The organism is Saprospiraceae bacterium, from assembly GCA_016714025.1.
In the GTDB taxonomy this organism is placed as follows: Bacteria; Bacteroidota; Bacteroidia; order Chitinophagales; family Saprospiraceae; genus Vicinibacter.
Map to the genome: position 1 here is coordinate 2478772 of JADJOB010000002.1, position 57671 is coordinate 2536442.

The 57671-nt window shown below is 37.2% G+C and carries 39 protein-coding genes (2 of these 39 only partly in view); 19 read left to right on the forward strand and 20 right to left on the reverse strand.

The annotated features are described in order from the left end of the window. From IPJ80_13160 to IPJ80_13170, 3 genes are all read right to left on the reverse strand, one after another. Positions 1 to 592, reverse strand: partial view of a DUF4956 domain-containing protein gene (locus IPJ80_13160; protein ID MBK7914432.1) — the 5' portion only. It extends 101 nt beyond the left edge of the window; the window shows 592 of its 693 coding nt (coding positions 1-592); its start codon is at positions 590 to 592; the stop codon falls past the left edge of the window. Positions 593 to 681: 89 nt separating this feature from the next. Continuing rightward, entirely contained in the window at positions 682 to 3138 is a 2457-nt protein-coding gene (locus tag IPJ80_13165; GenBank protein MBK7914433.1) for a ribonucleoside-diphosphate reductase subunit alpha, read from the reverse strand. Positions 3139 to 3180: 42 nt separating this feature from the next. After that, positions 3181 to 4161: a ribonucleotide-diphosphate reductase subunit beta gene (locus IPJ80_13170; protein ID MBK7914434.1), complete on the reverse strand. Its 981-nt coding sequence runs from the start codon at positions 4159 to 4161 to the stop codon at positions 3181 to 3183. Positions 4162 to 4594: 433 nt separating this feature from the next. Here IPJ80_13170 and IPJ80_13175 point away from each other — a divergent pair, with 433 nt between their 5' ends. Then, positions 4595 to 5185, forward strand: a complete 591-nt coding sequence (locus IPJ80_13175; GenBank protein ID MBK7914435.1) for a pseudouridine synthase — start codon at positions 4595 to 4597, stop codon at positions 5183 to 5185. A gap of 1 nt (position 5186) precedes the next feature. Here IPJ80_13175 and IPJ80_13180 read toward each other — a convergent pair whose 3' ends face one another. Then, positions 5187 to 6173, reverse strand: coding sequence for a pyruvate dehydrogenase complex E1 component subunit beta (locus IPJ80_13180; GenBank protein ID MBK7914436.1), 987 nt, complete (start codon positions 6171 to 6173; stop codon positions 5187 to 5189). A gap of 73 nt (positions 6174 to 6246) precedes the next feature. Next, a complete protein-coding gene (locus IPJ80_13185) occupies positions 6247 to 7581 on the reverse strand; it encodes a peptidoglycan synthetase (protein ID MBK7914437.1) in 1335 nt (444 codons plus the stop codon). Between the two features lie 102 nt (positions 7582 to 7683). On the opposite strand from IPJ80_13185, the gene IPJ80_13190 reads away from it, so the two are divergent. The 5 genes from IPJ80_13190 (at position 7684) to IPJ80_13210 (ending at position 11341) form a co-directional block, all read left to right on the forward strand. Then, positions 7684 to 7851: a hypothetical protein gene (locus tag IPJ80_13190; protein MBK7914438.1), complete on the forward strand. Its 168-nt coding sequence runs from the start codon at positions 7684 to 7686 to the stop codon at positions 7849 to 7851. A gap of 58 nt (positions 7852 to 7909) precedes the next feature. Beyond that, the gene (gene mnmD / locus IPJ80_13195) at positions 7910 to 8587 is read left to right on the forward strand and encodes a tRNA (5-methylaminomethyl-2-thiouridine)(34)-methyltransferase MnmD (protein MBK7914439.1); all 678 of its coding nucleotides are present in this window, start codon (positions 7910 to 7912) and stop codon (positions 8585 to 8587) included. Positions 8588 to 8709: 122 nt separating this feature from the next. After that, the gene (locus tag IPJ80_13200; GenBank protein ID MBK7914440.1) at positions 8710 to 9249 is read left to right on the forward strand and encodes a hypothetical protein; all 540 of its coding nucleotides are present in this window, start codon (positions 8710 to 8712) and stop codon (positions 9247 to 9249) included. After that, complete coding sequence (locus IPJ80_13205) at positions 9246 to 10568, forward strand: TlpA family protein disulfide reductase (protein MBK7914441.1); 1323 nt, start codon at positions 9246 to 9248, stop codon at positions 10566 to 10568. Before IPJ80_13200 ends, IPJ80_13205 begins: the two co-directional genes overlap by 4 nt. Then, positions 10565 to 11341, forward strand: coding sequence for an SDR family NAD(P)-dependent oxidoreductase (locus IPJ80_13210; GenBank protein ID MBK7914442.1), 777 nt, complete (start codon positions 10565 to 10567; stop codon positions 11339 to 11341). Before IPJ80_13205 ends, IPJ80_13210 begins: the two co-directional genes overlap by 4 nt. A 131-nt stretch (positions 11342 to 11472) precedes the next feature. Here the strand turns inward: IPJ80_13210 and IPJ80_13215 are convergent, their stop codons facing one another. From IPJ80_13215 to lipB, 3 genes are read right to left on the reverse strand one after another with little or no spacing between them, the layout of a single operon-like run. Next, entirely contained in the window at positions 11473 to 14034 is a 2562-nt protein-coding gene (locus IPJ80_13215) for a T9SS type A sorting domain-containing protein (GenBank protein ID MBK7914443.1), read from the reverse strand. Positions 14035 to 14043: 9 nt separating this feature from the next. Beyond that, a complete protein-coding gene (locus IPJ80_13220; protein ID MBK7914444.1) occupies positions 14044 to 14565 on the reverse strand; it encodes an acyl-CoA thioesterase in 522 nt (173 codons plus the stop codon). Then, positions 14562 to 15266: a lipoyl(octanoyl) transferase LipB gene (gene lipB, locus IPJ80_13225; protein MBK7914445.1), complete on the reverse strand. Its 705-nt coding sequence runs from the start codon at positions 15264 to 15266 to the stop codon at positions 14562 to 14564. The genes IPJ80_13220 and lipB overlap by 4 nt, the downstream gene beginning before the upstream one ends. 48 nt (positions 15267 to 15314) lie before the next feature. On the opposite strand from lipB, the gene IPJ80_13230 reads away from it, so the two are divergent. Then, entirely contained in the window at positions 15315 to 17027 is a 1713-nt protein-coding gene (locus IPJ80_13230; protein ID MBK7914446.1) for a redoxin domain-containing protein, read from the forward strand. Positions 17028 to 17066: 39 nt separating this feature from the next. Here the strand turns inward: IPJ80_13230 and IPJ80_13235 are convergent, their stop codons facing one another. Together IPJ80_13235 and IPJ80_13240 are read right to left on the reverse strand one after the other, a co-directional pair. Continuing rightward, positions 17067 to 18701, reverse strand: a complete 1635-nt coding sequence (locus tag IPJ80_13235) for an ABC transporter substrate-binding protein (protein ID MBK7914447.1) — start codon at positions 18699 to 18701, stop codon at positions 17067 to 17069. Further along, complete coding sequence (locus tag IPJ80_13240; protein ID MBK7914448.1) at positions 18655 to 19191, reverse strand: NAD(P)H-dependent oxidoreductase; 537 nt, start codon at positions 19189 to 19191, stop codon at positions 18655 to 18657. Before IPJ80_13240 ends, IPJ80_13235 begins: the two co-directional genes overlap by 47 nt. A gap of 85 nt (positions 19192 to 19276) precedes the next feature. Between IPJ80_13240 and IPJ80_13245 the strand changes: the two genes are divergently transcribed. From IPJ80_13245 to IPJ80_13260, 4 genes are read left to right on the forward strand one after another with little or no spacing between them, the layout of a single operon-like run. Beyond that, positions 19277 to 19957 (forward strand): metal-dependent hydrolase, encoded by a 681-nt coding sequence (locus tag IPJ80_13245; GenBank protein MBK7914449.1) that lies wholly within the window; start codon positions 19277 to 19279, stop codon positions 19955 to 19957. A 1-nt stretch (position 19958) separates the two neighbouring features. Beyond that, positions 19959 to 20726, forward strand: a complete 768-nt coding sequence (locus IPJ80_13250; GenBank protein MBK7914450.1) for a ParA family protein — start codon at positions 19959 to 19961, stop codon at positions 20724 to 20726. After that, positions 20727 to 21617 (forward strand): ParB/RepB/Spo0J family partition protein, encoded by an 891-nt coding sequence (locus IPJ80_13255; protein MBK7914451.1) that lies wholly within the window; start codon positions 20727 to 20729, stop codon positions 21615 to 21617. A 7-nt stretch (positions 21618 to 21624) separates the two neighbouring features. Beyond that, positions 21625 to 22179: a hypothetical protein gene (locus IPJ80_13260; protein MBK7914452.1), complete on the forward strand. Its 555-nt coding sequence runs from the start codon at positions 21625 to 21627 to the stop codon at positions 22177 to 22179. Here IPJ80_13260 and IPJ80_13265 read toward each other — a convergent pair whose 3' ends face one another. The 3 genes from IPJ80_13265 to IPJ80_13275 are packed head-to-tail and all read right to left on the reverse strand — an operon-like array spanning position 22180 to position 25241. Beyond that, complete coding sequence (locus tag IPJ80_13265) at positions 22180 to 22497, reverse strand: SCP2 sterol-binding domain-containing protein (GenBank protein MBK7914453.1); 318 nt, start codon at positions 22495 to 22497, stop codon at positions 22180 to 22182. 3 nt (positions 22498 to 22500) lie between these two features. Beyond that, on the reverse strand, positions 22501 to 24336 hold the full coding sequence (locus IPJ80_13270) for a M1 family metallopeptidase (protein ID MBK7914454.1): 1836 nt from the start codon (positions 24334 to 24336) through the stop codon (positions 22501 to 22503). Positions 24337 to 24341: 5 nt separating this feature from the next. After that, a complete protein-coding gene (locus tag IPJ80_13275; GenBank protein MBK7914455.1) occupies positions 24342 to 25241 on the reverse strand; it encodes a CPBP family intramembrane metalloprotease in 900 nt (299 codons plus the stop codon). A gap of 36 nt (positions 25242 to 25277) precedes the next feature. On the opposite strand from IPJ80_13275, the gene IPJ80_13280 reads away from it, so the two are divergent. Continuing rightward, the gene (locus tag IPJ80_13280) at positions 25278 to 25838 is read left to right on the forward strand and encodes a hypothetical protein (GenBank protein ID MBK7914456.1); all 561 of its coding nucleotides are present in this window, start codon (positions 25278 to 25280) and stop codon (positions 25836 to 25838) included. Continuing rightward, positions 25819 to 25986 carry a hypothetical protein gene (locus tag IPJ80_13285; protein MBK7914457.1) on the forward strand — a complete coding sequence of 56 codons (168 nt, stop codon included), beginning with the start codon at positions 25819 to 25821 and terminating at the stop codon, positions 25984 to 25986. Before IPJ80_13280 ends, IPJ80_13285 begins: the two co-directional genes overlap by 20 nt. A 1-nt stretch (position 25987) precedes the next feature. Here the strand turns inward: IPJ80_13285 and IPJ80_13290 are convergent, their stop codons facing one another. Continuing rightward, entirely contained in the window at positions 25988 to 27328 is a 1341-nt protein-coding gene (locus tag IPJ80_13290) for a dihydroorotase (protein ID MBK7914458.1), read from the reverse strand. A gap of 71 nt (positions 27329 to 27399) precedes the next feature. On the opposite strand from IPJ80_13290, the gene IPJ80_13295 reads away from it, so the two are divergent. Next, positions 27400 to 28551, forward strand: a complete 1152-nt coding sequence (locus IPJ80_13295; GenBank protein MBK7914459.1) for a 5-(carboxyamino)imidazole ribonucleotide synthase — start codon at positions 27400 to 27402, stop codon at positions 28549 to 28551. Continuing rightward, positions 28548 to 29051, forward strand: coding sequence for a 5-(carboxyamino)imidazole ribonucleotide mutase (gene purE, locus IPJ80_13300; protein ID MBK7914460.1), 504 nt, complete (start codon positions 28548 to 28550; stop codon positions 29049 to 29051). Before IPJ80_13295 ends, purE begins: the two co-directional genes overlap by 4 nt. On the opposite strand, the gene IPJ80_13305 is transcribed toward purE, so the two are convergent. Further along, positions 29048 to 29803 carry a triose-phosphate isomerase gene (locus tag IPJ80_13305; GenBank protein MBK7914461.1) on the reverse strand — a complete coding sequence of 252 codons (756 nt, stop codon included), beginning with the start codon at positions 29801 to 29803 and terminating at the stop codon, positions 29048 to 29050. The genes purE and IPJ80_13305 overlap by 4 nt on opposite strands. An 80-nt stretch (positions 29804 to 29883) precedes the next feature. Between IPJ80_13305 and ppk1 the strand changes: the two genes are divergently transcribed. Both ppk1 and IPJ80_13315 read left to right on the forward strand, forming a co-directional pair. Beyond that, on the forward strand, positions 29884 to 31959 hold the full coding sequence (gene ppk1 / locus IPJ80_13310; GenBank protein ID MBK7914462.1) for a polyphosphate kinase 1: 2076 nt from the start codon (positions 29884 to 29886) through the stop codon (positions 31957 to 31959). 186 nt (positions 31960 to 32145) lie between these two features. Continuing rightward, positions 32146 to 32460, forward strand: a complete 315-nt coding sequence (locus tag IPJ80_13315) for a divalent-cation tolerance protein CutA (protein MBK7914463.1) — start codon at positions 32146 to 32148, stop codon at positions 32458 to 32460. On the opposite strand, the gene prfB is transcribed toward IPJ80_13315, so the two are convergent. The 3 genes from prfB to IPJ80_13330 all read right to left on the reverse strand — a co-directional run bounded on the left by prfB (position 32461) and on the right by IPJ80_13330 (position 35570). Next, a protein-coding gene (gene prfB, locus IPJ80_13320) for a peptide chain release factor 2 (protein ID MBK7914464.1) occupies positions 32461 to 33562 on the reverse strand; the annotation gives its coding sequence in 2 pieces (ribosomal slippage) (positions 32461 to 33510 and positions 33512 to 33562; 1101 coding nt in all). Between the two features lie 76 nt (positions 33563 to 33638). Further along, complete coding sequence (locus IPJ80_13325) at positions 33639 to 34547, reverse strand: FKBP-type peptidyl-prolyl cis-trans isomerase (protein ID MBK7914465.1); 909 nt, start codon at positions 34545 to 34547, stop codon at positions 33639 to 33641. An 18-nt stretch (positions 34548 to 34565) separates the two neighbouring features. Next, the gene (locus IPJ80_13330; GenBank protein MBK7914466.1) at positions 34566 to 35570 is read right to left on the reverse strand and encodes a bifunctional oligoribonuclease/PAP phosphatase NrnA; all 1005 of its coding nucleotides are present in this window, start codon (positions 35568 to 35570) and stop codon (positions 34566 to 34568) included. 129 nt (positions 35571 to 35699) lie between these two features. On the opposite strand from IPJ80_13330, the gene IPJ80_13335 reads away from it, so the two are divergent. Next, positions 35700 to 36119, forward strand: a complete 420-nt coding sequence (locus IPJ80_13335; GenBank protein MBK7914467.1) for a nucleoside-diphosphate kinase — start codon at positions 35700 to 35702, stop codon at positions 36117 to 36119. 131 nt (positions 36120 to 36250) lie between these two features. Here the strand turns inward: IPJ80_13335 and IPJ80_13340 are convergent, their stop codons facing one another. Then, the gene (locus IPJ80_13340; protein ID MBK7914468.1) at positions 36251 to 36598 is read right to left on the reverse strand and encodes a c-type cytochrome; all 348 of its coding nucleotides are present in this window, start codon (positions 36596 to 36598) and stop codon (positions 36251 to 36253) included. Continuing rightward, positions 36598 to 38499, reverse strand: coding sequence for a cytochrome C peroxidase (locus IPJ80_13345; protein MBK7914469.1), 1902 nt, complete (start codon positions 38497 to 38499; stop codon positions 36598 to 36600). The genes IPJ80_13340 and IPJ80_13345 overlap by 1 nt, the downstream gene beginning before the upstream one ends. Positions 38500 to 39204: 705 nt before the next feature. On the opposite strand from IPJ80_13345, the gene IPJ80_13350 reads away from it, so the two are divergent. Beyond that, a protein-coding gene (locus IPJ80_13350; protein MBK7914470.1) for an HYR domain-containing protein crosses the window boundary here: on the forward strand, positions 39205 to 57671 show its 5' portion. Its footprint extends 11809 nt past the window's final position; only the first 18467 of its 30276 coding nucleotides appear in the window; its start codon is at positions 39205 to 39207; its stop codon lies beyond the right edge, outside the window.

Genomic DNA, 57671 nt, shown 5'->3' on the forward strand with positions numbered 1-57671 from the left:
GCTGTGAAATTTCCCAATTGCATTCTTTCTCAATTTTTCCCAAATTAGAGATTGTATCCATTCGCAACAAGTTTGCAGCTATATTTTTAGATTCAAGATAATCAAAGACTTTACTAACACTAGTACGATCAACGGATTCAAAGGTGACCCGTAAATTGTATGATTTTTTGATATATTGCTTTAGGGGAGAAATGCTTAATAAAAAGGCAAGGGTACAAAATAGCAGCGTGCCGTAAAATGCAATGTTAAACGCAAAAACTCCGCACGAAATACCCAGTGCCAGAGAAGCAAAAATAAAAATCATATTTCGTGGCTGTGAAATATTGGTTCTGAAACGAATCATGGCCAGCACACCGAGCATTCCGAGCCCTCGGCCAATACTATCTCCAATTGCTTGTGCAACGATGGTAGCAATGATTGCACCAAGGATCATTGATTGTATAAAATGACCAGGTGAGCGATTGTTGGTACTCGTTTTTTCATATGTAAATGAAACAAACGTTGCCAATACGAAGCTCATTAGCAAAGCATATACGACAGATAAAATGGAAGGATTATCTGTATTAATATCAGAAAGTGAAAAATCAAACATTTTGTAAAACTAATGAATCCCTGGTATCCCTCAGATTAGACTGGTAAACTATTTTAAAGTTTAATTGGATCCTCTTATTTAGCAAGTTTTTAGCCCTGGCATGTAATACAACCTTCCTCCATGCTACAGCTTTGACCTTCTATAAGTTGTTGCTCAGTTTCGGTGGCTGCAAACATTTCCTGGAGTTTTTCTGACTTAAGGCTTGAAAGATTGTCAATCTTTTCGGGCCTAATCTCAATAATTTCAACTTGCTCAGTCACTTCCACAAATTTCTTTTGGTGTTTCTCACTTAAAGTAAATTTAATCGGATCGACTGCTGATTTAGTTCGCAAGTAATACATGCCTGTTTTTAATCCTTTTTTCCAGCCATAGAAATGCATTGACCCCAATTTATTAACCGATGCATTTTCAAGGAATAAATTAAGACTTTGACTTTGGCAAATAAATGCTCCTCGATCTGCTGCCATATCGATGATCGATTTTTGGCTTAACTCCCAAACCGTTTTATACAGTTCTTTCAATTTAGTTGGAATGGAAGGTATATTTTGAATTGAGCCATTGTTAAACATGATCATCTCTTTCATTTCTTGGTTCCAAAGTCCGAGTTTAACCAGATCTTCCAATAAATGTTTATTGATCACGATATATTCACCGGATAAGGTCCTGCGGGTGTAAAAGTTTGAAGTGTATGGTTCAAAGCATTCGTTATTGCCGAGAATTTGAGAAGTACTAGCAGTAGGCATCGGAGCAAGCAATAAACTATTACGAATTCCATATTTCATTACCTCATTGCGTAATGCATTCCAATCCCAACGATTTGTATCTGGTTCTACACCCCACATATCAAATTGAAAGATGCCCTGGCTCATAGGAGAACCTGGAAATGTTTCATAGGCACCGTATTTCTTGGCTAATTCACAACTTTCACTTACTGCGGCATAATAAATGGTTTCAAAAATTTCACGATTTAATTGCCTTGCTGCTTCGCTGTCAAATGGCATGCGCATTAATATAAACGCATCGGCCAGACCTTGTACGCCTATACCAATTGGACGGTGGCGAAAATTTGAGTTGCGAGCTTCAGGAATCGGATAATAATTAATATCGATGATTCGATTTAAATTTCGAGTAATTACCCGGGTTACTTCTACAAGTTTATTAAAATCAAATGTTTTGTTTTCAATGAATTTTGGTAAGGATATAGAAGCCAGATTACATACGGCAACTTCGTCTGGTGCAGTGTATTCAATAATTTCTGTACAGAGATTTGATGAACGAATCGTTCCTAAATTTTTCTGATTTGATTTTTTATTACAAGCATCTTTATATAAAATATAGGGTGTGCCGGTTTCTATCTGACTTTGGCATATTTGATACCAGAGATCTTGTGCTCGTACAACTTTTCGTGCGCGTCCTTCGGACTCATATTGATGATAGAGTGATTCAAATTCTTCGCCATATGTATCATAAAGTTTTGGCGCTTCGTTTGGACAAAACAGAGACCATTCTTTGTCTGCAACAACCCGTTCCATAAATAAATCTGGAATCCACAGTGCATAAAATAAATCGCGTGCGCGCATCTCTTCTTTCCCATGATTCTTTTTGAGTTCGAGAAAGTCCATTATATCAGCATGCCATGGTTCGATGTAAATTGCAAATGCTCCTTTGCGTTTACCGCCTCCCTGATCTACGTAACGTGCAGTATCATTAAAAACCCGAAGCATTGGAATAATTCCATTTGAACTTCCACCGGTGCCCTTGATATAACTGCCTTTTGCACGGATGTTATGAATGCTTAAACCTATTCCCCCGGCGGATTGAGAGATTTTTGCGCAACGACTTAATGTTTCAAAAATGCCGGAGATTGAATCATCTACCATACTTAAAAGAAAGCAGGATGATAGTTGAGGTTTTGGAGTGCCTGCATTAAATAGTGTGGGTGTAGCGTGGACAAACCATTTCTCTGACATCAGATTATAGGTTTCAATGGCGGTATCGATTTCTGAACCATGAATACCGATTGCAGCGCGCATTAACAGATGCTGTGGCCGTTCCACTACTTTCTTATTCGCTTTTAATAAGTAAGAACGTTCCAGTGTTTTAAATCCAAAATAGTCAAAACTATAGTCGCGATCATAAATAATAGCTGAATCCAATTTGTCCGCATTGTTACGGATCACTTGAATGGTTTCATCACTTATTAATCCGGCTTTTTGATTTGTCATGGGATCGATGTAATTGTAAAGCAATTCCATCGTTTCAGAAAATGACTTATTGGTATTTTTATGAAGATTTGATACAGCAATTCGGGCAGCAAGTATAGCATAATCCGGATGTATTGTAGCCAGACTTGCAGAAGTTTCTGCCGCCAGATTGTCTAGATCTGAAGTTGTGACTCCATCAAAAATTCCTTGTATAACTTTTTTTGAAATTTCTATTGGATCTACAAAATTGCTATCCAGACCATAGCAAAGTTTTTTTACACGAGCGGTTATTTTATCAAAACTGACTTCTTCGCGTTTGCCGTTACGTTTGAGTACTTGCATCTTATTAAAATTAAAACAGTAAAAGGGTTAAAAAAAAAATACTTAAAAGTCTTCGTCTATCGAGAATACCTTCGGAGCATGGCCACCAGTGGCTACCCCTGATTTTTGGTATTCTGACACCCTTTTTTCAAAGAAATTGGTTTTACCTTGCACGGAGATCATCTCCATGAAGTCAAATGGATTTTGTGAATTGTAAACTTTAGTATTACCCAAAGCTACTAAGAGGCGGTCAGCAACAAACTCTATATATTGACACATCAAATTTGCATTCATACCAATCAGGGCGACCGGTATGGCCTCAGTAATGAAATGTTTTTCAATTTCAACTGCATCTTTGATGATTGCTTCGATTGTCTCTTTTGGAAGTTTGTTGACAATATGTTGATTATACAATAAACAGGCAAAGTCGCAATGCATTCCTTCATCGCGAGAAATTAATTCATTGGAAAAGCTTAAACCAGGCATTAGGCCCCGTTTTTTTAACCAAAAAATACTACAAAATGAGCCACTGAAAAAGATTCCTTCTACCGCTGCAAATGCGATTAACTGTTCGGTAAAACTTCCGTTTTTAATCCAACGTAATGCCCAATCTGCTTTTTGGCGAACACATTCTAAATTTTCAACAGCATGAAACAAGTAGTTCTTTTCCGTTTGGTCTTTGATATACGTATCAATTAATAATGAGTAAGTTTCTGAATGGATATTTTCCATCATGATCTGAAACCCATAAAAGAATTTGGCTTCAGGGTATTGAACCATCCGAACCATATTCTCCGCAAGATTCTCATTGACGATCCCATCGCTGGCTGCAAAAAAAGCAAGAACGTGTTTAATGAAATGTTTTTCATTATCATTAAGCAAATGATTCCAATCTTCAAGGTCCTGGGAAAGGTCAATTTCTTCAGCAGTCCAAAAAGAAGCCTCAGAATTTTTGTAAAATTGCCAGATATCTGAATGTTTGATCGGAAAGATTACAAATCGATCGGGATTTTCGACGAGGATAGGTTCTGAACGGTGATTCATTGGTTCTTGTTGTTTGAGTTGGCTAAACTGTAAGGTAATTGTGGTTCAAAAGTATTTAATTGTCATTATTATATAATAAAAATTTAGATATATTTTTTAATAGTATTTATAATAAATTGTAAAACAAATATTTAGTAGAAATATTTTTTTTAAAACGCCTTAAAATTCATATTATTAAAAAAACATATATCTAGCTCAAAAATACAGTAACAATCAGCCGATGTCCTTTGAAATTTATCAACATATTGTGGAAAACTTTAATAAGATTGTGGAATAGTGAATTTTACAAAATGTTAATAATTGCTTCTTTTGTTGAAAACGCATTAAAAATGTGGAAAATATGTAATTAATTAGAATGCAATTCAAAATATTAAATACTATTTTTTAATATGTTATGCATATTTGCAAATAATTCATAATTAGAGCAGACCGATTGAAATTCTACAAGTACTACCTGTTTAATAAGCCTTTTGGTGTCTTGTCTCAGTTTTCTAAAGAGCAGCATGACCAAAAAAGCCTCAAAGACTACTTAAATGTACCCATAGACGTCTACCCCGTTGGCAGATTGGATAAAGATAGCGAAGGGCTTCTGTTATTAACAAATGACCCATCCGTCAATTCGAAAATCCTGCATCCAAGCAATAAACTGCCTAAAACCTATTGGGTTCAGATTGAAGGCAAACCAGATAAACTGAAACTTCAAAAATTAAAAGCAGGAGTAAAAATCAAAATAGATGGAAGTCTTTATTTAGTTAAAGCGCTTACTATCAAAATTTTAGATCCTGATCCGGTAGTAGTTCCGAGAGATCCCCCGATTCGATTTAGAAAAACAGTGCCCGATAGCTGGATTGAAATCAGCATCGATGAAGGTAAAAATCGTCAGGTAAGACGCATGCTAGCAGCCATTGGATATCCAGTTTTGAGGCTGATCAGAATTTCAATAGGTAAACTCCAACTACTTGATTTACAGTCTGGTAAATCTAAAGAAATCATTAAAAGTGAATTGATGGGTAGTCTAAAATAGATTACTTTACGATGTATAAAAGTTCTTTTGCACATTTTACCACCCGGGCAGCATTTGGTAAATATTCAGTAACCATCGTAGGAGCATATCCCAGTGAGGTATCAGCAGCATTGATTCTTGCGACAGGTGCATCCAGATAATCAAAAGCCCGTTTTTGCACTACATAAGCTAATTCAGCAGAAATTCCTGCAAACGGCCAGCTTTCGTCAACTACAATTAATCGATTTGTTTTCTTAACCGATTGAATTACAGTATCATAATCCATCGGACGGATCGTTCTCAAATCAATTATTTCGGCAGATATTCCTTCTTTTTCTAATTCTACAGCAGCTTGTTTGATCACTTCCATCATTTTATTGAAAGAAACAATGGTAATATCTGTGCCCGTTCTGCGGATTGCAGCCTTCCCTATTTCGACCAGGTATTCCTCTTCCGGAACATCTCCCTGCAAGCCATAATAAGACTCCGATTCCATAAAACAGATCGGGTTATCATCCCGGATGGCAGCCTTCATCAAACCTTTAGAATCGTATGGATCGATGGTTGAAATCACTTTCAAGCCTGGGCAATTTCCCAACCAACTTTCAAAAGTTTGGCTGTGTTGTTGAGCTAATTGACCAGCAGCGCCACTTGGGCCTCTAAAAACAATCGGGCAACCGAATTCCCCGGAAGATTGTGATAAGGTTTTGGCTGCATTATTTACTATCTGATCAAAAGCAAGTACGGCAAAATTCCAGGTCATAAATTCAATAATAGGTCGCAAACCGTTCATGGCTGCACCAACGCCTATACCTGCAAATCCCAACTCAGCAATTGGCGTATCAATCACCCTTTTGGGACCAAACTCATCCAACATTCCTTTGCTCACTTTATAAGCACCATTATATTGGGCTACTTCTTCTCCCATTAAAAATACATTGGGATCTCTCCGCATTTCTTCGCTCATAGCCTCTCTTAATGCATCTCGCAATGTGATTAACCTACTCATAAATTATAAAATGTCTGCAAAAATAGCAATAAATTAGGATTGCTAAAGGAGCTGGCACCAGCCGGATATCCATTTAAACCAAATCAATTCCACCAAAATTTCCGCTGCCCATAAAGACAATCACGTCAAATTCAGATTGAATGGCATGAATGGTTTGTTCCAAGCTGGAACTGGTAGTGCATATCAGAATTGACTCATTGCCAAAAGATTGTTTAATAAATTCTGGATCCAAGGCTTCTTTGTTCTTAATTTCTAATGCCTTATGATCAAAATAGATTATAGCTTGATCCATTTCATTTAATGCTTGATCGTATTGCGGCAAAAAATCTTTTGATAAACTGCTATAGGTATGCAATTCAACAACGGCTAGAATCTTTTGAGTATTAAAATGGCGTCTGAGTGCATTGGAAGCTGCTCTGACTTTTGAAGGAGCATGTGCAAAATCGCGGTATCGGAGCTGGCCTTTTTGGTTACTCAATAATTCCATACGTTTAGAAGCTCCTTTAAAACTTTGGAGTGCATGGCCAACTTGATCCATATCCAGTTCAAGTATTTGACAACAGGTCAATACTGCCTGTATATTTTCAAGATTGTGATTGCCAAAAATTAATAAAGGGTACCAATTTCCTGCAATTGATATTGACACCTGGGTTCCAATTTGTTTAAAATCGCAAGCCTGATAAGGATGATTTGTAGCAATCAATGAGGAATCCATTACTATTTTATTTAAAGCAGGATCTGTTTTGCAATAGACCAGGTGTGCATTTTCATTCAAAGTTTGGATACGGTTTATAAACGTATTTAAGTAGGAATCAAGCGTAGGAAATACATTGAAATGGTCCCATGAAATCCCAGTAACTACCTGAATATAGGGATTAAAATGATCAAATTTAGATCGTTTGTCTAAACAGGAACTTAAGTATTCATCCCCTTCCACAATTGCAAACGGTGCATCTGAAATGGAGACCATCTTATGAAATCCTTCTAATTGAGCACCCACCAAATAGTCGAAGGGAATGTTGAGTTGTTTAAAAACATGCATGAGCATCGCCGTGGTTGTGGTTTTACCATGACTTCCAGAAATCACAATTTGCTTCTTTTCTTTAAACAAACCGCCAACATATTGTGGGAACGATTGGACAGGGATCCCTAATTGTAAGCTTCGGATTAATTCAGGATTATCAGCTTTAGCATGCATTCCGAGGATAACAAGGTCGATTTCAGGACTAATTTTTGACTCCTGCCATCCCTCCTCAGAGGGCATAATTCCCGCATCGGTCAATCTTGAAAGGGCAGGTTCGTATATTTGATCATCGCTTCCAGATACCTGATGTCCTAAATCATGCAATGCCAATGCTAGATTATGCATAACACTGCCTCCGATGGCAATTAAATGGATTCTTGACATTAAAGAAATTTATAATATGATGTAAACATAATTTAATTTTGTAAAATATTCTATCTTTGCTATCCGTTTTGGAAGTATTCCATCATTTCTAAACTGGTTAACATGAAAATTCAAAAAAAATCAAACATCATTCTGTGCTTAGCCGGATTAGCTATGCTTTCCCTGACTTCATGTAATAGAGGTTATGGATGCCCATATGACTTTTCCGCTTTAAAAACCGGGATCAATCATTTGACCGGCATAGTAGAGTTTGTTGTTGCATTTTTCTAAGTAGTAGGTAGAAAAATACAAGAACCAGTCTTAGTTTAAGGCTGGTTTTTTTATTGTAATGGGAGAACGACGTGTAATTCAAACAAACGATGGCAGTTCATCTGTAATAGACTCGTTCTTGAATGCCAGTTTCCATTCTGTACATGGGGCTCTCACTGAAAGCAATCATGTTTATATCAATTCAGGATTAAGCCAATTTCAAAATTCATTGGAACCGATTCGAATATTTGAATTCGGTTTTGGAACCGGATTAAATACATTCTTGAGTTTTATATTTGGCCATAAGCATGCTATTTCTATCGCATACACAGCAATTGATTCCCATATTCTGGAAAATGACTTGGTTTCCCAATTGGATTATCCAAAACATCCTTTGCTCCTTCCCTATTCCGATTCCTTTTTTTTGATTCATCAACAGGACTGGAACCAAACCATGCAATTAAGTCATGGTTTTAGTTTACATAAAATTAAATCAGATTGGAATGCCTATGTTCCGGATGAAATTAATGTTTATGATTTAGTGTTTTTTGATGCTTTTGGTCCTGAAGTACAGCCAGAATTGTGGGATATAAATTCACTGCAAAAGATTTATAGCATGATGAAACCAGGTGGTATTTTATGTACTTATTGTGCAAAAGGCTCCGTCAAGCGATTGCTAAAGCAAATTGGATTCGGACTCGAATCACTGCCCGGGCCTCCCGGAAAACGGGAAATAAGCCGGGCGATTAAATTGTAGTTCTTGTTTTTTTAAATATTATTTTTAGAACGCATTGCAATGCATATGATGTTATAATGCGATACAAAACGAATTTTATGAAATTCGCTTTGTTATTAATAGTTTTGTACAAAATATACTTTATGAGTTTAGATTCGATTTTAGGAGTTGGTTCTCGTGTTAAGCACCCGGCATTTGGAGATGGCGTTGTAATAACCATAGATGTTGCAGCTTACCAGGTTTGTTTTATGCAATTTGGAATTAAATTGGTTGGAAAAGATTATCATCAATGGGAAATTGTTGATCGAATAGAGCCAACTGAGGCAATTACGTTTACAGAAGCAGAAAAATCATTATCCAGAATCCTTCGCGCATGGTCTGATGTTTCTGAAATCACACCACTGGGAGATAAATGGAAAGGAGGCTTAATGATATTAAAGCCGGGAGAAGTTGGATTAAAAGAGAAAGAAATTCCAATTGATCAGTTTTTTCATAAAATCGTAATGCTCAGAGACCGTTTAAGGGTAATGGAACAACGTATTAATAGCAGTTTACTCACCGATGAAGAAAAAGTGAATCTTCAACAATATATTACCAGAATCTATGGTAGCCTCACAACCTTTAATGTATTATTTAGACATAAAGAGCATCAGTTTGTAGGCGAAAAAGGAGACAAAGAATGAATCTTGTAAGTTGTCTTTACTGCCTGGGGTGCTGCATTTTTATTTCATCTTGTATTTCAATTCCAAACCAACATACGAGCTTACCACCCGGGAATTGGAGAGGCTTAATCTATATCAATGAATACAGCAATGTCATTGTAACGGAAGGAAGGAAAGAAGTTATTTCCAGAGATGTTGCGTATGAAGAAAAGTCTTTGTTTATCCCTTTTAATTTTGAAATCAAAGAGGATTCATTGCATCAATTGCAAATGGTTGTAAAGAATGCAGATGAGCAAATTATATTTAACCAGATTGAAATTGGAAGAGATCCAAAAACAGGTGATGATACATTTCGAATCAATCTTGCTCCATATGATGCATGTCTAAAAGGTGTTTTTCAAGAAGATAAATTACGTGGATATTTTGTTGTACTTGACAAACCCAATTATTTTATGCCTTTTGAAGCGCATTATGGTCAAGTGCATCGATTTAAAAAACTGCCAAATCCCGTTTCAATAAACATCGGCGGCACTTACCAAGTCATGTTTACAGATACAACAGGCGATTCATTTGCAGCTATTGGAGAATTCGAACAGACTGGAACTAAGGTTAAGGGAACCTTTAGAACCGAAACCGGTGATTTTCGGTTTTTACAAGGGGAAATTGATTCTACTAAATTGATGTTATCTTGTTTTGATGGTTCCCATGCTTTTTTATTTAATGCAATAATGGAAGGTGATAGCTTAACAGGAAAATTCTATTCAGGAAAACATTATTATGCAAATTGGGTTGCACACAAAACTACATCACCTCGTTTACGAAGTGGAGATTCAATCAGTTTTGCAAAAATTCCTGAAAAGGAGTTTAAATTTAAATTTATGACTCCCGATTCTCAATGGATAAATTTTAATGATGAAGCGTACAAAGATAAAGTTAAAGTGGTTCAGGTATTAGGTTCCTGGTGTCCAAATTGCAGAGACGAATCTGAATTTATAAATAAATATATAAACAACTTTCCACAAGAAAATTTGAAATTTGTAGGATTAGCTTTTGAAAGAAAAGGAGATCCGCAAAAAGTTATGAATCGGATTGCTTCATACAGTAAAAGTTTGAAACTAAAATATCCAATTGCATATGGTGGTATTGCAAATAGAGATACTGCAGCCAATGTTTTGGGTAATTTGAATGGTATTTTTGCTTTTCCAACAACTTTATTTATCGACAAACGAAATTATATTTATAAGATTCATACCGGGTTTGATGGTCCTGCTACGTCTCAATTTGAAAATTATAAAAAGGAATTTCATGAAACCATCGAATTTTTACTTAATCAAAAATGAAGACCGTATTAATTACAGGAGCCAGTTCTGGTATAGGTAAAGCTTGTGCGCAGGTATTTGCGAAGGCTGGCGTTCAAAATCTTATCCTTTGTGGCCGCAGAATAGAACGTCTCAAAGCATTAAAGGAAGAAATACTAAATAATAATTCTTTAGAAATCCATATTCTTTCATTTGATATCAGATCCTTTACTGAATGTGAACAGGCATTAAACTCATTGCCTCAAGAAATGGACCCAATAGATGTGTTGATTAATAATGCAGGATTAGCCAAAGGATTGGATTATATACATGAAGGAAAGCTTGAGGATTGGGAGACCATGCTGGATACAAATATTAAAGGGTTGTTGTATATCACAAAATTGGTATCGGCTGAAATGGTGAACCGTAAATCAGGACATATAATTAATATTTGCTCAACTGCTGGAAAAGAAGTTTATCCAAAAGGCAATGTTTATTGTGCAAGCAAATTTGCTGTAGATGCATTGACAAAAGCCATCAGACAAGATTTAGTTTCATTTGGAATCCGTGTAAGTCAAGTTGCGCCAGGACATGTTGAAGAAACAGAGTTTGCCTTAAACCGTTTTGACGGAGATATTGAACGATCCAAGATATATAATGATTTCAATCCGTTAAAGGCTGAAGATGTTGCAGAAACAATTTATTTTATTGCAAGCAGACCAGCGCATGTCAACATACAGGATGTCCTTATGATGGGAACTCAACAAGCTTCTTCTACATTAATAGTTCGCAATGGCAGAACATTTGATGTTTAGAAACTTAAATACACCCTAGCAAACTATCGATTTTAAACGCATGTTCTTTCAAATTCCATTTGTATGAAAGGCAAGGTTAAAATTATTTCATCTATTATCTAAAATTGGAAATCCTTAAATTTTAATAGGATTTATATTTTAACAAAGCTTGAACTGCCCACCTGTTTATTGCCACGGTAACTAATAAAGTAAATTCCTTTATTAAATGATGAAATATCAATAGTCAAATCGCCTTCCTTTGATTTTACACCAAGCCACACGGATTGTCCAAATTGATTGCATATATTAATTTGCATAGCGGTGAGTAAGTTGGTATTTGAAATTGTTATTTTATTGCTAGCTGGATTTGGCATTATTGAAATAGACAAAGCAGGTAAATCATCCTTTGTTTTAACAAGGGTCCTTAAAATATTTTCTAATGGAAAACTCATGATTGATTTACCAAACGTACCAGCTATTAAAGTTTGCTCTGACTCGTTAATTTCTAAATCATAGACTTCAATATAAGGCATGTTGTCCCCTACCCGCAACCAGGTATTGCCAGCATCCACACTTGCATATACTCCAATGTGATTTCCAACAAAAAGAATTGAATCTTTATTATCAGGATACACCAAGAAATCATACACGGGTAAATTTGGCAAATCACCTTGTATGCTACTCCAACTCAAGCCATTGTTTGTCGATTTATAAACATATGCATTAAAATTATTGCCCCGGTGACCACTCAAGCTTGCATAAAATGTATTTGTATTTAGATACGATGTTTTTACGGAAGTAATATAGGCAGCGGGTAAATTGCTAGATACATTTGTCCATCCTTTGTCAAATTGCTTCGTCATCCATACGTTTCCGTTCACGGTGCCAGCAATTATTATGTTGCTATCAATGGGAGATTGATCTAAGGTGGTAATACTGGGACTGGACCTCGAAGGATACCGAGCAACGGATACCAAATTTGGACTGATTGCTGTCCATGCGGCAATGGTATCTATTGGGTTAACATAAATTTGACTTGATCCGGCAATGAGTTTTTGTGAATTAAATCGACTGATCATGTATGGGAAATCCCAATTTTTATTTCCGCCTAAGCCTCTGGTAAAACCTCTCCAGTCGCCATGATAATATTGTTGCAACGCACCATTTTGATATTCTGCATAAAATATGGTAGGATCTTCTTTGCCAAATGCCATTTGAAATCCATCTCCACCATAAATCCTGTCCCAATTACCAAGATTAAATTTATTTCCTGAAGTGGTGCCGTTGTCTTGCAATCCACCATAATATAAGTCTTGCTCGTGTAAATTGTAGCCAACCCGGTAGATTTGATTCGTAGGAATATCCTCTAGATCAATCCAGGTATTTGTTGCTTTAATGTATTTATACAAGCCTCCATCTGTTCCCAATAAATAATCCCCATTTTTATAAAAAGCCATTGCATGTTTGTCTGCATGTACATCCACGGATCCATTTCTTGGTGTGGGAATAATCCAATTAATTCCACCGTCGTCAGAATAAAACAATTCAATTGCCATAATATACAATGCATTTGGATCATCAGGTGCAACAGCAATGTTCTGAAAATACCATCCAAATCCTCCGGTATCCCCGCATTCAAGTCCGGAAGATGGTGCTAGAGATGGAAGTTCAGTCCAATTTTCACCCGTATCCGTTGATTTATAAATAGCAAATAGATTATTGGTTACTGAATTGTCGCATCGGTATGTTCTAATGTAGCGTGCATATAAAATATTTGGGTTGCTTTTCGAAATTGCAAGAGCGATACGACCATTTAAACTATCGGAAGGTAAACCGGAAGTTAGTTTTTTCCATGATTGACCTCCATTTACTGATTTGAATATTTGACCGTCTGGTCCGGATACAACGCCTCTATTATTTAAGCCCAATTTATTCCAGCTAACAGCAAACAAGGTTTGAGGATCATTCGGATGCATTACTAAATCTGTAATACCGCTAGAATCGTTTGTATAAAGTACTTTAATCCAATTTTGGCCACCGTCGGAAGATTTATAAATTCCTCGGTGTTCATTTTTTTGATAACTGTATCCTAGAGATGCAGCAAAAATCGTTTGAGGATTTTTATAGTCAACAATAACTTTTGAAATAATTCTGGTTTCACTCAAGCCAAGATGGATCCAGGTTTTACCATTGTCAATGCTTTTATAGATTCCATTTCCTTGTCCACAATAGAATCCACCGTTTGGATCTCCTGTACCGATATAAATAGTATTTGGATTTACTGGATCTATTTCTATACTGCCGATATATAAGTTTGATTCTTGGTCAAAAATTGGAGTCCAATTTTTTCCACCATCTAAAGTTCTGTAAGCACCCCCGTGAGAAAATCCAACGAAAATAATATTTTCATTTTGGGGATTCATCGCGATCGTGTTGATGCGGCCTCCCAGATTGCCGGGGCCTTGCGTGGTCCAATTTCCAGGAATTAAAACAGGAGCAGACCTGTTGAGATGAATAGAATTTTTAAGAAATTCAATTTCTTGTTCCCTCGCAGCCAAAAACGATGGAGTGGCTTCACCAACCTTATCCAGAAAATACAGATCATCTGGTGGAATCGTTTCTGCAGGTTGTGCATTCATTTCATTCACTTGCTTTTGAGTACAGGAATTACCTAATAAGACAATTCCTAAAAGGATAATTATATAATATCGCATTAGTTGCATTTATTGATTTAAAAAATCTTTGGATTGAGTTGCTTCAGAAGGTTTAATTCGGCCACTTACGACCAATCTAAATTCCCTGCGAACGCCAGCTTCTTCATATAATTTTTGTTCGAGTTCAGTTTCTGGAATCACTGTCGGAATAGATTTTGGTTTCATGGTCCGTTCATCCAATGCAACAAAGGTAAAAAAAGCCTGATTGGACTTATGTGCATGATTTTGTAAAACACCTCGTGTAAACACTTCAAGAAAAACTTCAACTGAAGTATTGAATGCCCTGGTGACGCTTGCTTTAATATTCACAACATCCCCTAATTTTATAGGCTCCTGAAATGTTAAATGATCTACTGAAACAGTTACAACATGAGCTTCGCAATGTTTTGCAGCACAAATAGCTGAAGCGATATCCATCCATCTCATTAAGTTACCGCCCATCAAATTTCCCAATACATTTGTATCGTTGGGTAAGACCAATTCGTTCATTTCTGTAAGAGATTCTTTTACCGTTTTAGTTTGTTCTATCATGAAATTATATTAAGATTAAAATGCTTGACAAAGTAATGGATAAATATGACTTTAACTTCTTCAAGTTGGACAATACGTCCTAATTCACGTGATAATGAAGTGACTTCTTTTTGTTGTGGATCAATGCCACAAGGTATTATGTAATTAAAATAATTTAAATCCGTATTGATATTAAAAGCAAGTCCATGCAAACTGACCCATCGACTTAGATGAACGCCTATTGCACAAATTTTACGGGGTTTTTTATCAGGTTCAACAATCCAAACACCGGTTAGTCCATCAATTCGACAGGATTTTACTCCAAATTCCGAAAGGACATCCATGACCGTTTGTTCGAGTAATCTGACAAATTTATGGACATCCGTAAATAAATAGTCCAAATCAAGGATTGGGTAGGCTACCAACTGACCTGGGCCGTGGTAGGTGATGTCTCCCCCTCTGTTAATCCTATAAAATTTAGCCTGAATTGCATCCATTTCATGTTCTGCCTGCAATAAGTTGGATTCATCTCCAGATTTACCCAAGGTAAATACATGTGGATGTTCACAAAGCACCAAACTGTGGCCCGGGAAGGTTTCAGGCTGATTTCGTTTAATAAATATTAGTTTTTCATGAAGTTCGGTTTGATATTTCCAGGTATAATCATATTCAGAAAGACCTAAATCAATAACCCTTAATGCATGGCTTAAATTTGTTAAAATATTTTGATTATCAGGCAAGTAGTAGTATTTTTGATTAAATTTCTTATTATGAGAGCGAATTTACTGTTTAAAGCTATAATTCTCGTTTTAATTCCATTGTTTGCAGCTGCAAAAAAAGCACCTGATTTTGCAGTTACCGATCACAACAATAAGGTTCATAAATTATATGAAGATTATCTTAATAAGGACAAAGTAGTTGTAATAAAGTTCTTCTTTGTTGGATGTCCTCCATGTGCTTCAATTGCTCCGTACGTTCAATCTGCTTATGTTAGATGGGGTGCTGGGAATGGAAGAGTCCAGTTTTTTGAAATCAGCACCATGAAAGGGGACAATAATGCACTGATTAAAGGGTATCAGAATGGCAAAGGGCTCACATTTCCGGGGGTTGGTACTGATGGGGGTTCGCAAGCAGCCAGAGACCCCTATACCTCAGGATCTTTTGGCCCATGGTATGGAACCCCGACATTTGTGGTGATTTCACCGGATGGTGAAGTCAATTACAATGTGAATGTATCTATTGGTGACCAAAGCCCCTTGGATACTGCAATCGCCAGAGGGCTTCGGGTGAGTCATTCAGGAGGCGGATGTACCAAGGCTTTTTCAGTCAAAACTGTTACAGCAATTAAACCTGAAACCTATTATTTAGTGGATCTTCTAAATGGAAATCCAGCCCATGAAGTAAAAACAGGCATATACAATTGTGAATTTGCTTTGCCGTCAATTACAGATGGGTTTTATGTTATCCCTCAGATGAATCAGACTGACGACCCACTCAACGGTGTTACCACAGCTGATATCGTGCATATTCAAAGACACATCCTCGGATTGCAGCAATTAAATAATCTGCAACGTGCTGTTGCAGATGTAAATGCTTCCAGTACAATTACTGCAGCCGATGTTTCTGAAATCAGAAAACTTATTCTTGGTGTAACTACAGGATTTTCAAAACTCAATAAAACATTTGAAATTGTTCATAATCCTAAAGCAAAATCGGGTCCGATTACGGATCGGGTTTTATTGGATGATCTAGTAAGTGGTGCTGCGATTAATGAATTTGGAGTTGGTAAATTTGGAGATGTATCAGGAGCCAATTTATTTCAAAATGAGAATCTGGAAATCCGGGCAAGCCTTCAAGTGGATTTTTTAGTTGAATCTAACCGATTGGCCGATGGAACTTATGAACATCGTTTTTTTGCAGAAAAGGACTATAATCTTACTAGTTTTCAGTTTGAAGTTTCTGGTAAAGACGGCAATCTAATTAATTGTCTCCCCTCCTACTTGTTGAAACCTGAGCAATTTAAATCAAATACGAAAATTGGTCCCGGAGCCATTCGCTTTTTATGGAATTCCCAAACACGTTCTACGCTCATGCCTGCATATGAACCTTGGTTTTCAATTATTACAAAAAATGTCGATCGTTTGAAACCCAGTCACACTGGAGGATTTAGGTATGAATTTATATTTAATGACTTTAGTGAATTTACAGATCTTGTAACTGTAAACTATGTCCATACTGCTTTACCTGGTACCAATGTAGAATTGTATTACAATCAATTAAGCGAACTTACAATCAGTTCAAACGAACATATTCTTGGATATACATTGTTAAATTTAAATGGGAACTGTTTAAAATCAGCAACATTAAAGGTGCCTGTAAAACAAGAAATTATTTCATTACCCTTTGTGCAAGCAGGTATTTATTTTATTTCGATCCAAATGCAAAATGGTGCAAAGATTACAAAACGATTTTTGAAATACTAAAAAACGTTTTGTATAATTTTCAATTATAGAAAAAGAAATTTATTGTTCTTCTTCTACCCCATTTAATTTTAATAAGTTGATTGGATTCGGGTTTAAATTTTTAATATGATTTTGAACGAACCAGGCGGTTTGATCATAAAATAAAAATATAACTGGCGCCTCATCAATTAATATCTTATCCATTTCCTGATAATACTTTAATCGGTTATTTTCATCCGTTTCCTGAATCGCTTTTTCATAAAGTCTGTCATAAGCAAGATTCTTAAATCTTGTGTAATTTGGTGGTGCAGGGTTTTTGCTGTAGAACACAGTAAGAAATGATTCTTCATCTGGATAATCAGCAATCCAGGATGCCCTGAATATCTGATATTCTGAAAGTCTCATTTTTTCTCTTAATGTAGCTGTTTCAGCCAGTTCAATTCGAACAGGTATTCCAACTTCTTCCCATTGCTTTGCGACATAGGTAATTAAATCCACATAATCCTTATTAGTATGTATGACCAATTCAGGAAAATTCTTTTTATTGGAATAACCTGCTTCATTTAGTAACCGTTTAGCCTTTTCCGGATCGTATTGAAAACCTATGACTACTTTAGGGTCATAAGAAGGCAATCCCTTTGGAATAAATCCGCTGGTTGCAGGTGTACCAATACCAAATTTTAATAATTGAATCATGGACTTACGATCAATGGCATAATTCAAAGCTTGCCGCACTCGTTTGTCCGAAAGTGGATGATTTTTATTAATTAGCTCAAAATTAAAACCTAGGTATTCCGTATTTAAAAAATCGCCTTTTAATAATTGCAATTTACTTTTAGTATCATCTCGAAGATTGCCTGTTTTATCTACCAATTGAAATGCATAAGCAGATTGTAATCCTGAAAAAAAATCAATTTCATTTTTAAGAAATTCCAGATAGGCCGTATTTCGATCTTCCATAAAACTAATCCGAATGCCATTTAATTTAAATGAATCCGATTCAAAATAGCCAGGATTTGAAGCCATAAACAATCCCTTTCGATCCAACCATTTAATTAATCGAAAGGGGCCGGTTCCAACAGGATTTTTATATAAATTCTTTCCATAATACGATTGGGCTTCTGGTGGAATAACACTGCAATATTGCATTGTGAGCAACTTAAGAAATGGTGCAAACGGTGATTTCAATCGAATCGACAAGATGCTATCGTTGATTGCTTCAATTCCTTGTATGGTATCTAATTTGTCTTTAAATATCCATGATCCCGGAGAACTTAAATTTGGGTCCAATAATCTATTGAAACTAAAGACTACATCAAATGCAGTTACCTGTCTGTTTACTCTATTCTTAAAACAACTATCTTCAATAAAAAAAACATCTTGCCTTAAGGTAAATAAATAATGGAGACCGTCATCAGAAATTTTCCATGATTTTGCTAATTCAGGTTTTAATTTCATGGAATCATCCAAATCTACCAATTGGTTAAACAAGTGATCCACGGCCCAAATGTTGTTTTGTGTTTTAGCGAAAGCCGGATCCAGTGAGTTTATGTAATTTACTTGATTGTAATGAAAAACAGCCGTCGCTATTTTTTTTGATTGTTGTTCACAAGCAACGAATGATAGAAATACCAGAAAAATGCCTACTTTAAAATGCACTGAATTCTTCAATAAATTTTTCAAGCCTGTTTGCATTTTTTGGATTTTCATCCCAAAGATCCAATACTTTAACTATACTTGGGAAATAAACAAATCCAGGATATATTACCATCTTTAAATACCTGCAAACAGCCATAAAATGATCAATTCCCCGGACATTGCCATTAATTCCATCTGAGACACCAATAAAAGCTGCTTTCTTAAACTTATAGCTTTCTGCTGCTTTTCGGATACTAAATGTATCAATCCACCATTTCAAAAAACCTGGAAAACTGCCATTGTATTCAGGAATGACAAAAATGAATTTTTCAGAAGGAATTAATATGGAATCCTGAAAATTAACCAATTCAGAGTCATTTTCAAGAGATTTATAAGGAGCTTGTTTTGATAATAATTCAGTAAAGTCTTCCAAATTAACAAAACGGTGCTCCACATGCATTTTTGTCATAATCCCGCATAATTTTTTACTTATTTCTAACGTGGCACTTCCTTTTCGGTTGGTTCCTGAAATCACTAAAATGGACATAATTAGATTAACGAGTGTGCAATACAATAGTTCATGAATTTAAAATCCCTGATAATTTGACGTAGGTTTGCGGAAACTTCCTAAAATGAAAATTCACTATTACGGCCATTCCTGTTTTTTAATTGAAGTCAAAGGGAAAAAACTCTTGTTTGATCCTTTTATTGCAGGCAATCCATTGGCTAAAGACATTGATATTCAAGAGATTAAGCCTGATTACATTTTTTTAAGCCATGGGCACGGAGATCATATTGGGGATGCCATTGCAATTGGCCTTTCATCAAATGCTGCTGTAATAGGGACTTTCGAGGTTGTTTCATGGTTAGAAAATCAAGGTTTAAGAGGATATCACATGAATACGGGCGGGAAGCGAAATTTTGATTTTGGAACCGTCAAAATGGTAAACGCCATTCATTCCAGTATGTTGCCAGATGGCACTTATGGGGCCAATCCTGCTGGATTTGTTGTTTATGATACTGAATATTGTTTTTATTTTGCAGGGGATACGGCACTTACACTTGATATGAAATTAATTCCAATGATGTGTCCACCGCTTGAATTTGCAATCCTGCCAATCGGTGATAATTTTACAATGGGTTACGAAGATGCAGTTTTAGCTGCAGAATTTTTACAGTGTGATAAAATCATAGGTTGTCATTTTGATTCTTTTCCAGTAATTGCAATAAATCATGAAAAAGCAATCCAGGCTTTTGCTGTAAAAAATAAAAAATTAGTATTGCCCGCTATCAATCAACCGGTTCAAATTTAAGATGGGAAAAGTCATTGCGATCGCAAACCAAAAAGGAGGTGTTGGAAAAACAACAACTACTATTAATCTGGCTTCTTGCATTGCCATATTAGAAAAAAGAGTTTTGATTGTTGATGCAGATCCTCAAGCAAACAGCAGTTCTGGAACTGGAGTGGATGCTGAACAATCTAACCTCAGTCTTTATGAATGCATGATCAATGATTTGGATCCTCACCAGGCTATTGTAGAAACAGATACCCCTAATTTGTTTTTATTGCCGAGTAATATTGATTTGGTAGGTGCGGATATTGAGTTGGTTAATATGACAAATAGAGAGCGTGTATTAAAACACGTAATCGACCAGGTAAAAGATGAATATGATTTTATATTTATTGATTGCTTGCCTTCTCTGGGATTGTTGACAATTAATGCATTGACTGCAGCGGATTCAGTAATTATCCCTGTCCAATGCGAATTATTTGCATTAGAAGGACTTTCAAAAATAAAAAATACGATTGAATTGGTAAAAGGCGCATTGAATCCGGAATTGCAAATTGAAGGTGTCTTATTAAGTATGTATGATAAGCGTTTGCGACTTTCAACCATGGTAATTCAGAATATCCGGGAAAATATTCATCTACCGGTATTTGAAACGATCATTCATAGAAATTCAAAAATCTCTGAAGCTCCTTTAGTTAAAAAACCGGTTGTATTGTATGATGCCAACAGTAAAGGAAGTCACAACTTTTTAAATCTGGCAGATGAATTCATGAGAAAAAATCAGCAATAAATGAGTCAGAAAAATGAATTAGGCAAAGGCCTTCGCGCTTTGTTATCAAATATTAACTCTGATCAGGGTCAAAAAACGGCAACACCTGCAAGTACGGCTATTAATACAATTAATATAATTCCAATAGATCAAATTGTAGTCAATAAGCAACAGCCACGCCATGTATTTGAAGAAGATCTCATTAAAGAGCTTGCAGATTCCATTAAGACTTACGGACTGATTCAACCGCTTACCGTTCGAAAAATTAATGTCAACGAATATCAGATTATAAGTGGTGAACGAAGATTCAGAGCTTCTCAACTTGCTGGATTAAAAGAACTGCCAGTTTATATTCGTACAGCCAATGATAATGAAATGTTGGAACTGGCTTTGGTCGAAAATATACAGCGGGAAGATTTAAATCCAATTGAAATTGGAATTTCTTATCAACGATTATCTGATGAATGTGGTTATACCCAAGAACAATTATCAGAACGTATTGGGAAGAAACGCAGTACAATTAGTAATTATGTTAGGCTTTTGAAGCTTCCATTGGATATTCAATCAGCATTGAAAAACAAAACATTGTCCATGGGGCATGCACGGGTGATTGCTGGTGTAGATGATTTGATTGTTCAAATGCAATTATTTAAAGACATTCAATCAAAAGATCTTTCTGTAAGAGAAACGGAGCGAGCAATACAATCGTTTGCAAAAACAAATGCAAGGAGACCGGTAAAAGCTCCCGTTAGCAATAGTAATGCACAAATTAAAACTTTGGAAGATCGTTTAAGTGCTAAGTTTGGATATAAAGTTCAAATCAAACGGAATGCTACCGGAGATGGCCAAATAATAATAAAATTTAAAGACGATCGTCAACTAAATGATTTGTTAGATCGAATGGAAGAATAAATTTTAGATGAAGTATTTAATCATTTTCTTTACAGTCATTGGAAGTGTTTGTAGTGCACAGGAATCAGCAGATAGTTTGTCTAAGGTTCAGGAAAAATCTCCGGGTGTTTTTTCTGTATTGTTTAAGGGTAAACCAGGGAAAGCCCTGGCGTATTCGCTTATGTTACCAGGTGCAGGTCAGGTATATAATAAACGAATCTGGAAGGTCCCAATAATTTATGCTGGGTTTGGTGCTTTAGCATATGCGGTTTCATTTAATACAAAGCAATATCGACGTTTTAATGATGCATATATTATGCGAGTTGATTCAATGGAGGCATCACTGGATGAATTTCAAGGCATACTCAGCTTATCCGGTATAAATAGTTATCGTCAATTTTATGATAAAAATTTGCAATTGAGTTATATTGGGATTGGAATCCTGTATTTATTGACGGGAATTGAGGCATTTGTAGACCGTCATTTGCAAGAATTTGATATTTCAAAAGATTTAAGTTTCAAATACCAATTGGATCCATTCAAAGGACAAGGTCAGGTTAGTATAATTTGGGCACTTAAATGATTACATCCAGCCTAATAATTTAGCAAATTTCAGCATTTCAGCTTGATTGCTGAGTTTAAGTTTACCAGTTAGGATCGCCATCATCGGATTTAATTCTCCTTTAAATACTTTTTTTAAATCTGCAGCTTGAGCCTTGATTGTACAAGAAGCAGTGCCAACTAATCCGGATTGACTGATCATTTTACCATTTTCAACGATTACGGAGACCTGACCTCCCCCTTCGCCTTCCAGATCAAAATGAAAACAGGTATTCATTCCTTCCAATGCAAGCGCATTTACTTTGTTAGGTAAATTCATTAAAAAATCAAAGGTTTCCATCGTTTAATTTAAATTGTTTAAAATCAGATTATTACTAGAATTTACATCGAGCATTTTATTTTCAGGATCAATTTGGATAGATTTTATTGATTCAATCGATGCGTCAATGGTAAACTCATAATATGGATTTACCCAACTCCATTCTTTTAGTTGGACAACATTCATGTTTCCTTCAAAGGGCTTTGTACCCAACATTAAATTGAGTGGTATATAATACAAGGTGTTTGAAGCAGATTTGAACTCTACCCTAACTTCAATGGGCATTGGAAAAAGACCAATTCGCTTCAACCTACAAATTGTTTTAGAATCTTTCACATAAAGGCTGTCAATTGAATAATCCATTGTTTTAGTTGAATAAACATAGTATTCTTTAAACCAATCTAATTCCATTCCAGAAACTTTTTCCATTTCTCTAAAAAAATCATTTGGATTTGGGTGACGAAATCTCCACCGCCAATAATAATTAAGCATGCCTTGTCTGAATGCAGTTTCGCCAATAATATATTTTAATTCAACAAGACAAAGGGCTCCTTTGTTATAGGACTCCTGTCCATATGCTGTATTTGTGCTGTAATGGTCTGCATGGGTGCTTAAACTTTCTTCCCTACCCGAATTTATAAAATCAATGTAGTTGTGAATTGTTTCGCGATGAGGATCAGCTACAAATTGGCCAGGAATAAGATTTAATTTCTTAAGGTGATTTATAACTTCTTCTTCAGCAAACGATGCGAACCCTTCATCCATCCAGGGATAAAGACTTTCATTTGTTGCCAACATCATTTGATACCAACTGTGCATCAATTCATGAATTGATACCCCAACTAAACTTATCAGCGGTCTGTTTCCTGTAATTAATGTGGCCATCGGATATTCCATGCCGCCATCTCCTCCCTGAATAAATGAATAACCGGAATATGCATAGGGGCCAAAATTCGTTTCAATAAATTGCAATGCGGAATCAATAATAACGGGTAAAGCAGACCATGCATCTTTTGTTTTATCATTTTCCTGATATAAAAAATGAAGTTTGCAGTTATTCTTTCTCGTATAAATTTTATGTGTATAATCTCGGTCAGCTGCCCAGACAAAATCATGTACATTTTCAGCTATAAAATGCCATGTTTTTGAATTTCCTTTTGATTCATCTGAAGAATATCCGCAACCAACATTCTCAGGATTTTGTAATAAACCGGTTGCTCCGATACAAAATTCAGAATCCATTTTAATGGTAACATCAAATCGTCCCCAGGGGCCATAAAACTCTCGAGCCACATAAGGTGGTGTGTGCCACCCTTGTTCATCATAATTGCACAATTTTGGATACCATTGTGCCATTGAATAATCAATGCCTTCCTTATTGTTTCTGCCAGATCTTCGAATTTGTACGGGAACCTGTGATTTAAATTCGATTTCAATTGTAGCAGAATCTAAGGGATAAATTGGTTTGTTCAATTCGACTTGAAGTATCGTTCCATGAATACTGAACTTTAATTTTTTGTTTTCTTGCTGTACGCATTTAATGTCATGATATCCTATTTCATCAGAAGTTAAAGATGCAATTCGTTTTCCAATTCTTGGATCGGGATCAATAATGTTCCGTGACCTGATATCCATGTCGCTACCGGGTTGAAATGCATTAAAATATAAATGGTAGTATAGTCTGGTCAGTGTGTCAGGACTGTTATTGTATAAAGTGAGATATTGATTCCCTTTTAATTGATGATTTTCAGAATCTAATTCTACAGACATTGTGTAATTTACCTGCTGTTGCCAGCGATACGATTGTCCATTGCCCAATTCACTTACTATCAATAAAGCTATCAATAAAACAAATTTCATATGATTTAAATTAAAGTATTAGGAGGAGAAATCCATTTCATTTTATAAAAAATAATTACAAACAATAAGAGAATTATAATATATTCAGTTAATCCCAGAGGAACATTTATTCTATCTATAATAAATAGGGATTCTGTTTTTAGTGCGGAGGCATTATAATTTACAAAAACTGCTGCGAAAAAATTATTGGCAGCATGAATGCCTATTGGGATTTCAAGTCCATTGCCTAGGATTGCAAATGCACCTAAAAATACTGCGGCTATAAAATAAATTAAAAACATTGGGATAAAACCGTATTCAGTAAATTCCGGGTTGCTAATATGCAGACTAGCAAAAAGCAAACTGCTAATCACCAATGCAACAACTGGCTTTGTTTTTTTCCAACTTGAAAGTGCTTGAAGTATATAGCCTCTAAGAATTATTTCTTCTGCAGCTGATTGTAATATCAACAGACTAACAGCAACAAGCAAAAGAGCAATAAAATTTAAAATATCAAATTGAAAAGAATACTTTTGGTTAAAAAAGAAGTAATTGATTAGTTCAGCTAAGGAATTTAGGATTAAAAAAATCACAAAGGTCACCAGTGCTCTTTTGAAACCGAATTTATTAGTTGAGGTAATAAAACTTATAATAGGTCTTTTGTGTATATAAGAAGAAAGAAGGAGAAATAATACAAGCACATAGCTAAACGAACTTAACTGAATGGCTAAAATGACATTTCTGTTTTGAATTTTAGAAAATATTACGTCTAAAGGAATAAACAAAGCGCTTAAGCTTAAGCAAATCAATATTAATCCAGTAAAGCTCATTAAATAGAATACTGGCTGGAATCGTCCCGCCCGCCCTAAAAGTAGAAATGAATTATCCTGGGTATTCATAGCAGACCACAAAAATAACCAATTCATGTCTTGTATTGATTAAGGGTTTTGTATTTTTACCGTATGAATGCTCGTTTTACAAACCATCCTTTAAACCTATACTTAGGCCTGGCTTTGATTTTGATTATCAGCAGGTTAGTACCCCATCCCCCAAATTTTACTGCAGCAACAGCTGCAATTGTATTTGCGGCGGTAAGTTTGAGAAGCTGGATGTCCCTGTTTGTCATCCTTCTTTCATACTGGATTGCTGATTTGGTAATAAATAATTTCATGTATTCAGCGAGTTCATTCCAATGGATTACTCCAGGCTTTTATTGGATCGCCATTCCAATTTTGGTCTCCTTTGCAATTATTAGATTTAGCAATTCTAAGAATATGGACCCATTGGCCATTTTTAAGAATTCATTTGGGGCATCCGTTCTTTTTTTTATAATTAGTAATTTGGGTGTTTGGCTGCACTCTGTAAATTATTCAAAAGATCTCAATGGCCTTTCTGTTTGTTATATTAATGCTATTCCGTTTTTTGGCAATGAATTGGCAGGAACATTATTTTACACCAGTCTTATTTATTGCATTTATTGGTTGACAAATTCTGATAAACACCTTGCAACTAAAACCGCCTGATACAGAAAGCAGTTTAAAAGAAGGCATTGATTTTTATATAGATCAGGGTAATTTCGTTTTTACAGCGACGTATTTATTAAAACGCAATCATTGTTGTGGTTCGGGTTGCCGGCATTGTCCTTATGAAAATCCAAAAAAGCCAGAATAATTTAATGCGTTCTAATAAATTCCAAACGATGTGAAGCCAGTGAATGGTTTAATTTGGACCCGTTGTATACTTGTTTCCCATTAACAAAAGTCGATAATATTTTACCCTTTAATTCAATTCCTTCAAAGGGCGACCAAGCACATTTATATAGCAAATCATCTTTTTTTACGTGGTAGTTTTCATTAGGATTTATCAGCACTAAATCCGCATAATATCCTTCTCTTAAATATCCTCGGTCTTTTATCTGAAAGCAAATCGCAGGGTTGTGGGCCATTTTCTCTACAATAAATGGTAAATCCCAATGGGTGCGTTCGGCTAATTTCAGCATGATTGAAAGACTGTGTTGAGCAAGAGGTAATCCCGACGGAGCCTGAAGATAGGTTCCTTGCTTTTCTTCCCATGTATGAGGGGCGTGATCTGTAGCTACTACATCAATTTGTGAATTTATTAATGCGTTTGCAATGGCTTTTGAATCTTCAAATTCCTTAATTGCAGGATTGCATTTTATTAAGTTTCCCAATTCATTATAATGATTAGCATTAAAATACATATGATGTACACAGGCTTCTGCCGTAATTCTTTTATCTTCCAGCTTCATTGCGGAATCAAACAAAAGGCATTCTTCCTTTGTAGAAATATGTAAAATATGCAAGCGAGTGTTGTGTTTCTTAGCCAGTTCGATAGCAAATGAACTGGAGTTTAAACATGCTTGTCTATTTCGGATATTAGGATGTTCTGTTACTGGTATTAAATCTCCATATTTGTCTTTAGCCAACTTTAAATTAGCCTGAATGATGGCCTCATCCTCACAATGGGTAGCAATTAATACGGGAGCATTTTTAAATAAATTTTCCAAAACCTTTACGTTGTCAACAAGCATATTTCCGGTTGACGAGCCCATAAACACTTTAATGCCACATACTTTGTTATAATTTACTCGTAAAACTTCCTCCAGATTATCGTTTGATACACCCATAAAGAAAGAGTAATTGGCAAAAGAATGCTCCTTTGCAATTTGGTATTTGTCTTCCAAAAGTTCTTTAGTCAATGCATTCGGTATGGTATTAGGCATTTCCATGAAACTGGTGATGCCACCTGCAACTGCCGCTGCTGATTCCGTGGCAATCGTTGCCTTATGTGTTAAGCCAGGTTCTCTAAAATGAACTTGATCATCAATGCAACCCGGTATTAAAAATTGCCCTTTGGCATCTAAAACAGTTGCATCAGGTTGTGAGATATCTCTGTCAATTCGTTCAATACGTTCACCATGAATTAGCAGGTCTTTTGCCTCAATTTTGCCCTCATTGACCAGTTGGGCGTTCTTTATTATTAATTTATTCATAATTATCCTAATAGTTCGTCAAAATTGACCCGATGTATTCAAAGCTTTCCGAATTTCGCTAAAATTTTTTCATGGATTTCATTCCATCTCAATTTAAGATTGGCATTTTAGGAGCCGGGCAACTTGGCAAAATGCTTGCTCAAGAGGCATCTAAGCTCGATTTAAACATCCATTTTCTGGATAAAGATAAAAGTTTCCCCGCGGCTAAAGTATGTCCAAATTTTACAGAAGGTGATTTTACAAACTACGATGATGTTCTGAATTTTGGTCGTCAGATGCAAGTAGTAAGTATTGAAATTGAACATGTAAATACAAAGGCTCTCCATCAACTGCAATCAGAGGGTATTCAGGTATTCCCTCAAGCACCGTTATTGGATTTGATTAAGGATAAAGGCTTGCAGAAATTATTTTACAAAGAACACCATTTTCCTACAGCACCATTTCAGCTTTTTCAAAGTAAATCTGCTTTACTTGAAGCAATATCTGATTCAAAGATCAACTTTCCGTTTGTAGTTAAATCCAGGACCGGTGGTTATGATGGTCGTGGCGTTGTAATTATTCATTCAAGCACGGATTTAGATTTAATATTAAATGAACCTTGCCTCGTTGAAGAATTGGCTCCAATTGAAAAGGAGCTAAGTGTTATTGCCGTTAGAAATCAAGATGGATCCTGCATGATTTACCCAACGGTTTCAATGGATTTTCATCCCTCAGCCAATTTGGTTGAATTCTTAATCTGTCCAGCAACCATCCCGACAGAAATTGAAGCCAATGCCAAAGCATTGGCAAAACGATTGGTCGATCAGCTTGGAATTGTAGGTTTGCTTGCAATTGAAATGTTTTATTTAACCGATGGGACTATCTGGATTAATGAAATAGCACCTCGCCCTCATAACAGTGGTCATCACACACTTGATAATGGTGCAACAAGTCAATTTGAAAATCATCTCAGAGCCTTGTGTGGATTGCCTTTGGGAGAAACCAATTATAAAGAAATTGCCGTAATGATTAATATACTGGGTGAAGATCCTTATACAGGTCAAGCCATTTATCATAATTTAGATCAAGTTCTGGCTATACCGGGTGTACATGTACATCTATATGGAAAAACAGAAACCAGGCCCTTTAGAAAAATGGGCCATGTGACCATAACTGGAAATGATCTGGAATCTTGCCTTGAAAAGGCTAATTTTGTAAAACAATATTTTAAAGTGATAGCATGAAAAAAGCCTTGGAAGTAGGAATTATTATGGGTTCAGACAGTGATCTGATGATTATGAAAGAAGCCGCTAAAATTTTTGACCAATTTGGGGTCAGTTATGAAGTTAGAATTGTTTCTGCACATAGAACACCTGAACATATGATGGAATATGCAAAAACAGCTTTAAGCAGGGGTTTAAAATTAATCATTGCTGGTGCAGGTGGTGCCGCACATCTCCCGGGTATGATAGCATCTTCAACCACCCTGCCTGTAATTGGGGTACCAATAAAATCCAGTAATTCATTGGATGGATGGGATTCGATATTATCTATCTTGCAAATGCCCAATGGGGTTCCTGTAGCCACAGTGGCATTAAACGCTGCTCAAAATGCGGGTTTATTGGCTTGTAGCATTTTAGCCATTTCTAATTCAGAATTAAGGGATAATCTTGCAGTTTACAAAGAGAATATGATCGATATGGTTCTGGGCAAAGACCAGGCTGTCAATGAACGGTTTCGCTAAAAGAAACTGCGAATAATTGTTCTGAATTCATTGGGAATTAGGCTGGCTCCGCCTACCAGGACCCCATCAATAGCTGACATTTGGGCTAAATCCATGGCGTTGGAAGCTTTGACACTGCCTCCATATATAATTCGAATTTGAAGTGCATGCTCATTTCCCCATTGTCCTTGTATCCAACCGCGAATCTGTTGATGCATATGCTGAGCTTGTATAGGACTGGCCGTTAAACCGGTTCCAATAGCCCAAATGGGTTCATAGGCAATGACCATTTTATTTAGATCAATTTGGGAAATGGAATCCAGGTCGGTTTGTAATTGATTCAATACATAATTCCATTCTTCACCTGATGTTCTTTGGGTCAATGGTTCACCACAACAATAAATAACAGACAAGCCTGAATCTAATGCCATCCGTATTCTTTGTTTAATGCTTTCCGGAGCATCCAATCCCCTGCGTTCGCTATGCCCAATAATTACATAATCACAGCCCAGATCAACCAGCATGCTAGCTGAAACTTCGCCAGTATAGGCCCCTTTATCAGCAAAATGGCAGTTTTGAGCACCTAATTTTATGCCTGATGCCCTTATAGAAGCCAATCGATCTAAATGAGTGAAAGGTGCACAAATAGCGATTTCAATGGCTTCATTAATTAGTCCTTCTGTTAAATCAATGGCCAAAGGCAAGGCCTCTGTTGGCTTCCCATACATTTTCCAATTAGCGGCCACAAGGGGTCTCCTTATTTGTGATACCATATTCAAATTTAATAATTCTTTAAAATCAGGCCTTTTATTAGTACTATTTTAGCGTTTCAATATCTTGCAGGCTTTCCTTTATGAATGAACCAATACATACCGTAAATTTTGAATATATCGACCGCGATATCAGTTGGTTAGATTTCAATTACAGGGTTTTACAAGAAGCCAAAGATAAATCCGTCCCGCTTTTAGAACGTTTAAAATTTTTAGCAATTTATTCATCCAATTTGGGTGAATTTTTCAGAATTCGAGTGGCTCACCACAGGAATTTAAAAAAATTAGGTAAAAACACTAAGAGCCAATTGGACTATAACCCCAGTAAATTGCTTAAACAACTCTATTTAATCGCTAATAAACAATTGAATGAGTTTAATGACATATTTGAAAATCAGATAATTCCGGATCTTCGAAAACACAACATTTACCTTCTATCTCAATTAGAAATTACCAAAGCCCAAGAGCAATTTCTGGATGTGTATTTTAAAGAAAACCTGCTGCCCTTTGTTCAGCCTGTATTATTAGTTGGAAATAAAGTAAAACCGTTTCTTAATAATTCAGAATTGTATTTAACAATCATGCTTGAGGATAAAGATGCGGAAATTAAAAATCACCAGTTTGGAATCGTTAAAATTCCTTCAGATCATTTACCTCGATTTATTGAATTGCCATCTGAAAAAGGGAGACACGATATTATTTTATTAGACGAAATCGTACGTTATTCCTTAAAATGGTTGTTTCCAGGTTTTCATGTTATTAATTCATATTCAATTAAAATCACTAGGGACGCCGAACTCTATATTGAAGATGAATTTAGCGGGGACTTGATGGATAAAATTAAAAAAAGTCTGATCAAAAGAAATATAGGTCCGGCATCCCGTATGGCGTATGATGATGCCATGCCAAAGGAAATGCTGGATTATTTTCTACAGCTGCTTGAAATTCAAAAGGGAGATTTAACACCCGAAGGACGCTATCATAATAATTTTGATTTTATTCATTTTCCGGATTTTGGTAAAAGAGAATTAAAAAATAAATCGCTAAAAGCCATTGAATACAAGCCTCTTTCAGATGCAGACACCCTGTTTGAGAATATAAGTCGCAACGAACATTTATTGTGCTTCCCTTATCATAATTACGAGCCGGTAATTTCATTTTTTGAACAAGCAGCGAAGGATCCGGATGTAACCCAGATTAAAATTACCCAATATCGGGTTGCAAAGAAATCCCGAATTATGGATGCGCTGAAATTGGCTGCATCTGAAGGTAAAAGTGTATTTATATTTATCGAAGTTAAAGCTCGATTTGATGAAGCTGCTAATCTGGCTTGGGGTGAAGAAATGGAAAAGCAAGGGATTAAAGTCCGATATAGTTTTCCAGGTTTAAAAGTTCATGCCAAGATGGCCATGGTTTCAAGAAAGGAAAACGATGATATTCAACAATATGTATACCTGTCAACGGGTAATTTTCATGAACAGACTGCGAAAATATATGTTGATTACGGATTTTTTACAAAAGATGAAGCTATCACAGCAGAGGTAAATCGATTGTTTGGATTTTTAGAACATATCAAATTACCGAGTTTACCATTTAATCATTTGTTGATCGGTCAATTTAATTTGAATGATGAAATTCATCAACTGATTGCATTCGAAAAAAGTCAGGCACTTGAAGGAAAAAAAGCACGTATTTTATTGAAGTTAAATAGTCTTCAGGATACTGAAATGATAAATTTGTTGTACGAGGCCTCATTAGCTGGCGTACATGTACAATTGATAATCAGGGGAATTTGTTGCATATTAATTGGGAAGAACGGATTAAGCGAGAATATTGAAGGGATCAGCATTGTGGATCGTTATTTAGAGCACAGCCGCATCTATTATTTTTATCACGGTGGTGAGGAAAAGATCTTTTTGTCTTCTGCCGATTGGATGGTTCGTAATCTACATTTTCGCATTGAAACTGCGTTTCCAATTTACAATAAGGAAATGAAACAAATTATATTGGATAATATTAATTTCCAGCTGATGGATAATGTAAAAGCCAGGTCTTTAAATTATAATTTTATAAATCGGTATTTCAAAACAGATTCAAAGAAAAAGTTCCAATCCCAAATTGAAACCTACAAATATTTTAAAATGAAAAACGGAATTTAAGTATTTAATTACCGGAACTAGCCCATTTTAAATTTGAGTTTACTATGATTTTCAGCACCATGAACTTGTATAGAATTGGGTATATTTAATAGATATTTATTTGATAAATTATAAAAACAGTATTTGATCGAATTGAAATACCTATTGTCTTGATTTGCAAACCACAGCTTAAATAATTAAGGAATTATGAAAAATAAAATTGTATTGTATTATGTTCCTTTTCCTTCAGAAAAATCAGCTAATAAAATTGGCAATTATTTATTAGTTAATGAATTCGCCGTATGCATTCAAACTTTTAAGGTTATTTCAAATTATATCTGGAATGAAAAATTAACCAAAGGAATAGAATACATTGCGATCATTAAAACCAATAAACAAAACGAAAAATCCGTTTATCAGTATATTGCTTCAAATCATCCGTACGAAGTTCCCTGTATTATAAAATTAAATGGGCGTGTAAATAAAAAATATGCTTTCTGGATGAATGGATTAATTAATTAATTAATCATCATCTTCTGTAGAACCTACCGTTTTATTCATCATATAGGTTTTTAAAAATTCATCTATATATCCGTCCAAAACAAGATCTGTTTGACTGGTTTGGTATCCGGTCCGGTGATCTTTTACTCTTCGATCATCTAGTACGTACGAGCGAATTTGCGAACCCCATTCATTTTTCATTTTAGTGGATTCTACTTTAGACTTTTCTTGAAACTGACGTTCAAGTTCTCGCTCATAAAGTCTGGATTTTAATAATTGCAATGCTTTTTCACGATTCTGGTGTTGAGAGCGTTCTTGCTGACATTCTACTACCAAACCGGAAGGTAAGTGTCTAACCCTCACAGCAGACTCAGTTTTATTAACATGCTGCCCGCCGGCACCACTTGAACGAAAAGTATCCCAATCCAGATCAGCAGTATTGATTGTAACTTCAATTCGATCGTCAATCAGTGGATGAACAAATATTGAAGAAAAGGAAGTCATGCGCTTGCCCTGCGAATTAAAAGGACTAACGCGTACTAAACGATGGACTCCGTTTTCTCCTTTCAACATGCCGTAGGCATAATCACCGTTTATTTCAATTTCTGCTGTTTTAATTCCAGCTACATCGCCTGCCTGATAATTAATTGTACTTACTTTGAATCCATTGCGCTCACCCCACATTTGATACATGCGTAAAAGCATGGCTGACCAATCACAGGATTCTGTACCTCCAGCACCGGCATTGATTTCTATGATACAAGATAATTCATCTTCTTGTTTGTTGAGAGTAGATCGAAATTCAAGATCATCGATGTATGCAATGCAGTCAGCATATTTTGAATCTAATTCCTCTTCTGTAGCTTCTCCTGCATCAAAAAATTCAAGCAAAACTTCCAGATCGTCCATTAAATTCTGTGCTTTATTAAAGGACTCCATCCAATTTTTGGCAGTTTTGATCTCTTTCATAATCAATTCTGCACGTTGGGCATGGCTCCAAAATTCAGGATCCATGGTTTGTTGTTCTTTATCTTCTAGTTCGAGCTTCTTTTTATCGATGTCAAAGAAACCTCCTTAGCTCACTGAGCCTTTTCTTTAAATCCTTCAGTTGATCAACGGTCATGATTAGAATTTAATTTTAATAAAAAATGAGGAATTCCGTTTTAGTTGGAATTCCTCATTTATAATTTAATGAAATATTATTGATTGACTTTACCAACCTCAATATAAAACATAAGGTCAGCATTTTCTGGAATTACTGGAGGAGAACCTTGTGCTCCATATCCCAAAGCAGAAGGAATAAATAAAGTAGCTTTTGTTCCTTCTGTTAAACTTGCAACACCTTCATCCCAACCTTTGATTACCTGACCTGCACCTAATCCGAAAACAAATTCTTGTCCGCGTGACCAGGAATCATCAAAATGTTTGCCGTCCATCAGCATTCCATAATAATTTACACTTACTCGTTTGCCATTTTCAGCTTTTGGGCCGGTACCTTCTTCGTGTACATAATATTTTAAACCAGATGGAAGGGTTACCATTTTATCATCTAATTTTTTAGCTTTATAATCAGCCAAAATTTGTTTAGCTTTTTCGGCAATTTCATCAGCTTTACCTTTTGAAGCTAAAGCTTTCTCTTCATTTGCTTTTTTATCGGCTTCCATATCTGCATTGTATTCAGCTTCATTTTTAATGTCAACTAAAACAACATGGAAATCCAGCATTTCGATTCCAGGAATGCCAATGGATTTTTTCATATTATCATCCAAAACCTGTGATACAATAATGCTGTCGCCTTTAGACATTAAATGCAATGCATCTGTAATTGGTTGAGCATTTTTAATGTCGGTTTTTTCAATTTTTGGTAATTTAAATTTAATTACCGGTGTCTGCATGTTAGAAGCAAATATTAATGAATCTTTACTTTTAACATAGTAACGGAAATATACATAATCCCCTTCTTTTGCTAAGTCTCCTGCTTCATCTTTAAGCATGGAAACCTCAAAACCATTTAAGGATTTTTTCTTTGCAGAACCTCCTTTACAGGCATTAAATAACAATGCTGAAGTGACTGCAATCATTAAGAATAATACAAATAATTTTTTCATGGAATAATAGCTATTGTTTTAATGAGTTAATTTCAATTCTGTTTGAGATAATGCTTCTTTTAACTTATTCAAGGTTTCTTCCAAACTAAGTTTTGATGAACCGCCTGAAGCATTTTTATGACCGCCTCCGTTGAAATGTTGTCTGCAAATTTGTTGTACAGAAATATTTCCTTTAGATCTAAGTGAAAGTTTAACAATACTTGGTTGATTCATTACAAGGGCTCCGATTTTAACGGATTTAAGCATCATTAAGTAATTAATAATTCCTTCCGTGTCTCCTCGGCGAATATCAAAATTACGATAATCTTCTTTGGTAAGATAAATTAAACCGTAATGCTGTTCCGGATACAATTCCATTCGATTATGAAGACAATGACCTAATAAACGGAGGTATTTTTCAGGTTGACTGTTGTTGACCAGTTCCTGAATTCTGGTATCGTTCAATCCTTCAGCTTTTAATTCTGATAGGATTTTAAATAATTTAGGACTGGTTGCATGATGAAAAGAACCCGTATCAGTCATGATTCCAGTATAAAGGCAGTCTCTAATTAACGATGAAATTTTAGATTTATATCCAAGTTCTGAAATGATATCATATACAATTTCAGATGTTGAACTTGCCGTTTCAATACTAAATACGAGATCTGCAAAAGGCTCCGGATCCATGTGATGATCCATCATGATTTTTGGAGCATTACTTTCCATAATAAATGCAGCCATCCGATCAATTCGCTCCAAAGAATTAAAATCGAGGCAAAAAATTAGTTCAGCACTTTTAATAGCTTGCTCACAATCTTTTTGACTGATATCATAGATTAATATCTCTTCAGTCTGGGGCATCCATTCAAAATTTAAAGGATACTCACTTGGATAAATAACCCGAACATTATGATTCAAGGACTGCAAGAAAAGACTAAGGGCCAAACTTGAACCCAACGCATCCCCATCTGGGTTTCGATGTGACAACACCACACAGTTTTTTGGGGTGAGCAGCAGGGCTTTTAATTCATGAATTTGATCCATACAAGGCTGTAAAATTCCAAATAAAATTTGGCAAATTTCCTTTTTATATGTTAATGAGAATTCAAGGAGAGCTTGATTGAGTTTGTATCAATAAGAAAGCATTTAGATTTGGGCCCTAATTTATAAAAAATGGCAACAAACAGAACGTTTACAATGATAAAACCGGATGCAGTAAAATCTGGCTACAGTGGAAAAATTTTAAATCAGATTTGCGATGCAGGCTTCAAAATAGTTGCAATGAAATTTACCCGTCTATCCAAAGAAAAAGCAGGAGAATTTTATGCAGTCCATGCGGCACGTCCATTTTATGGAGAATTGGTAGATTTTATGTCTTCAGGTCCAATCGTTGCAGCCATTCTTGAAAAAGAGAACGCAGTGGAGGAATTCAGAAATTTGATTGGGGCTACAGACCCTGCTAAAGCTGCACCGGGAACTATCCGCGCCTTGTATGCAAAAAATGTAGGTGAAAATGCAGTTCACGGATCTGACTCGGATGAAAATGCTCAAATTGAAGGCAGTTTTCATTTTGCAGGTACGGAAATATTTTAGCGAAGAAGTGTTTTTAGAAAAGAAGTCTAAAGGTTATTTCTTCTTACCTACAGCCTATAGACTACCGACTATTGGTTTTTTGCTTGACAGCTTTTCAGCTTGACAGCTTAAAAGCTAAAAAGCTTTCCTTCTCATTGCTTCCTATAACTAAGAAACTTCAGAATTTGTTCGATTTGATCATAGCTTAAGCTATCTGCAAATGTATGTGTTTGCCCGTCCTTCATAGCTAGTTTAGCTTTATAGGTATCCAATTGGGCTTGGCTAAAATTTGGAATACTATCTTTCCCTTTATGGTAGATGCCGTGACAACTTGAACAATTATTGATGTAAAGTACTTTTCCCTGTTCAAAATATGCAATGAGGTTGCGTTTATTTTCCTTAGATATGGTATCCGGGATGTAATACTGTTCCTTTGGTTTACTGCATTGCAAAAAAGCAAACAGCACAGAGCAAGCTAAAAAATAATTGATTTTAGTCATTAATATTCTCCCCCTACTTTGCGTTTATTTAATTCTTTTTTACCAGACAAAGGTAAGGAAGCCGGAGGTACTTGAACAGGGATCTTTTCTGTAAGTGAATTAATAAATAGTTTAAGTTTTTGTTTCTCCAAATCTGTCAATTCCAATTTGTCCGATGAAAGACTTTGGTTAGGGATTGAAAGTCCTTTCCCTACCCCACCTCCGGCATTGTAAAATTCGATAACCTCATCTAAAGTTCGAAATACGCCTTGGTGCATATAGGGCATGGTGTGAGCTGCATTACGAATGCTGCCGGTTCGAAATGCGTGGCTGGTTTCAGTTGCAGGATTTATTTTGTAGCGACCTGAATCCGGACTTATTGCTTTGAAAAACGTATCTGATGGAACACCAATTACTTCAAATTCACTACCGATATAGGGAGGTTTTACCCCGTTAAATTGTGGCACAAAATGACAGGTGCCACATTGCGCTTTTCCCATAAAAAGATTAAAACCATCTTGAACATCTTTTGAGAGTTCAAGTTTTTGGTTCATAGCTAAATCAAAATCAGCTTCATAAAAACTAAACTCCGCATAATATAAAATTATTGCTGCACTAAGATGTTCAAAACTAATTGCTGAAAATCCTCCATAATTTTTAAAAGGTTGAAATCTTGATTTATATTCATTGCAACTCAGTATGTTTTTGAGAATACTTTGTTGGTTAGCGTTGAGTTCTTCCGGATTATGGATTACATCGGTGAGTTGACTCTTTAAATCGATGTGTTTTCCATCCATCATAATTAAATGATTATGAACAACATTTGTTAAGGAAGGAGCACTGCGTAACAGTCTTGATTTTTGATCAAATTTTAAAGCCGTTTTATTTAAGGTATCAGTAAAAAATGTTGTTGGTTGATGGCAGGATGCACAAGCTCTTTTTAAATTTCCGGATAAAATCGGATCATAAAAAAGAAGCTTGCCCAAAGCCCTGATTTCATTGAGTATTGAATCATTTTTGATGCCTCTGAAAATCCCTTTAAAATCCTGGCCTTCGTACAAGGTTTTATCAAAAATAGATACTGCTTGATTATTTAAACTGTAATCATTGAAGTTTTTTGTTTTAAGCTTTTTGTCAACTATTTGTTCCTGGTTAATTTTGAATAAGGGATTTACATAATCACGTATAAATTTAAAATGATCGAATGCATTTATATTCGAAGATTGCATTCGAACAAACTCAATCATTTCTGAAAATAAATTTCGATACGATTCTGGAAAACGCAAAGCAGGATATGCTTGATTATAAAATGCATAAATTTCTGGCATTGAAGCAAGCATGAACTTTAATTCCGGGATCACAGCATTTGGATCCGGACATTCAAAACCTGTTGTATAAATAGCTGCGAGATTGAGCAGAAATAAACGGTTAGCAAAATAAAAATGATCGGGAATATTGAATTGCACCGTAACTGAATCCTGAAGAAAGAGTTTGCTGCTTTCGAAACCGGATTTGAGTAAATAGATCAATGAATCTTTCCTGATTTCTGCTTCCTCCAGGTAGGATTCTGCTAATCCCAAACCAGCACCAATTCGTTTATAGGGAGCTTCAAATTTTTCAAATACTTCGGTTTCCCATTCAACCAATAATGGGCCATTAATTTTACGATACAAGTTTGGATGCAAATACCGAATCCAAAAATCAACGGATTTTAATAGCAATCGATTTTGGTGGATCATTTCTTTGCAACGTTGACGGGATCCAGGGCCATCAAGATTCTCAAATGCCAGATAATCAATTAGTTGCCCTTGTGATGAGGTAAATTCTTGCAGACGGTTTTCAAACAAGTGAAAATACGGGCTGGATTTATAATCTGTTTCTGACAATAGAAGTCCAGCGATCGGAACCAGTAAAATTGGCACAAAATTTAAAAAACGGGCACTCTTCAGTTTCAAACTTTAAAATTTGGCAACATATTAGATAAAATTCAAAAGTATAAAATATCTCACTATTGAAATGTTAAGAAATTATTGTTGGAAAGCTTCCTAAAGTACCTAATTTGTTGGCAAGTTCAGGAGTAATTTTTGCACGTTCATCCGGAAAGTCAATGTTAGTTACTTGAATATCAGTATTTTGTTGCACAAATTAAAATAAAACATAAATTTTTTTATGTTGAGAAATTTGATTAATTTTGATTTGACGTAGTAAATTTTTTTTATCTATAATGGCTTGTGATTCAGTGGGGTATTAGATTTTTTATTTAATATTGCACCGGATTCGTTGTTCTAGGTAATGTATGTAATTAGACGACCTGAGTATAAAATGATTGTAAAGTCATTTATTTGCTATTTGATTGGCATCAAGTTCTTCATGAACTCTGGAATTTCTTTTTCCATTTCAGGCCTTCGATTCAACCGAATCTATTTATCTTCTCAAATTGTCATTTTTTTAAAAGATCTACTTAAGAATTCCTTTTCACAAAATCTGAATTGGAGTTTCAAACCGTATATCTATTTTACTCTTTCCCAACCGGTTAAAGCAAACAAAACATGAGCAACCAAACGAAACGAAGCGACGTATTTTATACTAGACAAATTTTGGCCTCCACTTCCCAAAACGTTATACACATGCACGATTATATGCCTTTGAAAAAGTACTTTTCTTGTTTTACTAAATCATCAGGATTCTTAAAAACCTGGCTTCTTTCTGTAGTTTTAAGTTTAACCCTTGTTCAATCAGGCACTTATGCCCAGGGTAAGATATCCCCTACTCCTGAAATGGAACAAAAAGTACGTGAAACGCTCAAGAAGAATGCAGAAACCATCCGGTTTATGGAAAACAAAGGGCAATTGGGGAATTCCAAAGTACTTTATTATTTTGAAAGTCGGCAAGGAGCGGTCAGTGTAGAAAGAGACCGCATTCGATTTACTGCCTTGGATTATATATCCCTTAAAAAAGAAGAACAAATAACAGATAAAGAAAAAACAATTCTGGAAGATCAACCCATGTTGGCTGGGACCCATACGTTTACTTTGCATTTTGAAGGCGCCAATCTCGGCGCTGCAATCGAATTAGGAAAAACTTTTGAAACCCGATACAATTATTTCCTGGATTCAGATTCAACTAAATGGGCTACTCATGTGCGCGCTGCCAAGGATTTGTTATTTAAAAACATATATCCAGGGATAGATTTAAGGTTGTACAGCGATGACAATGGGGCTATGGAGTTTGACTGGATCATTGCCCCGGGAGCAGATTACCACAACATCAATATGAATTTTACGGGACATGATAAACTGGACATTGGTAGAAATGGTGAACTCAAAGTGGGCTTGCATTTTACTGATGTATCTTTTCATATTCCTGAATCTTATCAAGTAACACCTGATGGCAAGAAAGAACTGGCTTTTAATTTCATTAAGCTGGATAAGTCTCATGTAGGTTTTAATACCAAATCATCTTTTGATCCTGCCCTGCCAATCGTTATCGACCCGACTTTAAGTTGGGGAACCTATATGGATGATCAATCTGGAACATTTGATGAATATTTGTATGCCATCCAATTGGATACTCTTACTTCAATCATGTATTGTGCTGGAGCAACTAATAAAAATATAACATTTAATTCTGCACCATATGATGCGAATGGATATGTAAACGATTTAGGTGCAGGCTTAGGAGGAGGTTCTAATACCACAAGGAGTGCTGCCGTATTGTATCGCATAAGCTCAACCGGTAATGACCTGATTGATTTAACATTGTATGGTAGGGCTTCTGGTACATATGTAAATGGGAATCAAACAGTTGCTCATGCTTTGAGTTTATCTCAAAATCGTGTTTTTATTGGAGGCTACACAACGGTGGACATCCCTATGACAGGCAGTCCTTTTGATAATACCAGAGGCGCTATAGATGCTTTTATTGCCGTCTTTTCCAGAGATTTAGGCACACTGCATTATTCGACTTATTTAGGAAGTGATGCTGGTAATGAAACTTTTGGAGTTACTTCAATACAGGCATTGAGTGATACCAGTTTTGTATGCGGATTTACACCAGACTTAGCATTGCCTACAGCTTATGTACCTTCAACAAATCCTTATCAGTCTAGTTTCGGAGGAGGAAATACCGATATGTTTATTTGTAGATTCGATACAATCAATAACATCCATTGGGGTACTTATATTGGAAATGGTGGAGCGGAAACTTTAAATGACATGGAAGTTACACCAGCAGGAAAAATTATTTTTTCAGGATGGGGAAATGTGAATGTAACAGAGGTCAATGGAAGTAATACGCCACGGGATGGTGGAAATAATAACGATGGATTGATAGGCCAATTGTCAGGAGATGGGATTACTATGGAGTATTTTGATGAGATAGGAGGTTCCGGAAACGACCGAATTTTTGATATTGAAATTTATGGGGATACGCTTTATTTTACGGGTTCAGTAGGGACTGGATTTCCAACTGGTTCAGGGAATCGGTATGACGCCTCTTATAATGGAGGTCAGGATGCCATCATTGGAAAAATAGCAACGAATGGAAATTCATATAAGGCCACATTTTATGGTGGCGGAAATCCTGAATTAGGAAATGGGATTAAACAAGTAACCACCACTACCTGTACCGGTGCAACCAGTACCTTTTTGTTGGTATGGGGTACGGTAACAGGTTCAGGATTACCCGTTAAAAATATCGGATCGGATCCATTTTATCAAGCTACTTCACGAGGAGGATCTGATATGTTTTTTTCTGCTTTTACGGGTAATTTGGATACACTATTGTATGGTACTTATGTTGGTGGAACGGATAATGATTATTTGGGGATCATTGGGGATCCAAGAGGCTCCAACCATTTGTTTGTAAATGGCAGTAGTATTTTTGTAGGTACTACCATACATAGTTCCACGGCTTCTACCTTACCTTCCATCATTCAAGGTGGTTTTGACCAAACGAAATCAAATGGGGGCAATGACTCACATGTCATTTTTGAAATTGAGGTTACCTCCATTGTAGAAACAGATTTTGCAGATGCCCCTATGGGTAAAACGCCGTACCACACGATTCGATGCGGAACCATAAGTTTGGGGACGGTAGATGCTGAGACTTCCACATTAGGTACCAATGGAAATGCAAACAGGGACGATTTGAATAAAGCTGATGATGAAAACAGTGTAGCAAATCCGCCTTCTTTTGCACCCGGTGGACCTCAAACGATTTCTGTTACAGTAGATAGTATCACCAACCTAACAGGTTCTGTTGCTTACTTATATGCCTGGTTAAACCTCAATGGAAATATTTTCTTTGATAGTACGGAAGCCAGAATTGATACAGTGACCAGCGGATCTGTAAATCGATCTAAAACTTTAACCTGGAGCAATATTACCATTTCAGGCTCTGATACTGCTAAATATTTAAGGGTTCGGATCACAACGGATTCATTGACCGATGCATATCAAGCTGGATTTGCAGTGGATGATCGTTCCATTTTGCCAGCTACTGATGGAGAAGTTGAAGATTATCGTTGTGTGGAATTAAAATGCCCGGATCAAAAAAATGAGACTCCTTGTTTAACTCAAGATACTGTCAACGCACATTACACCGCCTGGCTCGCGACAGCCAAAGGTGGTGGTGGTTGTGATGGTGTTTTAACCAACAACAATCCGGGTCCTCCGGATGCTTGTGGAGATACTGTCACGGTTACGTTTACCTATACCAGTGCCTGTGCACCTTTTACAACAACCTGTACTTCTAAATTTATTACGAATGACTCGATGCCTCCTCCAGTGGTGCTGACCTGCCCAACCAATAAAACCGAAAATAATTGTCAGACACAAGCTGATATTAATAATTCATACAATGCCTGGTTGGCAACGGTTGGAGTGACCGGAGGTTGCAATACGGTCGTAACCAATAACAGCACAGGGGCACCAAATAATTGTGGCGGGGTTAAAACAGTAACTTTTACAGCAACCAGTTCGTGTCAAAACGATGTAACCTGTTCTGCGACATTCACCGTTACAAATGCACCTGACATTACCTTATCATGTCCAGCCAATACTACCATATCATCTTGTGAGCCTCAAGCTCGAATTGACTCAACCTACAATGCTTGGTTGGCAAGTGCAAGTTTTACAGGAGGATGTCCTGGAGCTTCATTAACCAATAATGGGGGTTCTCCTCCTTCACGCTGTGCTGCAAGTACAAAAAATGTAACATTTACAGTTACCAGTGTTTGTGGTACTACTACCTGTAGCAGAAGTTTTACTGTAAGTTATACCAATGTAAGTATTACCTGTCCTTCCAATGTAACAGAAGCTGCTTGTCAAACCCAATCCGCAATCAATCAAAAATTCAGTGATTGGTTGGCAACTGCCTCCTCAGCTGGTGGTTGTAATCGAGTGCTTACTAATAATAATACGGGAGCTCCTTCTGCTTGCGGGGGTTCAAAGACCGTTACATTTACAGTAACCAGTGATTGTGAAAGTACCAAAACATGTACGGCAAGTTTTACTGTCACCAATGCCTCGGCAGTGACTTTAACTTGCGCTTCTTCGGTTACAGAAGCAGCCTGTCAGTCCCAATCAACCATTAACACAAAATTTTCGAATTGGCTGGCAACCACGACAGCAAGTGGTGGCTGCAATCGGGTCCTGACAAATAATAATACAGGGGCCCCTTCGGCTTGCGGTGGTTCTATGACTGTAACATTTACAGTTACCTCAGATTGTGAAGCACCAAAGACTTGTAGCGCAAGCTTTACAGTCACTAATGCCACTGCAGTAGTCCTGACTTGTGCAAGTAATAAGACTGTAGCAGCATGTCAAACACAAGCTGCTATTAATTCAGACTTCAATAACTGGCTTGCTACTACTACAGCCAGTGGAGGATGTAATCGGGTTCTAACAAATAATAATACAGGTGCTCCTAACCACTGTGGTGGTTCAACAACAGTAACATTTACGGTTACCTCAGATTGTGAAGCACCCAAATCATGCACGGCATCCTACACAGTTACAGCAGCAACTGCTGTAGTTTTAAACTGTGCATCCAATGTAACAGAAGTTGCATGTCAAACTCAATCTCAAATCAATACAAAATACAGTAATTGGCTTTCAGAAACAACAACTTCAGGTGGTTGTAATCCTGTATTTACAAATAATAGTACTGGAGCTCCTTCGGCTTGTGGTGGTTCAAAAACAGTAACATGGACAGTGACTTCTGATTGTGAAGCACCAAAAACCTGCTCGGCAACATTTACTGTAGTTAATGCCACATCCGTTGTATTGACCTGTCCAAGTAATACCACTGAAGTAGCGTGTCAAACACAAGCTGCTATCAATGCTAAGTATGATGACTGGCTTGCAATGGCATCGTATAGTGGTGGTTGTAATGTCAACTTTACCAGCAACAGTACGGGTGCACCGCCAGCTTGTGGAGGAGTAAGAACGGTTACATTTACTGCAACCTCAGATTGTGAAGCACCCAAAACATGTACAGCTACTTTTACGGTAAACAATGCCCCTCCGGTAGTTTTAACCTGTCCATCAAATGTTACCGAAGCAGCTTGTCAATCGCAGGCTGCCATTGATTCAAAATATGCAAGTTGGTTTAATTCTGCAACAGCAAGTGGTGGTTGTAATCCAGTATTTACAAATAATAATATGGGTGCACCTCCAGCTTGTGGTGGTTCACGAACAGTAACCTGGACTGTAACATCCGATTGTGAAACAACGCGAACTTGCAGCGCCACATTTACAGTAACCAACGCACCTGTGGTTACATTAAACTGTCCTGCTAATGTCACAGAAGATGCTTGCCAGTCAACTGAAGTCATTCAATCAAAATTCAATGCCTGGTTAGCAACTGCATCCTTTACGGGTGGATGCAACGGAGTGTTGACCAATATGAATACGGGCATTCCAACAGCTTGCGGTGGAGTTTCATCTGCTACCTTTACAGTTACCTCAGATTGTGAAGCACCCAAAACATGTGTTGCAACTTTTACTGTAGGAATTGATACGATTCCTCCAACATTTACCGCACCGCCAAATATTACAATTTATAAAAGCAATGTTTCACCTGATACAGCTACATTAGTTAATTATGATTTTAATTCGGGAACAAGCTATGCTTCTTTATGTCCGGTTCTATTTCCTGAAATCACTTCCACTATTGCTACAGGTTCTAATATTTATAAATCAACAGTTGGTGTAGCTTCAGGCACACTGGCTTATACCAACAATCCAAATGGCGGAAAAGGTTTGAGGGTGGATACTTCAGATACTCCTGGCCATTGGCAGTTTAATATCAAAGGCGACAACCTTACAAAATCTACCAATTTTGCAGTATACATTCAGGCAAAGAAAAATGGTGCTGGTAGTGCCGATTCTTTAAAATTGCAATACAGTTTGAATGGCACAAGCTGGACTACATTTAGAACAAAAGCTTTAACACTGGGTAGTTGGGTTCAGGATACTGCTAGTGTTCCTGGTGTATCCAATCCTGATAGTTTATTTTTCCGTGTCACCTATTCTGGTGGTTCAGGAAGTTCGCCAAAAGATCTTTATTTAGATAATTTTCAAGTGCGTGCGGATGTCTGTTGTACGTATGATCCATCTCCAGCGATTACAGGAGATGTTACAGATGAATTTGATGCATGTAATCCAAATATTCAAGCAAGTTATTGTGATTCTTTGGTTGCAACGCCTTGTGATGGATCGCATTTAATTTATAGAAATTGGTCCTTGATGGACAGTTGCGGGAATTTAGCTAATGAGCAAACACAATTAATTACCGTCAGCGATACTTCAAGACCAAAATTTGATAAGCCTGCTGACATAACAATTTATAAAGGAGCTGCAGTTGCTGATACAAATACTTTATTAGCTTATGATTTTAACATTGGTAACTCCTATTCTAAGTTAACACCGTACTTATATTTTGGAGTTAAATCAAAAATCGATACCAGTTCCGTTGGATTTAATACGGATACAGGTACAGTAACTGGCACACTGGCTTATCGAGTAAACAATGTTGCTGGAAAAGCTTTACGAGTAGATACTTCTGATCGCGCTGGGTATTGGCAATTTAATGTGAGTGGACTTTATTTGCCAATTTGTAAAGACTTTGAATTATATACACAAGCATATAAGAAAGACAGTGCAAGTGCTGATACCTTGCATTATTATTATAGTTTGGATAGTGTTGTCTGGAATAAATTTGATTCGCATAAACTTACATTAGATACATGGGTTCAGGACACCGCTAAATTTCCATTTACACAAAGTGTATCAAAATTATTTTTTAGAATTACGTATTCAGGAAGTGTTGGCACTGGTCCAGCGGCATTATTATTAGATAATGTTCAGTTAAGAGCATTTGTAGAATATGATTCTTGTGGATATGATGCTTCTCCTGATATTACTGGTATTCCAACCAATGTTAAAGACAATTGTGATCCGGATCCTCGTGTTGAATATGTAGATGAAATTACAACAGGTGCTTGTCCTGATGAAATGATTATCATGAGAAGATGGATTGTAACAGATGATTGCAATAACATTAATTCCGCGATTCAAAATATAACCGCAATTGATACGGCAGCACCGACTATCATGTGTCCTCCGAATGTAACAGTGGATTGTGAACAATCTACAGAACCTGGGGCAACTGGGTTTGCCACAGCAGAAGATAATTGTACGGATGGCATGTTAGATCCTGATTATTCAGATGATATTATACCTGGAGATTGTCCAGGTGATAAATTGATACACAGAACCTGGACTGTTATGGATTCATGTGGCAATGAAGCCAGTTGTGTTCAAGACATTCAAGTAGATCCCAAGCCAGGCCCATTCCTTACCTGTCCTAATAATCAAACGGAAGCGGCGTGTCAAACACAAGCAGCTATAAATTCAGCATTTAATACCTGGTTAAACAGTGCAAGTGCAACCGGAGGTTGTAATATGATGTTTAGCAATAACAATACAGGTGCACCGCCGGCTTGTGGTGGAACTACTTCAGTTACTTTCACAGCAACCAGTGATTGTGCAGATCCACAAACTTGTGTAAGAACGTTTACAGTTACTACAGCACCCCCTGTTGTTTTAACTTGTGCAAGTAATGTTACAGAGACAGCCTGTCAGACACAAACTGCAATTGATTCAAAATTCAGTGCTTGGTTAGCTACCGCTACAATAAGTGGCGGATGTAATCCAAATCATACGAATAATGCAGGAGCAGCACCAAATCATTGCGGTGGTTCTACAACTGTTACATTTACAGTCACCTCAGATTGTGATTCGCCAAAAACTTGTGTTGCAACATTTACAGTTACGAATGCAACACCTGTTGTATTGACTTGTCCATCCAATGTCACAGAAAATGCATGTCAAACACAAACAGCCATTGATTCTAAATTTTCTGCCTGGTTGGCAAATGCAGGATTTACCGGAGGATGCAATGGCATGCTTACAAATAATGGAGGCAGTGCCCCTGATCATTGTGGTGGTTCAAAATCGGTTACATTTACTGTTACTTCTGATTGTGAAGCACCTAAAACATGTGTTGCTACTTTTACAGTTACAAATGCTCCTCCTGTAGTATTGACTTGTCCATCCAATGTCACAGAAAATTCATGTCAAACACAAGCTGCTATTGATTCTAAATTTTCTGCCTGGTTGTCAAATGCAGGTTTTACAGGAGGATGTAGTGGTGTATTAACTAATAATGGTGGAACAGCCCCTGATCATTGTGGTGGATCAAAATCAGTTACATTTACCGTTACATCAGATTGCGAAGCACCAAAAACTTGTGTTGCAACTTTTACTGTTACAGCAGCACCACCTGTTGTGTTAACTTGTCCATCCAATGTCACAGAAAATGCATGTCAAACACAAGCAACTATTGATTCTAAATTTTCTGCCTGGTTGTCAAATGCAGGCTTTACAGGAGGATGTAGTGGCGTATTAACTAATAATGGTGGAACAGCCCCTGATCATTGCGGTGGATCAAAATCAGTTACATTTACCGTTACATCAGATTGCGAAGCACCAAAAACTTGTGTTGCAACTTTTACTGTTACAGCAGCACCACCTGTTGTGTTAACTTGTCCGTCCAATGTCACAGAAAATGCATGTCAAACACAAGCAGCTATTGATTCTAAATTTTCTGCCTGGTTGTCAAATGCAGGTTTTACAGGAGGATGTAGTGGTGTATTAACTAATAATGGTGGAACAGCCCCTGATCATTGCGGTGGATCAAAATCAGTTACATTTACCGTTACATCAGATTGCGAAGCACCGAAAACTTGTGTTGCAACATTTACTGTTACAAATGCACCTCCTGTGGTGTTGACATGTCCATCAAATGTGACAGAAAATGCGTGTCAAACGCAAGCAACAATAAATTCAAAATTCAATGCTTGGCTTGCAACAGTTAGCACAAGTGGTGGATGTAATCCTGTTTCTACAAACAATAATACAGGCGCACCAATGGCTTGTGGTGGATCCGCTTCGATAACTTTTACAGTGACTTCAGATTGCGAAGCACCAAAAACATGTGTGGCTACTTTTACAGTTACAAATGCTCCTCCAGTGGTTTTAACTTGTCCAAACAATGTAACAGAGAATTCATGTCAATCCCAATCAGACATTAATACAAAATTCAATAACTGGTTAGCATCAGTAAGTACAAGTGGTGGATGTAATCCTGTTTCTACAAACAATAATTCAGGCGCACCTGACCATTGTGGAGGTTCTAAATCAGTTACATTTACTGTTACTTCAGATTGTGAAGCACCAAAAACATGCGTAGCGACATTTACAGTTACAAATGCACCTTCCGTGGTATTGACCTGTGCTTCAAATGTCACAGAAAATGCATGTCAAAGTCAAGCAGATATCAATACCAAATTTAATAACTGGCTTAACAGTGCAACATTTACCGGAGGATGCAATGGCGTTTTAACCAACAGTGGTGGATCGGCACCGGATCATTGTGGAGGTTCTCGTTCCGTTACTTTTACTGTGACATCTGATTGTGAAGCACCAAAAACATGCGTAGCCACATTTACAGTCAGCAATGCACCTGTAGTAGTTTTAACTTGTCCTTCTAATGTAACGGAAGCAGCTTGTCAATCTCAAGCAACAATTGATTCAAAGTATTCAGCATGGCTAGCAACTGCCGGATTTACCGGAGGATGCAATGGAATGCTTACAAATAATGGAGGAAGCGCACCTAATCACTGTGGTGGTTCTAAATCAGTAACGTTTACAGTAACTTCTGATTGCGAAGCACCTAAAACTTGTGTAGCAACTTTTACGGTTAGTAATGCAACTTCAATCATTTTAGTATGTCCATCAAATAAAAACGAAGCAGCATGTCAATCACAAGCTGATATAGATACAAAATATAATAATTGGTTAGCATCTGCAAGTTTTACAGGAGGTTGTAATGGGGTGTTAACCAACAATGCACCTGCCCCACCAAATCATTGTGGTGGTTCACCAATTACTGTAATATTTACAGTAACTTCGGATTGCGAAGCCCCAGTGACTTGTGAAGCAATGTTTACTGTTGAGCCCGCTCCTTCAGTCGTATTGACCTGTCCAAATAATGTGACAGAGGCAGCATGCCAAACACAGTCAACAATCAATACAAAATTTAATGACTGGTTGGCCACGATGTCATTTACAGGTGGTTGTAATGGTGTGTTGACTAATAATAATACAGGCGCACCACTTGCTTGCGGTGGAACTGCAAGTGTTACATTTACCGTTACATCCGATTGCGAATCACCTAAATCATGTGTTCGAACATTTACGGTTACAAACGCGCCGCCTGTTGTATTAAATTGTCCAGCAAATGTAACGGAAGCACCATGTCAAACACAAAGTCAAATAAATACTAAATTTTCAGATTGGTTGGCGACAGTTTCTCACAGTGGAGGTTGCAATAGTGTACGTACAAATAACAATACAGGAGCACCATTAGCTTGTGGTGGAACAGCGAGTGTAACGTTTACAGTAACATCTGATTGTGAAGCACCCAAAACTTGTGTAGCAACATTTACTGTTACGAATGCACCTCCGGTTGTGTTAACATGTCCATCCAATACTACAGAACTTGAATGTCAATCTCAATCAACTATTAATTCAAAATTTAATGCCTGGTTGAGTACGGTTTCACTTACAGGTGGATGCAATCCAGTTTTAACAAACAATAATACAGGAGCTCCATTAGCCTGTGGCGGTACAACATCCGTAACATTTACCGTTACTTCTGATTGTGAAACTACCCGAACATGCGTTGCGAGTTTTACGGTAACAACTGCACCTCCAGTTGTATTAACCTGTCCAAGCATTACAACTGAACTATCATGTCAGTCACAATCAACCATTGATTCTAAATTTGCAAATTGGTTGAGTTCTGTTTCTGTAACCGGTGGTTGTAACCCTATTACTACAAATAATAACAGTGGAGCACCTTCAGCATGCGGAGGATCGAAATCGGTAACATTTACGGTTACATCCGATTGTGAATCATCAAAAACCTGTGTTGCCACATTTACTGTACAAAATGCTCCGGTAATTAGTTTGACTTGTCCTTCCAACGTTACCGAAGCTGCTTGTCAAACACAGGCGACAATTGATTCCAAATTTTCAAATTGGATCAATACATTTAGTTATTCAGGTGGCTGCAATCCTGTGTATACAAATAACAATTCAGGTGCACCCATGGCTTGTGGTGGATCAAAATCAGTCACATTTACTGTGACATCAGATTGTGAAGCACCAAAAACTTGTGTAGCAACATTTACGGTAACGAATGCACCAGCAGTGGTATTAAATTGTCCAACAAATTTGACTGAAAATTCATGTCAATCTCAAGCTGATATTGACATGAAGTTTAGTAACTGGTTGACAACTGCAAACTTTACCGGCGGATGTAATGGAGTAATGACCAACAGTGGCGGTTCAGCTCCGAATCGTTGCGGTGGATCAAGATCTGTTACGTTTACAGTAACATCAGATTGTGAAGCACCCAAAACATGTGTAGCAACATTTACTGTAACAAATGCTCCAACTGTTGTACTTACTTGTCCAGCAAATAAGACAGAAGCTGCTTGTCAATCTCAAACCGACATTGATACAAAATACAATAACTGGATAGCGTCAGCAATGTTTTCCGGGGGTTGTAATGGAGTTATGACTAATAATGCACCGGCCCCACCAAATCGATGCGGTGGATCAACGGTTGCAGTAACCTTTACGGTAACTTCAGATTGTGAAGCACCTGTAACCTGTGAAGCATTTTTTACAGTTGATCCTGCTCCTGCAGTGGTTTTAACTTGTCCAAATAATGTGACAGAAGCTGCTTGCCAATCTCAATCTACCATAAACATGAAGTTTAACGATTGGCTATCAACTATGTCTTTTACCGGAGGTTGCAACGGTGTGTTAACTAATAATAATACGGGTGCACCACTCGCTTGTGGAGGAACAGCTAGTGTAACCTTTACTGTAACTTCTGACTGCGAATCTCCAAAATCATGTGTACGTACATTCACGGTTACTGATGCACCGGCTGTAGTTTTAAATTGCCCTGCTAATGTAACTGAAGCAGCTTGCCAAACACAATCTGCAATAAATACAAAATTTTCAAATTGGCTTGCTACAGCCAACTTTAGTGGAGGTTGCGCTTCTGTAATGACCAATAATAATACTGGAGCACCATTAGCATGTGGTGGAACAGCAAGTGTAACGTTTACTGTTACATCTGATTGTGAAGCACCCAAAACATGTGTAGCAACATTTACTGTGGAGAGTTCTCCAGTAGTATTAACCTGTGCAAATAATGTAACCGAACTTGAATGTCAATCTCAAGCTGACATTAATACTAAATTTAATAATTGGTTAGCCACTAGCACCTTTTCAGGAGGTTGCAATGGTACTTTAACTAACAATAATACAGGTGCACCAAATCATTGTGGTGGAACAACAAGTGTAACATTTACAGTTACATCAGATTGTGAAAGCCCGGTTACCTGCGTAGCAAGTTTTACAGTTACAACAGCGACATCTGTTGTGTTAACTTGTCCAAGTAATACAACAGAACTTTCTTGTCAATCACAAGCAACTATTGATTCTAAATTTTCGAATTGGCTTACCACTGCAAGTTTCACTGGAGGCTGTAATGGTGTATTGACTAATAGCGGAGGAGCTGCGCCTGATCATTGCGGAGGAAGTCGATCAGTAACATTTACAGTTACTTCAGATTGTGAGTCTCCAGTTACATGCGTTGCTACGTTTACAGTTCAAAATGCACCCGCAGTCGTATTAACCTGTCCGACTAATGTAACAGAGAATGCATGTCAATCACAAACTGACATCAATACTAAATTTACTAACTGGTTAGCTACAGCTTCGTTTACAGGAGGCTGCAATGGAGTGTTGACAAACAATGCAGGTGCAGCTCCGGATCATTGTGGTGGAACTGCGAGTGTAACCTTTACAGTGACTTCAGATTGTGAAGCACCAAAAACTTGTGTAGCAACATTTACTGTAACAAATGCACCGGCTGTAGTTTTAACCTGTCCTACGAATGCAACCGAAAATGCATGTCAATCACAAACTGACATCAACAATAAATTCAACGCATGGTTAGCTACTGCAAGTTTCACAGGAGGTTGCAATGGAGTGTTGACTAACAATTCAGGTGCAGCACCCGATCATTGTGGAGGAATTGCAAGTGTAACATTCACCGTAACATCAGATTGCGAAGCACCAAAAACATGTGTAGCCACATTCACTGTTACAAATGCACCCGTTGTAGTATTGACTTGTCCTACAAATGCAACCGAAAATGCCTGTCAATCACAAACTGACATCAACAATAAATTCAATGCATGGTTAGGGAATGCAGGTTTCAGTGGCGGATGCAATGGTGTATTAACAAATAATGCCGGTGCTGCCCCAGATCATTGTGGAGGAACAGCAAGTGTAACATTCACCGTAACTTCAGATTGTGAAGCACCGAAAACATGTGTTGCAACATTTACAGTAACGAATGCACCAGCAGTGGTGTTGACATGTCCAAGCAATGTAACCGAAGCAGCTTGTCAATCGCAAGCAACAATTAATACCAAGTTTACAAATTGGTTAGCCACAGCTATGCATAGTGGTGGTTGCAATAGTGTGCGCACCAATAACAATACAGGTGCTCCACCAGCTTGTGGAGGAAGTGCAAGTGTAACATTTACCGTAACATCAGATTGCGAAGCACCAAAAACATGTGTAGCAACATTTACAGTAAGCAATGCACCTGCAGTAGTTTTAACCTGTCCGACCAATGCAACAGAGAATGCATGTCAATCACAAACTGACATCAATAATAAATTTAATACATGGCTAGGGAATGCAGGTTTTACTGGCGGATGTAATGGTGTTTTAACAAATAATGCAGGTGCTGCTCCCGATCATTGTGGAGGAAGTGCAAGTGTAACATTCACCGTAACCTCAGATTGTGAAGCACCCAAAACATGTGTTGCGACATTTACGGTGACAAATGCACCTCCAGTGGTGCTGACTTGTCCAAGTAATGTAACAGAAGCTGCTTGTCAAACACAAACACAAATCAATACCAAGTTTACAAATTGGTTAGCCACAGCTACAAATAGTGGTGGATGTAATAGTGTACGTACCAATAACAATACAGGTGCTCCCCCAGCCTGCGGTGGAACAGCGAGTGTAACATTTACAGTTACCTCAGATTGTGAAGCACCGGTAACTTGTGTTGCAACATTTACGGTAGAAAGTTCACCCGTTATATTGACCTGTGCAAACAACGTAACAGAAAATGCTTGTCAATCACAAGCTGATATCAATACTAAATTTACTAACTGGTTAGCTACAGCTACGTTTACAGGAGGCTGCAATGGAGTTATAACAAATAATAACAGTGGAGCACCCGATCATTGCGGTGGAACTGCAAGTGTAACATTTACAGTGACATCAGATTGTGAAGCACCGGTAACTTGTGTTGCGACATTTACAGTAATCGATGATACACCAATTGTATTAACATGTCCAACTAACACAACAGAATTAGCATGTCAATCACAAACAGACATCAATAATAAATTCAATGCATGGTTAGGCACTGCAAGTTTCACTGGAGGATGCAATGGAGTATTGACTAATAATAATAGTGGAGCCCCCGATCATTGCGGTGGCACAGCAAGTGTAACGTTTACCGTAACATCAGATTGTGAAGCACCCAAAACATGTGTAGCAACATTTACAGTAATCGATGATACTCCAATTGTATTGACTTGTCCGACAAACGCAACCGAAAATGCATGTCAAACACAAGCAGATATTAATACAAAATTCAATAACTGGTTAGCAACTGCAAACTTTACAGGAGGTTGCAATGGAGTATTGACCAATAGCGGAGGTACTGCACCAGATCATTGTGGTGGTTCTACAAGTGTAACATTTACAGTAACATCCGATTGTGAAGCACCCAAAACGTGTGTAGCCACATTCACTGTTACAAATGCACCCGTTGTAGTATTGACTTGTCCGACCAATGCAACCGAAAATGCATGTCAATCACAAACTGACATCAACAATAAATTCAATACATGGTTAGGGAATGCAGGTTTTACAGGAGGATGCAATGGTGTATTAACAAATAATGCCGGTGCTGCCCCAGATCATTGTGGTGGAACAGCAAGTGTAACCTTTACAGTTACATCAGATTGCGAAGCACCGAAAACCTGTGTAGCAACATTCACTGTAACCAATGCACCAGTGGTTGTATTAACCTGTCCGACAAATGCAACAGAGAATGCATGTCAATCACAAACAGACATCAACAATAAATTCAATACATGGCTAGGGAATGCAGGTTTTACTGGCGGATGCAATGGTGTATTAACCAATAATGCCGGTGCTGCTCCCGATCATTGTGGAGGAAGTGCAAGTGTAACATTCACCGTAACCTCAGATTGTGAAGCACCAAAAACATGCGTAGCTACATTTACGGTGACGAATGCACCTGCTGTAGTATTAAATTGCCCAGCAAACGTAACAGAGAATGCATGTCAATCACAAACAGACATCAACAATAAATTCAATAACTGGTTAGCTACAGCAAACTTTACAGGAGGCTGCAATGGTGTTCTGACAAATAGTGGAGGTACAGCACCGCCAGCATGTGGTGGATCAACCAGTGTAACATTTACAGTAACTTCAGATTGTGAAGCACCAAAAACATGCGTAGCTACATTTACGGTGACGAATGCACCTCCAGTGGTGTTGACCTGTCCAGGTAATGTCACAGAAGCTGCTTGTCAAACTCAAACACAAATCAATACCAAGTTTACGAATTGGTTGGCCACAGCTACGAATAGTGGTGGATGTAATAGTGTACGTACTAATAACAATACAGGTGCTCCACCAGCCTGCGGTGGAACAGTGAGTGTAACATTTACAGTTACCTCAGATTGTGAAGCTCCGGTAACTTGTGTTGCTACATTTACCGTACAGAGTTCACCGGTTATATTGACCTGTGCAAACAACGTAACAGAAAATGCTTGTCAATCACAAGCTGACATCAATACTAAATTTACTAACTGGTTAGCTACAGCTACGTTTACAGGAGGCTGCAATGGAGTTATAACAAATAATAACAGTGGAGCACCCGATCATTGCGGTGGAACTGCAAGTGTAACATTTACAGTTACCTCAGATTGTGAAGCTCCAGTTACATGCGTTGCAACATTTACAGTAATCGATGATACTCCAATTGTATTGACCTGTCCTACGAATGTTACAGAGAATGCATGTCAATCACAAACTGACATCAATAATAAATTCAATGCATGGTTAGGCACTGCAAGTTTCACTGGAGGATGCAATGGAGTATTGACTAATAATAATAGTGGAGCCCCCGATCATTGCGGTGGAACAGCAAGTGTAACGTTTACCGTAACATCTGATTGTGAAGCACCTAAAACATGCGTTGCAACATTTACAGTAATCGATGATACTCCAATTGTATTGACTTGTCCGACAAACGTAACCGAAAATGCATGTCAAACACAAGCTGATATTAATACAAAATTCAATAACTGGTTAGCAACTGCAAACTTTACAGGAGGTTGTAATGGAGTATTGACCAATAGCGGAGGTACTGCACCCGATCATTGTGGTGGAACTGCAAGTGTAACATTTACAGTTACATCTGATTGTGAATCACCTAAAACATGTGTCGCAACATTTACAGTAAGCAATGCACCAGCAGTAGTTTTGACCTGTCCAACCAATGCAACCGAAAATGCCTGTCAATCACAAACTGACATCAACAATAAATTCAATGCATGGTTAGGGAATGCAGGTTTTACTGGCGGATGCAATGGTGTATTAACAAATAATGCCGGTGCTGCCCCAGATCATTGTGGTGGAACTGCAAGTGTAACATTCACCGTAACTTCAGATTGTGAAGCACCGAAAACTTGTGTAGCAACATTTACAGTAACGAATGCACCAGCAGTGGTGTTGACATGTCCAAGCAATGTAACCGAAGCAGCCTGTCAATCGCAAGCAACAATTAATACCAAGTTTACAAATTGGTTAGCCACAGCTATGCATAGTGGTGGTTGCAATAGTGTACGTACCAATAACAATACAGGTGCTCCACCAGCTTGTGGAGGAAGTGCAAGTGTAACATTTACCGTAACATCAGATTGCGAAGCACCCAAAACATGTGTAGCAACATTTACAGTAAGCAATGCACCTGCAGTAGTTTTAACCTGTCCGACCAATGCAACAGAGAATGCATGTCAATCACAAACAGACATCAATAATAAATTTAATACATGGCTAGGGAATGCAGGTTTTACTGGCGGATGTAATGGTGTTTTAACCAATAATGCAGGTGCTGCTCCCGATCATTGTGGAGGAAGTGCTAGTGTAACATTCACCGTAACCTCAGATTGTGAAGCACCAAAAACATGCGTAGCGACATTTACGGTAACGAATGCACCTCCAGTGGTGTTGACTTGTCCAAGCAATGTCACAGAAGCTGCTTGTCAAACTCAAACACAAATCAATACCAAGTTTACGAATTGGTTAGCCACAGCTACAAATAGTGGTGGATGTAATAGTGTACGTACCAATAACAATACAGGTGCTCCCCCAGCCTGCGGTGGAACAGCGAGTGTAACATTTACAGTTACCTCAGATTGTGAAGCACCGGTAACTTGTGTTGCTACATTTACCGTACAGAGTTCACCGGTTATATTGACCTGTGCAAACAACGTAACTGAAAATGCTTGTCAATCACAAGCTGATATCAATACTAAATTCAATAATTGGTTAGCAACCGCTAACTTCAGTGGTGGTTGTAACGGAATGTTGACTAATAATGCCGGTGCCGCCCCAGATCATTGTGGTGGAACAGCAAGTGTAACATTTACAGTGACCTCAGATTGTGAAGCTCCAGTTACATGCGTTGCAACATTTACAGTAATCGATGATACTCCAATTGTATTGACCTGTCCTACGAATGTTACCGAGAATGCATGTCAATCACAAACAGACATCAATAATAAATTCAATGCATGGTTAGGCACTGCAAGTTTCACTGGCGGATGCAATGGAGTATTGACTAATAATAATAGTGGAGCCCCCGATCATTGCGGTGGAACTGCAAGTGTAACGTTTACAGTGACCTCCGATTGTGAAGCGCCTAAAACATGTGTAGCAACATTTACAGTAATCGATGATACTCCAATTGTATTGACTTGTCCGACAAACGTAAACGAAAATGCATGTCAAACACAAGCAGATATTAATACCAAATTCAATAACTGGTTAGCAACTGCAAACTTTACAGGAGGTTGCAATGGAGTATTGACCAATAGTGGAGGTACTGCACCAGATCATTGTGGTGGTTCTACAAGTGTAACATTTACAGTAACATCCGATTGTGAAGCACCAAAAACATGTGTAGCCACATTCACTGTTACAAATGCACCCGTTGTAGTATTGACTTGTCCGACAAATGCAACCGAAAATGCCTG

Bases quoted from the DNA above. Each gene is read 5' to 3' on its own strand.
- IPJ80_13165 (MBK7914433.1), bottom strand. From the start codon at position 3,138: ATGCAAGTACTCAAACGTAACGGCAAACGCGAAGAAGTCAGTTTTGAT.
- IPJ80_13170 (MBK7914434.1), bottom strand. From the start codon at position 4,161: ATGAATCACCGTTCAGAACCTATCCTCGTCGAAAATCCCGATCGATTT.
- IPJ80_13180 (MBK7914436.1), bottom strand. From the start codon at position 6,173: ATGAGTAGGTTAATCACATTGCGAGATGCATTAAGAGAGGCTATGAGC.
- IPJ80_13185 (MBK7914437.1), bottom strand. From the start codon at position 7,581: ATGTCAAGAATCCATTTAATTGCCATCGGAGGCAGTGTTATGCATAAT.
- IPJ80_13190 (MBK7914438.1), top strand. From the start codon at position 7,684: ATGAAAATTCAAAAAAAATCAAACATCATTCTGTGCTTAGCCGGATTA.
- mnmD (MBK7914439.1), top strand. From the start codon at position 7,910: ATGGGAGAACGACGTGTAATTCAAACAAACGATGGCAGTTCATCTGTA.
- IPJ80_13200 (MBK7914440.1), top strand. From the start codon at position 8,710: ATGAGTTTAGATTCGATTTTAGGAGTTGGTTCTCGTGTTAAGCACCCG.
- IPJ80_13205 (MBK7914441.1), top strand. From the start codon at position 9,246: ATGAATCTTGTAAGTTGTCTTTACTGCCTGGGGTGCTGCATTTTTATT.
- IPJ80_13210 (MBK7914442.1), top strand. From the start codon at position 10,565: ATGAAGACCGTATTAATTACAGGAGCCAGTTCTGGTATAGGTAAAGCT.
- IPJ80_13215 (MBK7914443.1), bottom strand. From the start codon at position 14,034: ATGCGATATTATATAATTATCCTTTTAGGAATTGTCTTATTAGGTAAT.
- IPJ80_13220 (MBK7914444.1), bottom strand. From the start codon at position 14,565: ATGATAGAACAAACTAAAACGGTAAAAGAATCTCTTACAGAAATGAAC.
- IPJ80_13230 (MBK7914446.1), top strand. From the start codon at position 15,315: ATGAGAGCGAATTTACTGTTTAAAGCTATAATTCTCGTTTTAATTCCA.
- IPJ80_13235 (MBK7914447.1), bottom strand. From the start codon at position 18,701: ATGCAAACAGGCTTGAAAAATTTATTGAAGAATTCAGTGCATTTTAAA.
- IPJ80_13240 (MBK7914448.1), bottom strand. From the start codon at position 19,191: ATGTCCATTTTAGTGATTTCAGGAACCAACCGAAAAGGAAGTGCCACG.
- IPJ80_13245 (MBK7914449.1), top strand. From the start codon at position 19,277: ATGAAAATTCACTATTACGGCCATTCCTGTTTTTTAATTGAAGTCAAA.
- IPJ80_13250 (MBK7914450.1), top strand. From the start codon at position 19,959: ATGGGAAAAGTCATTGCGATCGCAAACCAAAAAGGAGGTGTTGGAAAA.
- IPJ80_13255 (MBK7914451.1), top strand. From the start codon at position 20,727: ATGAGTCAGAAAAATGAATTAGGCAAAGGCCTTCGCGCTTTGTTATCA.
- IPJ80_13260 (MBK7914452.1), top strand. From the start codon at position 21,625: ATGAAGTATTTAATCATTTTCTTTACAGTCATTGGAAGTGTTTGTAGT.
- IPJ80_13265 (MBK7914453.1), bottom strand. From the start codon at position 22,497: ATGGAAACCTTTGATTTTTTAATGAATTTACCTAACAAAGTAAATGCG.
- IPJ80_13270 (MBK7914454.1), bottom strand. From the start codon at position 24,336: ATGAAATTTGTTTTATTGATAGCTTTATTGATAGTAAGTGAATTGGGC.
- IPJ80_13275 (MBK7914455.1), bottom strand. From the start codon at position 25,241: ATGAATTGGTTATTTTTGTGGTCTGCTATGAATACCCAGGATAATTCA.
- IPJ80_13280 (MBK7914456.1), top strand. From the start codon at position 25,278: ATGAATGCTCGTTTTACAAACCATCCTTTAAACCTATACTTAGGCCTG.
- IPJ80_13290 (MBK7914458.1), bottom strand. From the start codon at position 27,328: ATGAATAAATTAATAATAAAGAACGCCCAACTGGTCAATGAGGGCAAA.
- IPJ80_13295 (MBK7914459.1), top strand. From the start codon at position 27,400: ATGGATTTCATTCCATCTCAATTTAAGATTGGCATTTTAGGAGCCGGG.
- purE (MBK7914460.1), top strand. From the start codon at position 28,548: ATGAAAAAAGCCTTGGAAGTAGGAATTATTATGGGTTCAGACAGTGAT.
- IPJ80_13305 (MBK7914461.1), bottom strand. From the start codon at position 29,803: ATGGTATCACAAATAAGGAGACCCCTTGTGGCCGCTAATTGGAAAATG.
- ppk1 (MBK7914462.1), top strand. From the start codon at position 29,884: ATGAATGAACCAATACATACCGTAAATTTTGAATATATCGACCGCGAT.
- IPJ80_13315 (MBK7914463.1), top strand. From the start codon at position 32,146: ATGAAAAATAAAATTGTATTGTATTATGTTCCTTTTCCTTCAGAAAAA.
- IPJ80_13325 (MBK7914465.1), bottom strand. From the start codon at position 34,547: ATGAAAAAATTATTTGTATTATTCTTAATGATTGCAGTCACTTCAGCA.
- IPJ80_13330 (MBK7914466.1), bottom strand. From the start codon at position 35,570: ATGGATCAAATTCATGAATTAAAAGCCCTGCTGCTCACCCCAAAAAAC.
- IPJ80_13335 (MBK7914467.1), top strand. From the start codon at position 35,700: ATGGCAACAAACAGAACGTTTACAATGATAAAACCGGATGCAGTAAAA.
- IPJ80_13340 (MBK7914468.1), bottom strand. From the start codon at position 36,598: ATGACTAAAATCAATTATTTTTTAGCTTGCTCTGTGCTGTTTGCTTTT.